The 57,671-nt window shown below is 39.1% G+C and carries 47 protein-coding genes (1 of these 47 running past the window's edge); 24 read left to right on the top strand and 23 right to left on the bottom strand.

The features are described 5' to 3' along the window. The 5 genes from fabI to ACM0OY_RS09600 form a co-directional block, all read left to right on the top strand. On the top strand, positions 1 to 657 hold the 3' portion of the coding sequence (fabI, locus tag ACM0OY_RS09620; RefSeq protein WP_414568645.1) for an enoyl-ACP reductase FabI. 120 nt of this gene lie to the left of the window's left edge; only the last 657 of its 777 coding nucleotides appear in the window; the start codon falls outside the window, past its left edge; the stop codon is at positions 655 to 657. Between the two features lie 111 nt (positions 658 to 768). Continuing rightward, positions 769 to 1,404 (top strand): imidazoleglycerol-phosphate dehydratase HisB, encoded by a 636-nt coding sequence (hisB, locus tag ACM0OY_RS09615; protein WP_414568644.1) that lies wholly within the window; start codon positions 769 to 771, stop codon positions 1,402 to 1,404. A gap of 153 nt (positions 1,405 to 1,557) precedes the next feature. Further along, positions 1,558 to 2,553: an ABC transporter ATP-binding protein gene (locus ACM0OY_RS09610; protein WP_414568643.1), complete on the top strand. Its 996-nt coding sequence runs from the start codon at positions 1,558 to 1,560 to the stop codon at positions 2,551 to 2,553. A 391-nt stretch (positions 2,554 to 2,944) separates the two neighbouring features. After that, entirely contained in the window at positions 2,945 to 4,414 is a 1,470-nt protein-coding gene (locus ACM0OY_RS09605; RefSeq protein ID WP_414568642.1) for an SLBB domain-containing protein, read from the top strand. A gap of 832 nt (positions 4,415 to 5,246) precedes the next feature. Further along, positions 5,247 to 6,656: a choice-of-anchor Q domain-containing protein gene (locus tag ACM0OY_RS09600; RefSeq protein ID WP_414568641.1), complete on the top strand. Its 1,410-nt coding sequence runs from the start codon at positions 5,247 to 5,249 to the stop codon at positions 6,654 to 6,656. Positions 6,657 to 7,388: 732 nt separating this feature from the next. Here ACM0OY_RS09600 and ACM0OY_RS09595 read toward each other — a convergent pair. The 9 genes from ACM0OY_RS09595 to ACM0OY_RS09555 all read right to left on the bottom strand — a co-directional run bounded on the left by ACM0OY_RS09595 (position 7,389) and on the right by ACM0OY_RS09555 (position 19,451). Further along, the gene (locus tag ACM0OY_RS09595; RefSeq protein WP_414568640.1) at positions 7,389 to 9,602 is read right to left on the bottom strand and encodes a GumC family protein; all 2,214 of its coding nucleotides are present in this window, start codon (positions 9,600 to 9,602) and stop codon (positions 7,389 to 7,391) included. Between the two features lie 332 nt (positions 9,603 to 9,934). Further along, complete coding sequence (locus ACM0OY_RS09590; protein ID WP_414568639.1) at positions 9,935 to 10,480, bottom strand: glycosyltransferase; 546 nt, start codon at positions 10,478 to 10,480, stop codon at positions 9,935 to 9,937. Positions 10,481 to 10,485: 5 nt separating this feature from the next. Continuing rightward, positions 10,486 to 11,130 (bottom strand): glycosyltransferase, encoded by a 645-nt coding sequence (locus ACM0OY_RS09585; RefSeq protein WP_414568638.1) that lies wholly within the window; start codon positions 11,128 to 11,130, stop codon positions 10,486 to 10,488. A gap of 125 nt (positions 11,131 to 11,255) precedes the next feature. Next, complete coding sequence (locus ACM0OY_RS09580) at positions 11,256 to 12,359, bottom strand: glycosyltransferase family 4 protein (protein ID WP_414568637.1); 1,104 nt, start codon at positions 12,357 to 12,359, stop codon at positions 11,256 to 11,258. A gap of 49 nt (positions 12,360 to 12,408) precedes the next feature. Further along, positions 12,409 to 13,686: an O-antigen ligase family protein gene (locus ACM0OY_RS09575; RefSeq protein WP_414568636.1), complete on the bottom strand. Its 1,278-nt coding sequence runs from the start codon at positions 13,684 to 13,686 to the stop codon at positions 12,409 to 12,411. 71 nt (positions 13,687 to 13,757) lie between these two features. Then, positions 13,758 to 14,834: an acyltransferase family protein gene (locus ACM0OY_RS09570; RefSeq protein WP_414568635.1), complete on the bottom strand. Its 1,077-nt coding sequence runs from the start codon at positions 14,832 to 14,834 to the stop codon at positions 13,758 to 13,760. A gap of 232 nt (positions 14,835 to 15,066) precedes the next feature. After that, complete coding sequence (locus ACM0OY_RS09565; protein ID WP_414568634.1) at positions 15,067 to 16,089, bottom strand: glycosyltransferase family 2 protein; 1,023 nt, start codon at positions 16,087 to 16,089, stop codon at positions 15,067 to 15,069. 92 nt (positions 16,090 to 16,181) lie between these two features. Further along, the gene (locus ACM0OY_RS09560) at positions 16,182 to 17,612 is read right to left on the bottom strand and encodes an oligosaccharide flippase family protein (RefSeq protein ID WP_414568633.1); all 1,431 of its coding nucleotides are present in this window, start codon (positions 17,610 to 17,612) and stop codon (positions 16,182 to 16,184) included. A gap of 408 nt (positions 17,613 to 18,020) precedes the next feature. Beyond that, positions 18,021 to 19,451 (bottom strand): sugar transferase, encoded by a 1,431-nt coding sequence (locus tag ACM0OY_RS09555; protein ID WP_414568632.1) that lies wholly within the window; start codon positions 19,449 to 19,451, stop codon positions 18,021 to 18,023. Between the two features lie 1,541 nt (positions 19,452 to 20,992). Here ACM0OY_RS09555 and ACM0OY_RS09550 point away from each other — a divergent pair. Further along, a complete protein-coding gene (locus tag ACM0OY_RS09550; RefSeq protein ID WP_414568631.1) occupies positions 20,993 to 26,944 on the top strand; it encodes an amino acid adenylation domain-containing protein in 5,952 nt (1,983 codons plus the stop codon). Positions 26,945 to 27,043: 99 nt separating this feature from the next. Here ACM0OY_RS09550 and ACM0OY_RS09545 read toward each other — a convergent pair whose 3' ends face one another. The 3 genes from ACM0OY_RS09545 to rsmI form a co-directional block, all read right to left on the bottom strand. Beyond that, positions 27,044 to 28,594 (bottom strand): ArnT family glycosyltransferase, encoded by a 1,551-nt coding sequence (locus tag ACM0OY_RS09545; RefSeq protein ID WP_414568630.1) that lies wholly within the window; start codon positions 28,592 to 28,594, stop codon positions 27,044 to 27,046. Between the two features lie 17 nt (positions 28,595 to 28,611). Continuing rightward, complete coding sequence (locus tag ACM0OY_RS09540) at positions 28,612 to 29,919, bottom strand: mannosyltransferase family protein (protein WP_414568629.1); 1,308 nt, start codon at positions 29,917 to 29,919, stop codon at positions 28,612 to 28,614. An 81-nt stretch (positions 29,920 to 30,000) separates the two neighbouring features. Then, positions 30,001 to 30,867: a 16S rRNA (cytidine(1402)-2'-O)-methyltransferase gene (rsmI, locus tag ACM0OY_RS09535; RefSeq protein ID WP_414568628.1), complete on the bottom strand. Its 867-nt coding sequence runs from the start codon at positions 30,865 to 30,867 to the stop codon at positions 30,001 to 30,003. Between the two features lie 144 nt (positions 30,868 to 31,011). On the opposite strand from rsmI, the gene ACM0OY_RS09530 reads away from it, so the two are divergent. From ACM0OY_RS09530 to rpsU, 4 genes are all read left to right on the top strand, one after another. After that, positions 31,012 to 31,869 (top strand): sugar kinase, encoded by an 858-nt coding sequence (locus tag ACM0OY_RS09530; RefSeq protein WP_414568703.1) that lies wholly within the window; start codon positions 31,012 to 31,014, stop codon positions 31,867 to 31,869. Between the two features lie 62 nt (positions 31,870 to 31,931). Then, the gene (locus tag ACM0OY_RS09525) at positions 31,932 to 32,792 is read left to right on the top strand and encodes a 3'(2'),5'-bisphosphate nucleotidase CysQ family protein (protein WP_414568627.1); all 861 of its coding nucleotides are present in this window, start codon (positions 31,932 to 31,934) and stop codon (positions 32,790 to 32,792) included. Positions 32,793 to 33,188: 396 nt separating this feature from the next. Next, positions 33,189 to 33,497, top strand: a complete 309-nt coding sequence (locus ACM0OY_RS09520; protein ID WP_414568626.1) for an RNA recognition motif domain-containing protein — start codon at positions 33,189 to 33,191, stop codon at positions 33,495 to 33,497. Between the two features lie 123 nt (positions 33,498 to 33,620). Then, a complete protein-coding gene (rpsU, locus tag ACM0OY_RS09515; RefSeq protein WP_073645277.1) occupies positions 33,621 to 33,815 on the top strand; it encodes a 30S ribosomal protein S21 in 195 nt (64 codons plus the stop codon). A gap of 287 nt (positions 33,816 to 34,102) precedes the next feature. Here rpsU and ACM0OY_RS09510 read toward each other — a convergent pair whose 3' ends face one another. From ACM0OY_RS09510 to ACM0OY_RS09500, 3 genes are all read right to left on the bottom strand, one after another. Then, complete coding sequence (locus ACM0OY_RS09510) at positions 34,103 to 35,353, bottom strand: NAD(P)/FAD-dependent oxidoreductase (RefSeq protein WP_414568702.1); 1,251 nt, start codon at positions 35,351 to 35,353, stop codon at positions 34,103 to 34,105. 51 nt (positions 35,354 to 35,404) lie between these two features. Beyond that, positions 35,405 to 35,569 (bottom strand): rubredoxin, encoded by a 165-nt coding sequence (gene rd, locus ACM0OY_RS09505; protein ID WP_414568625.1) that lies wholly within the window; start codon positions 35,567 to 35,569, stop codon positions 35,405 to 35,407. A gap of 119 nt (positions 35,570 to 35,688) precedes the next feature. After that, positions 35,689 to 36,774 carry an AI-2E family transporter gene (locus tag ACM0OY_RS09500; protein WP_414568624.1) on the bottom strand — a complete coding sequence of 362 codons (1,086 nt, stop codon included), beginning with the start codon at positions 36,772 to 36,774 and terminating at the stop codon, positions 35,689 to 35,691. 126 nt (positions 36,775 to 36,900) lie between these two features. On the opposite strand from ACM0OY_RS09500, the gene pdxH reads away from it, so the two are divergent. Next, the gene (pdxH, locus tag ACM0OY_RS09495; protein WP_414568623.1) at positions 36,901 to 37,545 is read left to right on the top strand and encodes a pyridoxamine 5'-phosphate oxidase; all 645 of its coding nucleotides are present in this window, start codon (positions 36,901 to 36,903) and stop codon (positions 37,543 to 37,545) included. Between the two features lie 72 nt (positions 37,546 to 37,617). Here the strand turns inward: pdxH and ACM0OY_RS09490 are convergent, their stop codons facing one another. Next, positions 37,618 to 38,241: an FMN-dependent NADH-azoreductase gene (locus ACM0OY_RS09490; RefSeq protein ID WP_414568622.1), complete on the bottom strand. Its 624-nt coding sequence runs from the start codon at positions 38,239 to 38,241 to the stop codon at positions 37,618 to 37,620. Between the two features lie 548 nt (positions 38,242 to 38,789). After that, a complete protein-coding gene (locus ACM0OY_RS09485; protein ID WP_414568621.1) occupies positions 38,790 to 39,587 on the bottom strand; it encodes a DUF3153 domain-containing protein in 798 nt (265 codons plus the stop codon). Between the two features lie 1,590 nt (positions 39,588 to 41,177). Here ACM0OY_RS09485 and ACM0OY_RS09480 point away from each other — a divergent pair. The 5 genes from ACM0OY_RS09480 to ACM0OY_RS09460 all read left to right on the top strand — a co-directional run bounded on the left by ACM0OY_RS09480 (position 41,178) and on the right by ACM0OY_RS09460 (position 47,663). Then, positions 41,178 to 42,629 (top strand): MOP flippase family protein, encoded by a 1,452-nt coding sequence (locus ACM0OY_RS09480; protein ID WP_414568620.1) that lies wholly within the window; start codon positions 41,178 to 41,180, stop codon positions 42,627 to 42,629. Positions 42,630 to 42,649: 20 nt separating this feature from the next. Then, positions 42,650 to 44,107, top strand: a complete 1,458-nt coding sequence (locus ACM0OY_RS09475; protein ID WP_414568619.1) for a Coenzyme F420 hydrogenase/dehydrogenase, beta subunit C-terminal domain — start codon at positions 42,650 to 42,652, stop codon at positions 44,105 to 44,107. A 486-nt stretch (positions 44,108 to 44,593) separates the two neighbouring features. Then, a complete protein-coding gene (locus tag ACM0OY_RS09470) occupies positions 44,594 to 44,788 on the top strand; it encodes a hypothetical protein (protein WP_414568618.1) in 195 nt (64 codons plus the stop codon). Between the two features lie 98 nt (positions 44,789 to 44,886). Next, the gene (locus ACM0OY_RS09465; protein WP_414568617.1) at positions 44,887 to 46,116 is read left to right on the top strand and encodes a polysaccharide pyruvyl transferase family protein; all 1,230 of its coding nucleotides are present in this window, start codon (positions 44,887 to 44,889) and stop codon (positions 46,114 to 46,116) included. Between the two features lie 419 nt (positions 46,117 to 46,535). Beyond that, positions 46,536 to 47,663: a glycosyltransferase family 4 protein gene (locus tag ACM0OY_RS09460; RefSeq protein ID WP_414568616.1), complete on the top strand. Its 1,128-nt coding sequence runs from the start codon at positions 46,536 to 46,538 to the stop codon at positions 47,661 to 47,663. Positions 47,664 to 47,887: 224 nt separating this feature from the next. On the opposite strand, the gene ACM0OY_RS09455 is transcribed toward ACM0OY_RS09460, so the two are convergent. Continuing rightward, positions 47,888 to 48,430 (bottom strand): hypothetical protein, encoded by a 543-nt coding sequence (locus ACM0OY_RS09455; RefSeq protein WP_414568615.1) that lies wholly within the window; start codon positions 48,428 to 48,430, stop codon positions 47,888 to 47,890. A 118-nt stretch (positions 48,431 to 48,548) separates the two neighbouring features. On the opposite strand from ACM0OY_RS09455, the gene ACM0OY_RS09450 reads away from it, so the two are divergent. Next, the gene (locus tag ACM0OY_RS09450) at positions 48,549 to 49,007 is read left to right on the top strand and encodes a hypothetical protein (RefSeq protein ID WP_414568614.1); all 459 of its coding nucleotides are present in this window, start codon (positions 48,549 to 48,551) and stop codon (positions 49,005 to 49,007) included. Positions 49,008 to 49,119: 112 nt separating this feature from the next. Here the strand turns inward: ACM0OY_RS09450 and argB are convergent, their stop codons facing one another. Continuing rightward, entirely contained in the window at positions 49,120 to 50,016 is an 897-nt protein-coding gene (argB, locus tag ACM0OY_RS09445) for an acetylglutamate kinase (RefSeq protein WP_414568613.1), read from the bottom strand. A 100-nt stretch (positions 50,017 to 50,116) separates the two neighbouring features. Then, positions 50,117 to 50,479, bottom strand: coding sequence for a pentapeptide repeat-containing protein (locus tag ACM0OY_RS09440; protein ID WP_414568612.1), 363 nt, complete (start codon positions 50,477 to 50,479; stop codon positions 50,117 to 50,119). Positions 50,480 to 50,633: 154 nt separating this feature from the next. On the opposite strand from ACM0OY_RS09440, the gene ACM0OY_RS09435 reads away from it, so the two are divergent. The 4 genes from ACM0OY_RS09435 to ACM0OY_RS09420 all read left to right on the top strand — a co-directional run bounded on the left by ACM0OY_RS09435 (position 50,634) and on the right by ACM0OY_RS09420 (position 52,676). Next, the gene (locus ACM0OY_RS09435; RefSeq protein WP_414568611.1) at positions 50,634 to 50,861 is read left to right on the top strand and encodes a hypothetical protein; all 228 of its coding nucleotides are present in this window, start codon (positions 50,634 to 50,636) and stop codon (positions 50,859 to 50,861) included. A 44-nt stretch (positions 50,862 to 50,905) separates the two neighbouring features. Next, positions 50,906 to 52,315 (top strand): ABC transporter substrate-binding protein, encoded by a 1,410-nt coding sequence (locus ACM0OY_RS09430; protein ID WP_414568610.1) that lies wholly within the window; start codon positions 50,906 to 50,908, stop codon positions 52,313 to 52,315. A 67-nt stretch (positions 52,316 to 52,382) separates the two neighbouring features. Then, a complete protein-coding gene (locus tag ACM0OY_RS09425; protein WP_414568609.1) occupies positions 52,383 to 52,541 on the top strand; it encodes a hypothetical protein in 159 nt (52 codons plus the stop codon). After that, the gene (locus ACM0OY_RS09420) at positions 52,542 to 52,676 is read left to right on the top strand and encodes a hypothetical protein (RefSeq protein WP_414568608.1); all 135 of its coding nucleotides are present in this window, start codon (positions 52,542 to 52,544) and stop codon (positions 52,674 to 52,676) included. It begins immediately after the preceding gene. A gap of 22 nt (positions 52,677 to 52,698) precedes the next feature. Here ACM0OY_RS09420 and ACM0OY_RS09415 read toward each other — a convergent pair whose 3' ends face one another. Continuing rightward, positions 52,699 to 53,244: a shikimate kinase gene (locus ACM0OY_RS09415; RefSeq protein ID WP_414568607.1), complete on the bottom strand. Its 546-nt coding sequence runs from the start codon at positions 53,242 to 53,244 to the stop codon at positions 52,699 to 52,701. A gap of 878 nt (positions 53,245 to 54,122) precedes the next feature. On the opposite strand from ACM0OY_RS09415, the gene ACM0OY_RS09410 reads away from it, so the two are divergent. After that, complete coding sequence (locus tag ACM0OY_RS09410; protein WP_414568606.1) at positions 54,123 to 54,317, top strand: hypothetical protein; 195 nt, start codon at positions 54,123 to 54,125, stop codon at positions 54,315 to 54,317. A 19-nt stretch (positions 54,318 to 54,336) separates the two neighbouring features. Here ACM0OY_RS09410 and ACM0OY_RS09405 read toward each other — a convergent pair whose 3' ends face one another. After that, on the bottom strand, positions 54,337 to 55,026 hold the full coding sequence (locus ACM0OY_RS09405; protein WP_414568605.1) for a LapA family protein: 690 nt from the start codon (positions 55,024 to 55,026) through the stop codon (positions 54,337 to 54,339). Positions 55,027 to 55,411: 385 nt separating this feature from the next. On the opposite strand from ACM0OY_RS09405, the gene ACM0OY_RS09400 reads away from it, so the two are divergent. After that, entirely contained in the window at positions 55,412 to 56,017 is a 606-nt protein-coding gene (locus tag ACM0OY_RS09400; RefSeq protein WP_414568604.1) for a metal-binding protein, read from the top strand. Positions 56,018 to 56,103: 86 nt separating this feature from the next. Continuing rightward, positions 56,104 to 56,937, top strand: coding sequence for a nucleoside triphosphate pyrophosphohydrolase (gene mazG, locus ACM0OY_RS09395; protein ID WP_414568603.1), 834 nt, complete (start codon positions 56,104 to 56,106; stop codon positions 56,935 to 56,937). 270 nt (positions 56,938 to 57,207) lie between these two features. Here mazG and ACM0OY_RS09390 read toward each other — a convergent pair whose 3' ends face one another. Continuing rightward, positions 57,208 to 57,426, bottom strand: a complete 219-nt coding sequence (locus ACM0OY_RS09390) for a hypothetical protein (RefSeq protein ID WP_414568602.1) — start codon at positions 57,424 to 57,426, stop codon at positions 57,208 to 57,210. Between the last annotated feature and the right edge of the window lie 245 nt (positions 57,427 to 57,671).

Raw genomic sequence — 57,671 nt, 5'->3', positions numbered from 1 at the left:
CCCGATGAACGCGGCAAAATGGAGACAAAAGTTGCCGAATTAGTCCAACCCCTCAACCCCAGCTTATTTCTTCCCTGTAATGTTCAAGACGACGAACAAATTCAATCTACCTTTGAAACAGTACGCGATAAGTGGGGAAAGCTAGACATCCTGATTCATTGTCTAGCCTTTGCCAACAAAGAGGATTTGACAGGAGATTTTAGTCAAACCTCTCGTTCTGGCTTCAAAACTGCTTTAGAGATTAGTACTTATTCTCTGGTGCAGTTAAGCGGTGCAGCTAAACCCTTGATGACCGAGGGAGGTAGTATTGTCACCCTGACGTATTTAGGAGGTGTCAGGGCAATCCCTAACTATAACGTCATGGGAGTTGCCAAAGCAGGTTTAGAAATGAGTGTGCGTTACCTGGCCGCCGAACTAGGGCCGCAAAATATCCGCGTCAATGCAATCTCCGCAGGCCCTATCCGGACTTTGGCATCTTCAGCAGTGGGCGGAATATTAGATATGATTCATCATGTAGAGCAAGTAGCTCCCCTGCGACGGACTGTCACTCAGCTTGAAGTGGGCAACACTGCGGCTTTTTTATGCAGTGATTTGTCCAGTGGCATTACCGGACAAGTTCTGTATGTAGATGCAGGATATGAAATTATGGGAATGTAATTAGGGACTGGGGATTAGCTACTGGGTATTGGTAAAAATTCAGTCCTTAATCCTCAGTCCCTATTCCCCAGTCCCCAGTCCCCAGTCCCCAGTCCCCAGTCCCTAGTTATTATGCAAATCACCAAAGCTAATTCCAACTACAACCAGTTAACTACAACCCCTCGGATTGCTACTGTTCATCGCACCACAGGGGAAACTGATGTCCAAGTTACCATCAACCTTGATGGTGCAGGAAAATGCACAGCAGCAACAGGCATTCCGTTTTTGGATCACATGTTGCATCAAATAGCCTCCCACGGGTTGATTGACTTAGATATCCAAGCTAAGGGAGACTGGGAAATTGATGACCACCATACCAATGAAGATGTAGGTATTACCTTAGGACAAGCTTTGAACCAAGCACTAGGCGACAAGAAAGGCATTGCTCGCTTTGGTAATTTCCTTGCACCATTAGATGAAGCTTTAGTTCAGGTAGCGCTGGACTTTTCTGGACGCCCTCACCTGAGCTACGGTTTACAAATTCCTACCCAGCGCGTAGGAACTTATGACACCCAGCTGGTACGTGAATTCTTTGTGGCATTGGTTAACCATAGCCAAATGACACTACACATTCGGCAACTCGATGGCATTAATTCTCATCACATTATTGAGGCGACATTTAAGGCCTTTGCGAGGGCAACACGCCTAGCAGTGGAAATCGATCCTCGTCGTGCTGGCGCGATTCCTAGTTCTAAAGGCATCTTGTAAAGGGCAGAGGGGCAAAGGAGACAATAGTAACTCCTAACTCTTGACTCAGCACTCACTCTGTTTGCAATAATTATCACACTAAGTGGTGATTATTATCACCCTGTCGGGTAACTTGTAATAAATACCAAGCTGCTAATTGTTGATTGAACCGAGATGAAGTCTGTTCCAGATGACCCTGATTCTCAAGTGAATACGACAAACACTTTGCCAGTAGTCGTAACTTCTGAGTTGCGAAAAGTTTATCCTACTGGTTTTTGGCTAAATCAAAAAGTCGTATCTCTTAAAAGCTGTTGTTTAAAAGTTTATCAAGGCGAAACCTTTGGCCTGTTAGGACCGAACGGTGCTGGTAAAACTACGCTTTTAAAACTGTTGTTAGGGATTATTCGTCCAACTGATGGACGAGGATTATTGTTAGGTAAGCCACTTGGCGATCGCAATGTTAAGCAATACATCGGCTACCTACCAGAAAATCCTTATTTGTATGATTATCTGACCGGGTGGGAGTTTTTGCAGTTAGCAGCTGGGCTATTCCAAATTCCTGAAAGCGTACAACACCGACGCATTCCCCAACTGCTGGAATTAGTAGGTTTATCCCAAGCCGATGCCCGCAAAAAACTGCTGCGCCGATACTCCAAAGGAATGTTACAGCGTGTTGGTATGGCACAGGCGCTAATTAACGAGCCAGAATTGGTTTTTCTAGATGAACCGATGTCTGGTCTCGATCCTCTGGGACGCTACCAAATGCGGGAAATTATTCTGGCTCTAAAAGCCGCTGGCAAGACGATTTTTTTCAACAGCCACATTCTCAGTGAAGTAGAACAGATTTGCGATCGCATTGCCATCCTCGCTCAAGGTGAATTAATTTGCTCTGGTTCCCTCAATGAACTTTTAGGTGGAAGCAACACATATCACGTTAAAGGTCAAGGTGGAGACTGGGAAATTCTCAAAAAATGGCTACCTACTTTGATATTTGAGCCTGATGGTTCCTGGCAAGGTACACTACAAGATGATTACTATGATTTTCTTGCTAGTCTTCGTCTCATGGAGGGTAAAATTATTGCCATGAACTTGTCCCATCAGTCCCTAGAAGAGTTTTTTATTCAACAAATCAAAGCAAAAAATAACTCGTTTAATTCATCTGATTGCTAAATAATTTTCTATCTCAAACCTGAAGACTGCCGATTTTAATGTTGGCAACAACTGTTACTCGTTACATATTTTCTATCAAAAATTAAGTGTCATTAAATTGACTTATTAGTAAAATTCTCCTAGTAATTACCTCATTGAAAAACGACGGATTATTGTATAAACTACGTTGACTTGCCTAAAATTTATATTTTTTCAGAATTGTCATATTCAAACAGGGCTAACTTTAAATTAACTTTACTGAAAATTCAAATTCAATAAACAAATTTTCTCCGGAAAATGACACTTTTCAAGGAAAATAAGAGTGTTGGGGAACTTGAATACTTAGGTATAGTCAAAATAAAAATGTTTAGACAGTACTTTATTAATCGTAATTTCAGAATCTTAGGGAAATATGCTTAACACAAATTTGTTTAAATCGCTTACTCAACCAGTTGTGGGTGCGGCTTTATTAACTGCTGTCAATGTTGCTGTACCATTTGCTAGCCTAGCTCAAGGACAACCAGCATCACCAACCACACAAATACCAAATACACAAACACAATTAGATACTAATTATTTATTGGGGGGCGGCGATCGCATCCGTGTAAATGTATTTGAAGTACCTGAATATACGGGTGAATACCAAATTCCTCCAGGAGGAGCAATTAACTTACCTTTAATTGGTAGTGTTCCAGTTCTTGGACTAACAACTGAACAGGCCGCTGATGAAATTGCTAGAAGATATGCTCGCTTCCTCAAACGTCCTTTAATATCAGTCAATTTATTATCGCCTCGTCCAATCAATATTTTTGTTGCCGGAGAGGTAACACGTCCAGGAGCTTATACTTTAAGCTTGAGTGGAGGTGCCGGAGACAATCCAGGTGTACAATACCCCACTGTATTAGCTGCATTGACAACAGCCCAAGGAGTTACACTGGCTGCGGATGTGACTCAAGTTCAATTACGGCGTAAATTCGGACGTTCTTCAGAGCAAGTCGTTAGCCTCAACTTGAAGGAACTTATCCAAACTGGCACATTATCACAGGATATAACCTTGCGGGATGGAGACACTATAGTTGTGCCAACTGCAAATAACTTCAACATAGCAGAATCGCGTAATATATTTGCAGCTAACTTTGCTGCCAGTCAAACCACACCCCGCACAGTAACAATTATTGGTGAAGTTAACCGTCCCGGTTCTTATCTAGTCACCCCAGGTAGTATAAGCGATCAGGGAGGTGCAACTCCTAACAGTGGTACTGCGACTCCCACCGGTCTACCAAATGTAACACGAGTAATTCAACTAGCAGGTGGAATTACAGCACAGGCAGATATTCGTAATCTCAAGCTACGCCGACTCACAAGATCTGGCTCAGAACAAGCTATAGATATCAATCTTTGGCAACTGTTACAAAGTGGGGATGCCAATCAAGACATTATCGTCCAAGACGGAGATACGATCATTATTCCGACGGCGACTGAGATCAACCCAGCAGAAGCTACTCAACTAGCTACCACTACTTTGTCTCCTGCACGCATTCAAGTGGGTGTAGTCGGGGAAGTCAAAAGGCCAGGATTAACAGATATTCAACCGAATAGCTCTTTAAATCAAGCTATACTCGCTGCTGGTGGATTCAATGATGCCAGAGCTAGCGACGATGCTGTTGATTTGATTCGTCTCAATCCTAATGGTTCTGTCACTAAACGTGTAGTAAAAGTAGATTTCTCCGCTGGAATTAATGAGCAAACTAATCCCATACTCCGCAATAACGATGTTGTAGTAGTCGGTCGTTCTGGCGGAGCAAAAGTCGGTGATAGCACAGGCCTTGTTGCTGGGCCTCTAGGTGTTATCTTCAGTATTTTGAGGGTATTCGGGCTTTAGTTTCAAATTCAGTAGACCGAAAAGTTTTTCAGAAGCCTCACTAGCCCTTGATTTTCGCTTTGGAATACCAGGATCTGAAATCAGCTTATAATCTGCGTTTCAAGAACTTTTGTTCTGACTAGACAGCGATCGTTTCAGGTGGCGATCGCCAGATCCAATACCATCGGCTGAAACCCTTATTCTTTCGTCAAATTCCAAAAGTTTTCAGTCTACTGAAATTCACATTTTAATTAGGGGCATTGGCCAACTTTTCCTGCCCCCATAATCAGATTATCATCACATCTAAGTTAAGCCCTACGGATATTACTGAGAATTGTCAATCTGCATTGATAGGCCTTTTGAAGGTTTATTGTAATTACCCTAAATTTCGATGAGAATGAGAATATTTTAGATGTAGAGGCGATTAATGCTCGCCTCTACATTGTTTTTGTTCATATGATGATTCTCATTATTATAAGTATTATTTAAGTAAATTAACTGATTGATGAGAGATACACTATCTTAACTACAGATCCCGCATATACACAGTAGAATGATGTCGAATTATGAATGATGCCGTTTGTACTGATGCTTAGTGTTCATTAAAAGGGTAATTCTGCATACTGATGATTTATTTTCAGTATTTTTACTATAGATTTGCCAAATTTGAGAACACAATCTCAAAAAGCATTTAACCAATATTTACGCGGAAATTCGCAGGTGCAAATCTGAAAAACCGTGTATAAACTTACAAACGGCAGTTATACGATCGTATCGAACACTGAGTTACTTACTAAGGCTAGAGTTAGTAACCGTTGACAGTTCAGTTTTTGCAACATAACCTTTTTTTCCTATGATGATTCATGGTTTGAGTTTTCTCAGTTTGAGTGCATCTGTTGTACTTCCCTGGGCATTAACTGGTATGGTTCAAGGGCAGAAGATAACAGAGTCTTTAGTTACAGACGTTCCTCAATCATCTACTGTTCAAGAAAATAAACTACCCAACCGCAAGCTAATAAGTGCTATTCCGGGTGCTTCGACAACATATTATGTTAGTGGTAGCGGCAGCGACAAAAATAGCGGACTTACTGCATCATCGCCATTTAGAACACCCCAAAGGGCGGCAAACCTTACAAAACCTGGGGACACGGTACTTTTGATGAACGGAGTATACAGTAATTCAAGTCCAGCAGGTTCAGTATTAGTGGTTACACGCTCTGGTGCGCCAAATGCATGGATTACATATAAAGCTTATCCAGGACATTCACCAAAAATTCAGCACAATGGATGGCATGGAATTTGGATTAAAGATGGAGCTTCGTATATCGAAGTAAACGGCATAGAAGTTGAAGGGAACAATCGTAATATATCTCTGAGCTATGCCCTGAGCCAAAAGAATAATACCTCAAACCCAAAAACTAGTGGAGGCTGCATCACTGTAGATGGACGAGGAAAAGGTCGTCCTCATCATGTACGTATTCTTAACAATAAAGTACATGACTGTGGAGGAGGGGGCGTTACAGGGCTTGAAATCGACTATCTGACAGTGGACAATAACGAAATATACAATAATGCCTGGTATTCACCCTTTGGGAATAGCGGCCTTTCGTTACTTGGCAATTGGAACTATGACAATAACCAGGGCTACAGAATATTTATCACGAATAACAAGGTCTACAGAAATAGAATGTACGTTCCCTGGATTTTTAACGGGAAGATCCAAGACGGAAACGGAATAATTTTAGATCGTTTCAGACATGATAATGCGGGAGCAAAATTAGCTCCGTATCAAGGTCGTACTTTGATTGCTAACAACATCGTGTATGAAAATGGTGGTGGCGGCATTCATGCATTCAGAACTAATAAGATCGACGTTATTCATAACACTTCTTATCTGAATAGCCAGACTCCAGGACTTCAAACCGGAGGAATCTCAATGAATATTACCGATGATGTCAAAGTTCTTAATAACATTGTCTATGCTCAGAGTGGCAAGTCAGCAATCTCGAGCAGTGGAAAAAATACCAATACTGTTTTTAACTACAACCTTTATAACGGTGGTTCTGGTACAAGCGGTAAGGGTGTTAACAATATTATTGCAGATGCACAGTTTGTTAATGCCTCGGCACGTGATTTTAGACTGAAATCGACTAGTCCAGCAATCAATAGTGGCATTAAATTTGATTACTTGAAAACCGATTTTCTAGGGAACCCCCGCGTAAAGGGTTTCGCACCCGATAGAGGAGCATACGAAATTCAGTAGTACTAAATAGGGTAGTAACGGGTTGTAGGCAAAAATTCTGATTTTTACAGAATTTTTGCCTACAACCTATTTTTGTAATTGATAATTGGCTCGTTCTAGGGGTTGCAAAGGAAGGAGAGTAATACCATTTCACTTTAAAATCGATACAAATAGGCAGCAGGGGGGAGGGAGCAGGGAGCAGGGAGCAGGGAGCAGGGGAAAGAATTTAAAGACTAATCATTTGTATCAGAATTTTCGTGAATTGGTATAAGCAGGTAAATAATTAAATCGATTCTTTCTGGAAGAATTAAATCACTACTGGTATAACCACCTTGGTCAATAGCAAGTAGGATTCGTTTATGTTCACCAACACCATATTCTTGGGCGAAGTCGGCTAAAACCTAGTTAAATAATTGAGTATTAACCTTGGGTAAAATCCACGCCTTAGTTTTCGCCAGATTCTGGATGTACAAAGCCGTATAACCAGATCCATTGGTCAAGAGGCTACTGGCACTTCTTCTCCACTAAAGGCTCTATTTCGCCAAACGTACTCTAACAAGGAGTTTACGACACTTTGCCCTATTATTTTCTGATGATAGTGATGGAAGAGCGATAATTCCTAGTATCATTAAAAGCTTGAGTAAAAGCAGAGCTTTAGCTAGCTCCGCTAAACTTTGCCTTATAAGGCTTTCACTTTAATTAGAGTTTGATTACTGTAAAAAGGTTAGTAAAAGCAACATAAATGTGGAGCTTTTATTTTTTTGCAAATCCCTTCAACTCTTTTGTTAACTCTCTTGGTTGGAAATATTCGTGGCCATGATACAAATAAGTACTAGATTCATTTTTATCAATGATTCCGTTGACAACTAAACCTAATACATTATAGTTGGATCTTTCTAACATCTCTTGAGCAGCATTAGCACTGTTAGAATCAATTACGCCAGGTCGAGCCACTAACAAAATCCCATCAGTCATTTGACTTAAAGTCAAAGCATCAGCAGCTAAAAGAAGCGGAGGGCCATCAATAATTACAAAATCATAATTATATTTAGATGAGAAATTGTCAATTAATGATGCCATGCGTTTTGAGTCAAGCAAAGCAAGTGGATTGGGAGGTCTAACTCCAGCAGTTAAGACATCAAGGTTATCCATTACTTTGGATACAGCTGTGTTAAATTCAGCCTGACCTACAAGAACCTCACTTAAACCAACTGCATTGGTTAGTTGCCACAGATGATGCTGAGAAGGAACTCGCATATCTGCATCAATTAGTAAAACTTTACGTCCTAGCTGAGCGATCGCTGCTGCCAGATTTGCTGAAACTGTGGACTTTCCTTCTTTAGGAACTGCGCTAGTTACTACGATTGTTTTAAGTACTTTATCTGAACTTAAGAATTTTAGATTGGCTTGAATCATCCGATACATTTCACTTGTTAAGGAGTGAGGCATATCTCGGACAGCAACCTTTTGAGTTATTGATTCTGTACTTGAAAAACGAGAGCGAACCTTTTTAACAGACAAAGGAACAATACCTAGTAAGGTATATCTGAATACATCTCTAACTTCCTTAAGTGTTTTAAGAGATCTATCTCTCATACCTAAGAAGAGAACAGTTGTAGTAGCCAAAAATAAACCGAACATTACTCCTAAGAGCAAAACGATAAATTTTTTGCCTGCTACTGGATCACTGGGCGCTATAGCCTGAGCAATAATCCGAGAACTGGCTGTATTCGTATTCTCAACTAACTGTAATTCTTGAACCTTTTTCAATAGAGTTTGATATGTTGATTCTGCAACTTCTACTTTCCGCTCTAACTCTCGCTGATTTTGTATTAATTGGGGTATAACTTTCACTCGCTGTTCGTAGTTAGAGCGGGAATTATACAAAGAAGCGAGTCTTTGGCTTAAGCCAAAGCGTTGCACTTCTGATTGCAGAAAATTTTGGATCAGGTTTTGTCTGAGTTCTCCAATCTGCAATAAATTCTGAGGAACTTCTGCGTTGTTACCAACAGTTTGGGAAATTTGCTGCTGTAGGAGGGCTTTTAAGTTAGCTTTTTTTGCTTCTAGATTGATAATTGCTGGGTTATCATCTTGGAAACGGCTACGCTCACTCGCTAACTGTCGGTCGATATCTTGAAGTTGTGTCAGGATTCCCTGTACAGCTGGTGACTGACTGAGGGCACTTACAGCGATCGCATTTTGGGAATTCAAATTTACTTTCTGGCGCAGTTCATTGGTTTGAGCGTTAGCCTCATCCAATTGAGCCTGAACACTATTAATATCGTTATTTAAATTCCCAATAATTCCGACGGCTGACTTTGTTTCTTCTGTTAGATCTGCAATGCGGTTCTTCTGCTTGAATATACGTAGTTCTCGTTCTGCTTTGTCAACAGCCTCTTGTGTTTTCGGAATCTGCCTAGCAATAAATTGACGAGTTGCTGCTGCCTCTGAACGATTTGTGAGAATATCATTTTCTAGATATACATTCATGACTGTGTTGACCACTGCCGCAGCTTCTTCAGGGTCAAGACTGGAATAAGTGATTCGTAATACATCTGTTCCGCCGATAATTTTTAATACCAGCGATTTTTGTAGAGCTTTTACTGTTAAAGGTTGACCTTGCTTATCTTTGAGTTGTAACTTATCTATTGTCTTCTGCAATAAAGCAGGAGAGGAAATAACTTCTATCTGAGTGTTTATGGGATTTTGAGACGCTATCAGTGATTTGAGATCTCCTGTAGATCCTCCTTCTGAGGTTGTCGGCAAAAGATTAGACCCTACTACTTTAAAAGAGGGAATTCTAAACAATAATTTCCCTTCTGCTTCATAGGAAGGCTTCATAAATCGTGTAGCTACTGCACTCAGCATGACTGTAGCTATAAATATGGTGGCCGCAGGTATCCACCACCGTTTCAACATCAAAAAGTAACGATTCAGGTCTAAATCAATAGTTTCTCTAGATTCCATAAATTTTTATGACATAAATCTTCAAAAGTACAGGTTTTGAGCGATAAACTAAAGACTAAAGATATTGTGGCTTGGAGCAAGCATAGGTACACTGTCATTGAACAGGACTTATACTATAAAATCGTACGCATAACACACAGTATAGACTATATAAGTTGCAAAGTGAGTTTACGTTCTGGCATCATTACGCCACATTTGTCAGAAATAACCTTGGTAAATTAGAGGTTTTAGGTTATTATTATCGTTTTTTAACGATTTTACGCACCATGAATACAGGTATTCACTCATTACTCACACTTACTGAGTAATAATTGCGGAATTAAAGGTGCTAATTACTGACTTTCAAAAAGTCTATCATATGCCTCTAAAAGTTTTGGAGCTTGATATTGCCACTCAAGAATCTCCTCCATTCTGCGTCGCCCCTCAGCTCCTATTTTTTCTCTGCGTTCAGGGGAATCTAATAGCTCTAGAATTTTCTCAGCAAATTCCACCTCATCATTAGGCTTGGCATAGAGAGATGCTTCTTGTGCAGAACGTCTTCCCTCTCGCAAATCAAACTGGACAATTGCTTTACCCATCGCCATATATTCGAGGATTTTATTCATGGTGCAGTTTTCGTTATAAGCAGATGTAGGAGAGGGTTCCACACACACATCGCAACTAGAGAGCCGCTCTAAAAGTTCCTCGCCTTGTTTAAATCCGGTGAATTCTACAAACTCAGTTACTTCCAACTCTTTAGATAAGGCTTTAAGCTTTTCTGCCGCAGGACCACTGCCAATAAGCATAAAGTGAATATCTTGGCGATTTTTTTTCCGAACAATGTAATTTACCATTCTCAGGAGATAATCAATTCCCTCTGGTTCCCCCATGACACCCATGTAACCTACCAGGTAGTTTCTGCCTCCACGGTAATTGGGATTGGGAGGCATTCGGCGAAAGCGCGAAAGTCTGGTGCACTACGAACTACAAAGACCTTCTCTGGTTCCTTTTGACCACGGGTAATAGCTACCTGTCGATGCGACTCGTTGGTCGAAATTACGATGTCTGCTGTTGCATATGTAGACCTTTCAGCCAACCGCAGTCCATGATAAAATATATCACGTCGTTGATACTTAGCTTCATACATTTCAGGACTGAGGTCATGATGATCAAAAATAATGCGTATGCCATGAAATAATTTAAACCACCCTGCTACTAAAAAAAGTAAATCCGGTGGATTACAAATATGGATGACATCAAAACCACGCTCTCGCCAGACCCGTTGAGCTAGACGGAATTGCCAGTTAATTGCCCAGCTATACTCTCGAAGATACCCAATGACCGAACTTTCTTCTGGTGGTAGAGGATGACGATAGATGTGAATCTGCTCAATAACCTCATACTCTTTGTCAAAGCCATTACCTGTAGGTGAAATCACAGCAACTTCATATCCCGCTTTTTGCAAAGTAGTTGCTTCCATCCACACCCGTCGGTCAAAGGGAACTGGCAGGTTTTCAACGATAATTAGTACTTTTCTGGCTAATGGCATAATAATTTCAATTCTTAATTATTTAACGAAAACACTTGTCAATTGGAGAATCTGATTTTTCTACTCACAAAGTGGCTAGAGTAACCTGTGTATTTAGATTTTCGTGGTTTAGAGCCTTGGAATTACTAACTTTTTAGACTTAATTCAACATTTGAATTTAAGATTGAATGATATAAATCAAGAAAAGAAATCCAATGATTTTTGATATCAAGAGTAAAAACACTTTTTCTAGCCTTAACTCCCAGAGAAAGCCTCAAATTTTCATTTTCAATCAAAGATTTCAAAGAATTTGATAATTGCTCAGGATTACCTGGATTAACAATTAATCCATTTTCCAAATGAGTAACTATTTCAGGTATCCCTCCTACTGGTGTAACTATAACTGGTAACTCCCAAGCCATTGCTTCCAACATCGCTAATGGCAGGCCTTCATTATAAGATGGCAACAGAAAAACATCTGCTTGAGCTAGGAGAATGTCGCGTTCGTTTGACCCTATCCAACCAGGTAATTTTATATAATCTTCTAGATTTAATGTTGTAACTAAATTGCGTGCTTGTTCTACGTCTCCATCTCCTGCCATAATCAGACTCGCTCTAGTTCGATGTTGAATAGGCAAAAAAGAAATGGCTTTTATCAAGTCAAATGCTCCTTTGCGTTGCCCAATTCGTCCTAAAAAGAGTAAGTTAACTTTGCCAGATACTGAACGCTGTGGAAGTTCAGCAGGAATTTTTACTGGATTATAGAAAACTACAACTTGTTCTGGTTTCAGACCAAGATTTTCTATGTAAAAGCTTTTCCAACTTTCTGATAATACAATTAGCCTTTGACACTTCCTAAATATCCAACCTAGCAGTCGCTGCATAGATTTTGGTAGCCCGGCGTAGAACAAATGGAATTGACTTCCATGAGCATGTATTATTATTGGTTTGTGAAATACCCAAGCTAAAAGCATCATAATTGCTTGTCGTAAAATACTGCCACGCTGAGATATTTGAAGTTGAACAATATCAACTTCTTGCCTGAGTAATATCCAGATGAATTTCCATATAGCTTTCAAAAATACCATGATTTTTTTTGCTACATTTCCTTCTTCATGAGTAATGATATGACATATTTTAACTTCAGCAGGAGCATACTCCAAAAACAGCTTTTCGTAACCAGAAATTCCACCCTGTTGAAGTAAGCTAGGACCTAACATGGTAATTTTAAAAGGATTAGTTTCACTCATCAGTTTTAGATTTAATTTTACAAAAATTCTCAACTTTAACTTTAAACTCTTAAATTTTTAACTGTCCAGTATGTGTAGGGATTTGATTTTTAGAATTTTGTCTTAAAGGAAGATAGAGTTGACTTGATAATACAGCTGATACATAAAGTGTCCATTCAATTGAATTTTGCTCTATTAATGTAGTTTCAGTTAAGTTGGAAAAAGTAAGAACGGTTAAATAAATTAATAGCCATACATTATTTTCAAACATTTTATTTAACCGAATGAAATATATGGCTTTGAAAAAACTACTTAAGAATCCCGCTAGAAAAACTAAGACTCCTAGTAAACCCAAGGCTAACCAGAGATCCAAAAATCCATTGTGGGCACTAGGAGCAGGCCATCCTATTGACTCTTGTACATAAGTCGCAGCGGAAGTATCAGAGCCATACCAGAATGCTCCATAGCCATATCCAAGCAACGGTTTTTTCACAATCATCTCCAACACAGCAGGCCATATTTCTGAACGTCCAGTTAGTGTTGTATCCTTACCTACGCTTCCCAAAATTTGATCGGCGTATGTTACGAACCAAGCGTAAAAAGCTATACTTATAGTGCCTAGAAATGTCAAGGTAGGTATTAACGCTATATACCTAAAGCGTAAAATTCTGTGATATATGGGAAAAGCTCCTGTAACTATTACTAAATTCCCTAAAGACGTTGTTGAGCTTGAGAAGAACACAAGTATTGCAGAAGCAATATAGCCAAGCCATAAAACCCAGCGATTTTGCCGAGTAGTCATGGCAAGGAAGAAAAATATTGCTCCACTAACTACAAACCTCCTACCAAGAATATTCTTCTGTGCATATATTCCTCGCCAAGCACTTGCCTGTTCATCTCCTCCAATACCATATTGTGGGATCAAGAAAACAATTAGAAAACACGCTATTGCTGAGATACCAAGCATACAAGCACATAATTTCAGTTGTTCTTTTAAGGTGTAGCGTGAAGCTAGATAAACTCCAAACAATGTTGTTCCTATGAGACCAAAAACCCTACGTATAGTAGTATCTGAATCTAATGACCAAAAACTAGAAACTGCACATACTCCTATTAAGACCCAAAGAAGTCTATTTTTGCTAATAACGTAGATAACCTTCTTCCAGCGTAGAATAATCAATAAAAAAGCGACTAAATATGTAAAAGTGTAAAGCAGTCTAAATATTGTTCTATCAGCGTCTTGTAAGGTATTGCCATTAGTCAGGAATGGATCTAATGGAGTTCCTGAATAAATTATTAAGCAAATAACTGTAATTAGTTGTTCGGCAGAAAGTAAAAATTTTCTCATTGTTTGCAGTATGCATCATTAGTGGACACAGACAAGAGATTAAACACGTTGCCATTATGTAGTTGGTAGTTTCAGGTAATTTTAGCAAATACTTTGTTTTTTAGATTTATAATTAATGGCTTTTCCAAATAAGTATGAATTAAACATCCCATAGCTACTGCTATGACGATAGTTATAAATACAATGATATTGAAATTGGTAAGTTTGTATACTATCTCACTTTTCCTTACTAATGCATCCAAGATCTTACCTACATTGCTTAATAAAAAACCGTGTGTTAAATATATAGAATAGGAGGCATCTCCTAGATAAATTAAAATTAATGGTACATTTATCTTACTCGACATTTCTAAATATACAGAGCCAATAATAAGAAGGGTGAAGGGAAGGCCATAACCTACTAATGGGGGAATGCCTGATATATCAAATTCTCCATATTTTGTATTTATAACTGATAAGACCAACATAAAAATAGAAGCGTAAATTAATGAAGTTTTAAACTTAAATTTGGATTTAGAGATCGTATATGCAGCTAAACAACCTAGAACAAACTCTAGATTATGTTCGTCAAATATAAACATGAGCAGAAAATTTTTGCCAATTGGTAAAAGATTGAAGAGATTGAGAATTACAGCAGCGATCCAGGCAAAAATGATAACTCTGCAAATTTTTTTGTTGAACACAATTAGTGCTGCGAACAGACCGTAAAAAAAAATTTCATAACTCAGCGTCCAACTTACACCAATAAAATTAGTATTTAGAATAGCTGGGTCTTGGGGTAGTAATAAAAAAGCTTTTAAAAGTTCACCTGCACCTGTTGGATAAATTGTATCTTTATAATTTGTAAATATAGAAGCTAGAATTTTGCTAGTTAAAACAATCCAATACAAGGGATATATGCGAATAAACCTTTTGGAAATGAAAGATTTTAATTTATTTGGTTTACCAATATCATATTGATGAATATAAAATATAATAAATCCACTAAGTACGAAAAAGAAATCAACGCCTATCCAACCGAAATGAAATATTTGCAATAAGGTATTTTGGTCTAATTCGCGAGTGAGTATGCGATTACCATGAGATAGAACTACGAGGATAGCAGCAATACCACGGTATACTTGTAGCAAATTCAATTTTTTATTCATATGATTATGCAGGGTAGATTTTAAAAATTAGATTCATCATTTAATTCTGTAAATAGCTGAGTAACTATGTAAGTTTGTATTAATGTTCCACTTCTATTGACTAATATTGAGTATTGCTGACAGTCAGCTAGAGGTGCAGTTTATATGAGTTGCCAGTCTGTTACGCTGATGACGCAGTTGAACTGACAACACATCTTTTTTATACCTCAGTATACCAGGCAACTAACCCACTTCAGAGTGAGATTTCCTTATAAACAGCTGGTTGTGTTTTGGAATTTTTATTGAAAACAGAGCGAATTCGCTGTCTGATATCTTGAGGAATCAACCACATTGTTAAGTACAAGCATATATCTACTGGCCGAGGCTTGCCCCACCGTATAGCTTCCCACAATAAAGGAAAAAAAGCTTTCCAATCACCTACTAATGACGCAGAATGACTAACAATTGTTGCAATAAAACCTGAATAAGCTTTTGGTGTTACTAAATTACGGGTTGAACGAATCCAATCCAAGGAATATTTCCAATCATTGACGTTGCTCAAGCGCTTGATTCCCATTTCTGAATGCCAGATTGCCATAGCCTCAGGTACAAACTCTATTCGCACATTTTCCATTGCACTAACTCGGAGCAACCACTCCCAATCCTCGTGTCTGTAAAATTTTTCTTCCAAAGGCATTTTTTCCATTAACTCTTTTTTCACAAAAAGAGTGGAGGTTTGTATGCACCCTTCTCCTTTAAAAAAGGAGTTCCGAACAAAAAGATATTCACTTAAAGGTTCAGATACTTTAGGTAGTCTTCTTGGGCAAATAAATTCGCCTTTTGGGGTCTGAGAAATGAAACGACTGGTGACAACTGGAAAATCAGAATTGGAATTATTAGCTACTTCTAATTGACGTTCCAATTTTTGTGGTAGCCATTCATCATCATCATCTAAAAATGCTATCCAAGTTCCTTTCGCTTCCTTCACTCCAGTATTTCTAGCCCCTGATGGACCAATATTTTTTGCTAGTTCTATAACTCTCAGCCTGGGATCGCCTATCTGAGATAGTGCATCGACTGTTTGCCGATCTGGTCCGTCTACTATCACAATCACTTCAATTGACTGTAGTGTCTGACTTAATGCGCTTTTGACACCTCTGACAACAATTTGTGGTCTGTTGCGTGTAGGAATCACGACACTAACTATTGGTTGGTTACTTTCGTTTAACATTGCCAAACTTTGAGTTGTTGTTTTTTCTGCTTGAAGAATTTCCATATCGGCTGACTTTGATAATTTAATTGAATTGTGTTAGTTTAATTTTTTTAGTCATTGATTGTTTAAACCAAAAAATTTACGGATATAATCGATCATTTTCTTGCAATTTTTTCCCAGACAATATGGATTCCACCTAAAGCATGAATACTCAGAATATTAACTAATAAAATATAGCAGCAAGTTGCGATCGCCATAGTTAATAAGAAATTTAAATTAATTTTTTCTAAAACGATAAATACAGCTGCCATTGAGATACTGATTAGCACAGGAGAGCGAATAATTCGCCATAAATTCAACGGAAATATGAGAGTAGAAGTGAAGTAAATATACTGACTAAAAGCAATAAAACTCATTAACAAAGCCATTATTGCTGCACCAAGTAAGTTATATTTGGAAACTAATATCAGACCTAACAAACTTCCTAAAATAGTGTTGATGGCTACTTGACGCAAATTTACAACCTCAAAACCATTTGCTACAAGTAAAAAAGATAATGACTGATTGAAGGGAAGAAAAATTAATGATACGGCAATAATACTAAGAGCTAAACTTCCTTGGGCAAAGCTAGGATTATAAATAAAAGTTAGTAAGTTTTTACCAATAAACAGCAAACCAACAGATAAAGGTAATGCAATAATTAATAACAATTCAATACATTTTTCAATAATTTTTCGCTGGTTTTCCCGTCCTTGATTCACTGCTTTTGTTAACCCCGGAAACATTGCTATACATATACTATTCGCAACAATTAAAAATGGTTGGAATAATTGTATGATTCCACCATAGACACCAACTATAAACTCAGTTCCCGATAATGAAAGAATCAAAATTTGAATTCTGGCATTAACGACAGCTAGTCCTTCAATAGCAAAAAATGTACGCGCATTTTTTATTGTATTCCAGATAAAATCTCTATCAATTTGCCATTTTGTTTTGACTACTTTGGTGATTAAAATCCATTCAATACCCAGAATTACTGATTCTGAAATAACTAAAATTGCTGCTAAATAATCAATTCCATAATTTCTTTGCATTGCCCAGAGCATGATGAATAAACGTATTACATAGACTGGAACTGTAGCTAGGGCAATTAGATGCATCTTTTCTTTCGCTTGAAAAATCGCCTCAGTAATATTGGAAAGCGAAAAAGGAATGATTGTTAAACCCATGATGTAGCAAGCAGTAGAAGTTTCAGAAGTGTAGGGCAATAAAAATACTATGATTACCAAAACTACATAACTGAAGAAACTGAAAATTAACTGCAACCAGGTTCCACTTATTAAATAAAGTGATGTTTTTTCTGGTTCACGGGCTATTTCTCTCGTAAATAAAGTTTTTAATCCCTGTGAGGCAATGCTTACAAATATAAAGTAGTAGGTAAATGCCAGTAGATATTGTCCTAAGGCCTCAGCTCCTAATATGCGAGCAATAGACGCTGTTAACACAAAGGCTGTAATGCTTTGCGCTAAACGATTGACTATCATTGAGAGGGAATTACTTATTAGTTTACGGTTTTTTACCATATAGTAATCAGCTTAATTTTTGTTATTTTTGTTCCACTGATTTTCTGATGTTACAGTTACTTAATTTAAATAAAATCCAGAACTGTAAAAACCGTAAATGTCTGTAAATGAAATTCTCAATATTAAAAGATATAACTGAAGATAGTTTCTCTCAGATACTTGAAGGCTATGAGACATACCAAGCATTTATATTCGCTTTTTTCTGCGGTTTATTTTTGAAAAAATCTTTACCTGGAACTAAAAACTGATATGTGAGTTTTGCGAGTTTTGCTTTTTTAGACAAGTAACTGAGACACGAAGTATCTAAATAATTTTAAGTTCAGCAAAAAGTATGCTTTGTGGAGTTTTGATAATCGTTTTGGTACTTAATCGCATTATCTCAACTCAACCACAGCAACTTATTTACTTTTAGTATGCACCTTCCTTTTTCAAAACCACCATAACTGTTTTGAGGAGAATTTCAAAGTCTAAACTAAGAGACCAATTTTCTATGTAGCTCATATCCAGGGCTATTACTTGTTCAAAATCTAAAATATTTGAACGACCTGAGACTTGCCAAAGGCCTGTAACACCAGGTAAAACTTCGTGTCGAATAAAATGATGTTCAGAAAACTTATCTACATCTCTAGTTGGTAAAGGACGAGGCCCGACTATACTCATTTCTCCAAAGATCACATTAAAGAGTTGGGGTAATTCATCTAAACTGTAACGACGGAGAAATTTTCCAACACGAGTAATGCGAGGATCGTCTTTTATTTTGAAAATAATCCCATCTTTTGTCTCATTTAAAGCTTCTAGTTCCTTCTGTAATTTCTCTGCATCAGATCTCATGGTTCTGAATTTCCATACTTTGAACTGTTTTCCATGTAGACCTATACGAGTTTGCTTATAAAATACAGTGCCTGGAGAATCTAGTTTTATAGCGATCGCTATGGACATATAGACAGGGAAGGTTAACATTACGAATAAAGCGGCAAAGCAAAAATCACAAATACGCTTTATCCAGAAGTCTTTACCTGTAATTATCGGACAATCCAAACTCAGACAAGGCATTCCTCCTACTTTATTAAATTCTACGTTTCTATAAATTGGTTTTAATTCCATTGGTACAATGTGTACTTGTATACCTGATGCTTGAAATAACCAGCACAAAAACATCCTATTCTTCAAAGCATCCCAAGATATAAAAACTTCTGTTACACCTAGCTGATTAAGTTGACTCAATGTTTGTTGACGTTGATATCTATCTAATGAATTAGCATTTGCTGTTCCAGATACAATGTAGTGCTTCTCCTTTTTTATGAAGCTAGCAATTTGCTCGTGGTCTTGGGGATCAGAGATAATGAATACAGAAGAACGGACTATTTTCTTTTGTTTACGGAGATATTCCAGAACTAGATTTACACTATATCTACCAGTGCAAACAAAAAATGTACTGAACAACCAAGACAACACTATTAACCTGGGACTTGTAATATCTATAATGGGCTGGTATATCAAACAAACAAATAGTATTAATCCATGAGCAAAGGTCAGTGATTTAATAATATTCAGATAGTCATAACGTTTTTGACCCTCTCGATAAATACCTTCGAGAGCTAGCGATCCTATTTGAATACTAATAGTTATTAATATTGGTAAATAATGGCTTGATATGTCCCAATAAGAAGATTGATATCCAGCTAAAATCCAAGCTAATGATAAAAGAGTCCAATCTACTAAAAATAGTGTTGTCAGTCTCAGCCACCACGAACCTTTGCGTACTCTCACAAATGCAGATGCACGTAGATCCAAAGGTACTTCACTCAATTTGTTTGTTGCAATACTTTGATTACTCATAGTTAGTAACACTTGGTGTCTTTAAAGTTGAATGGAAATATATGCAAGTGGTGTATCTCACATTTCTTTGAAACAAACCTGACCTTCTTAGTTGACTATCAATCTACTTTCTCAGACTAAAGTTAATTTTTCGATCAAAAATATCTTTCAGTGTCTCAGTGTGAACACTACCCAAATTTTCAGCATTTTTTACAAGTTAGAATGAAACTTTGGGCTTTAATGTAAAGGTAAGGATTTTGTCTTAATTTAACTATAATTCAATGAAGTTCCTGACATTAATGATTGGATATGCCAGGTAAGGATATCAGACTTTGTAATTTGCGTAATACATTCAATGGTTCGCCAAAGCTCTTTCACAAATATGGGGTTGCAGAAAAAATTATACCCCTTAAGAAATTCATGTAGTATGTTTAGCTAGAGTTTTTCAGTTTTGCTTAAAGGCTTTTTGCTTGTTTACGCATAATTACTGATTAAAAAAACATACAGACATAACATATAACGAAATGCATCAAAATTGTTGAATTTTGTTACAAAATTTTACATAACTTTGAAATGTGACTAGATTTGTGTCATTTTTTGGACATTGGAATAGACAATAGATGGCAAATTCAAGAAAAACCAAGCGTTGCGTGAATTAAGGCATCACTTTTGTTAAGAGAGCATCCTGTCCGCTGGAAAATGTCATAAGCAAGACGCGTGTCTCAGAAAACCAATAAAATTGTTCCGCAAATTATGAAACACCGAAAATGAGTCTTAAGGAATTGAAGCAGTATAAAGTATGCCTGAGACGTATAAACCTTGTTATATGTGCATTATAGACATTTTACTCCTTTTGAAAATCAATTATTTTGGCTACTTTTTACATTCAGATTACATTTTGCCCTGATTTAATGTTGTCTATCAGAAACTACGAGTTCACACAATTGATTGCGTATGTAAAAATTTTAGTAAATTTCCGTAATTATCGCAGCTAGTCATACTAAGGCTTTACAGTAATTTTACACAGAAAGAAATACAATGAAGATTCAGTAATAATTATTTCTTTCTTCAATCAGTCAATATTAAAAAGGATAAAGTCATTCCAGTATTATATTTGCTACAATTACGTCACTAAAAGTAGTAATTTAGTTTTGAAGTAAAATTCAAGCATTCATTTATTTCTAATTAGTCATATAGTGTATCATTAGAACATAAAATATTAAATCAATAACAAAGTATGGGAATTTAAAACTAAATGTAAATTGATTTTATATATTTGATAAATACGATTTTCGAAGAAAATATCGAATTATAATTTCAGATAAAAACAGACATTTAAATTAAAACTCATAAGTTTATGCTATTACTAAAACCTTGAAAAATTTGTTTTTTTCTCGGTGCAGCTTTTACTGTCTTGACAAAAAAACTATAATATAGCAAAACAATACAAATAATTAAGTAATATAAATCTATCGTGATTATTATCAAAAAAATATAAATTTTTGCTTTAGCAAAAGCATAACTGTAACTAGAGACTTTAGTAAGTTTTTGATATATAGAAAATGCAGATAAACAGTCATACTTCAGAAGATAAAGAAAATATTCCTTTAGATACCTTAACTAATATTTTTGGCACTGAAGTTATACAGGAATGGAGTGATAGTGGGTCAATTGCTGGTAATTTGTGTATCCATCAAATGTTTGAGATGCAAGTAGAGCGATCGCCTCAAGCAATTGCTGTAGTATTTGAAAATACGCAACTTACATATCAGCAGTTAAATCAACGAGCAAATCAGCTAGCACACTACCTGCGTACTTTAGGCGTTGGACCAGAAGTACTTGTGGGTATTTGTTTAGAGCGCTCCTTGGAGATGGTTGTAGGGCTGTTGGGAATTCTCAAAGCTGGAGGCGCTTATGTACCTTTAGATCCATCATATCCAAAAGAGCGTTTAGCTTTCATCTTGGAAGATACACAAACACCAGTGTTGCTAACCCAAGAGAAATTGGTTAAGAACCTACCAGCACATCAGGCACAAGTGATTTGCCTGGACTTGCTTTTGCAAGAAAACACCGAAAATAGCCAAGATAATCCTGTAAATCAGACCACACCTGATAATTTAATTTATGTAATCTACACATCTGGTTCTACAGGACAGCCCAAAGGTGTAATGATTCCTCACCGTGGAATCTGCAATCAATTGTACTGGCGGCAAACAACCTTTAGATTAACCCAGGCAGACAAAGTTTTACTGACTATTTCTTTTAGTTTTGACCCCTCAGTCTGGCAGATATTCTGGCCCTTGTGCTTTGGAGGGCAATTAATTATGGCTCGCCCTGGTGGACATCAAGACACTGCCTATCTTGTAAAAGTGATTGTCGAGGAGCAAATTACTGTCCTAGCCTTAGTGCCCTCGATACTGCGTGTTTTACTCGAAGAAAAGGGAATTGAAAAAGCCAGATTTCTTAGACACGTTACCTGCGGTGGTGAAGCTTTACCTGGCGAACTCATAGAGCAGTTTTTTACTCAATTAAATTTGGACAATGTTTTACACAATTGTTACGGGCCGACAGAAGCTTCCATCGATACTACTTTCTGGACTTGCCAACGAGGCATTAATTACACCATTGCTCCCATTGGTCGCTCCATTACCAATGCACAGATTTACATCCTTGATGAAAATTTACACCCTGTGCCTGTTGGTGAATCAGGTGAACTGTATATTGGCGGTATTGGTTTAGCGCGGGGCTATCTTAACCGTCCAGAATTGACCAAAGAGAAGTTTATTATCGATCCTTTTAGCTCTGAAAAAGGGGCACGCCTTTACAGAACTGGGGACTTGGCACGTTACAACAGCGATGGTAATGTCGAGTTTGTTGGTCGCATTGACCACCAAGTGAAAATACGCGGTTTCCGGATTGAATTGGGAGAAATTGAAGCTGTACTCAGCCAACATCCGGCACTGACGCAGACTTTAGTCATAGCTAGAGAAGATGTTCCTGGCGATAAGCAACTGGTGGCATATATCGTTGCTAACCCAAAGGAAATTCCTACTCAGGTTGAATTATGGCGGTTTTTGCAAGGTCGGCTGCCTGCATATATGATGCCTGCCTCATTTGTATTTTTGGATACTCTGCCATTAAATCCTAATGGTAAGATAGACCGCCGTGCTTTGCCTGCACCTGATATATCTGACCTGAGTCTATCAAGTAACTTTGTCCCACCCCAGAATCCCACAGAAGAAGTCTTAGCTAGCATCTGGGCAAAAGTTCTGCGTTTGGAACAAATAGGTATCCACAACAATTTTTTTGAATTGGGAGGTCATTCACTGCTGGCTACTCAAGTGATGTCTCGAATTCGCCAAGCCTTCGGCATAGAAATAGCATTGCAAGTTTTGTTTGAGAATCCCACGATCGCTAATTTAGCTCAAGCAATCCCTCAAAACCAAATTCCAGAAAATAATCCCCAAAACCAAACCATTCCCCAAATAGGCCACCGGGAATCAGCCCCCTTATCTTTTGCCCAGCAGCGAGTCTGGTTTTTGGAGCAGTTGGAACCCAACAGCCGTGCATATATCATCTCCGATGCACAGCGGTTAAGGGGCGAATTAAATGTAGGTGTATTGCAACAAGCACTAGACGCGATCGTTGTTCATCACGAAGCACTGCGAACAAACTTTATTAAATCACCCGATGGTAGCCCCATACAAGTAATTAGTAAGCCCCGGCCAGTCGAACTCAAGGTCATTAAAGTCACGCAGGAGCAAGCAGAATTTCTCCTGACTCAAGAAGCGCAACCCCCCTTCAACTTAGAATCTGACTTAATGTTGCGGGCTACTTTGCTGCAAATAGAGGAACATGAGCAAATACTCCTGTTGGTCATGCACCACATCGCCTCAGATGGTTGGTCAATGGGTATTCTCTGGCAGCAGTTAGTAGCTGTTTATGAAGCTTTTTTAAATGGTAAGCCTTCTCCTTTAGCAAAATTACCCATTCAATATGCCGATTTTGCTGTTTGGCAACATCAATGGTTATCAGGTGAAGTCCTTTCTAGTCAAATAAACTACTGGAAAACTCAGTTAGCAAGTGCTAATAGTGTACTGGAATTGCCTACTGACCGACCACGACCACCAGTCCAAACTTACCAAGGGGCGGCTCAATCATTAATGCTACCCCAAGGCTTGAGTGCATCACTCACAGAACTCTCGCGTCAGGAAGGTGTCACCTTATTTATGACCTTGCTGGCGGCCTTTGGAACCATACTGCATCGCTACAGTGGGCAAGAAGATATTCTCATTGGTTCTCCCATTGCTGGACGTAACCGTTCTGAAATTGAAGGGTTGATTGGATTTTTCATTAATACTGTGGTTTTACGGACTGATTTTTCCGGTAACCCCAGTTTTCGTTCCGTGCTGAGTCGAGTCCGCCAGATGGCTTTAGGTGCTTATGCCCATCAAGATATGCCCTTTGAGAAACTGGTAGAAGAACTGCAACCAGAACGGGATACCAGCCGCAACCCACTGTTTCAAGTGTGGTTTAATATGCTCAACTTGAGGGACATCCAACTGGAAATACCTGGGGTGGCTGTAGAACCAATCCTGATGCTAGAAACGGCTTCTAAGTTTGACTTAACTCTCTATGTTACAGAGCATAACCAGGGAATCAAGCTTGATTTAGTCTACAATACCGATCTGTTTACTTCAGAGCGGATGATGGAAATGCTGCATCAATTCCATCATTTATTGAATCAAATTGTTGCTGCTCCAGAAAATCAGATTAGTTTGTATTCTCTTGTCACACCACAAGCCCAATTTTTGCTGCCAGAACCAAGGGCGGTGTTGCCAGAACCAGAGTACGAACTGGTAACAACAATGTTTACCTTTTGGGTAAACTCCGCACCAGAATATTCCGCACTTCGTCAAGGATCTCGCACTTGGAACTATGGGGAATTGGGCAAAATAGCTCAAGATTTAGCAGAGGTTTTATTATCCCAGGGAGTCCAGCGGGGAGATGTGGTAGCGGTATTTGGGACGCGCAGCTTTGGACTGATTGCAAGTATGACGGCTGTACTTTTGAGTGGCGGTGTGCTATTGACACTCGATCCGAAACTGTCTACGGATACCTTCGGTGGGCTATGCCAACGCCATCAGCTGATGCTAAGAGAAGCTAAAGCTAAATACATATTATATATAGATAGTCAGACCCAAGTAGACAGGGGCATAGCTGAATCTTTAATCAGTATCTGTGTAAACCCAGATACAGGAAAAATTATCAATTCACCCCAGGGCAGTACTCAAACTGTAACCTTGCCCCAAATCAACGGTAACGATGCAGCTTATATTTTCTTTACTTCTGGCACCACTGGCGTACCTAAGGGTGTGCTGGGCTGTCACAAAGGAATGGCACATTTTCTCAACTGGCAGCGGCAGACATTTAAAATTGGTCAACAAGATCGTATTGCCCAATTGACAGGTCTTTCCTTTGATGTCGTTCTCAGGGATATTTTCTTACCTTTAACAAGTGGTGCAACTCTGTGTTTGCCAGAAGAAGGGGATAACTTAGAACCAACTAAAATTCTGCGTTACTTGGAAGATGAGCAAATTTCTGTGTTGCACACGGTTCCTTCTTTGGCACAATCTTGGTTAGCCAATGTGCCCTCAGGAGTTTCTCTGCGTAACTTACGCTGGTTATTTTTTGCTGGAGAACCTCTCAAGGAAACACTTGTACTTCGGTGGCGCGATGCTTTCCCAGAATCAGGGGAAATTGTCAATCTGTATGGGCCGACGGAGACAACTTTGGCCAAGTGTTATTACCGAATACCTGTTGAGTGTACGCCAGGAGTACAGCCAGTAGGATCGTCATTACCAGAAACCCAAGCACTAGTTTTCACTCCGAATCATCAACCGTGCGGCATTGGCGAACCGGGCGAAATTGTAATTAGGACTCCATTTCGGAGCTTGGGCTACATCAATGCCGAGCAAGAAAACCGTTCTCGGTTTGTTAAAAATCCTTTTGGAAATGACGAAGAAGATTTGCTGTATTATACAGGCGATCGCGGTTGCTATCGTCCAGATGGTTCTCTAGAAATTCTCGGTCGCCAAGATCATCAAGTCAAAATCCGTGGCATACGTATTGAGCCAGGGGAAATTGAGACGGTGTTAGCCCAACACCCAGATGTACTCCAGACTGTAGTAATTGCGCGTGAAGATGTTCCTGGAGATCTACGTTTAGTTGCTTACATGATCCCAAATCACGACTCAGTAACCACAGTCAGTGAAATCCGCCGCTTCCTCTCGACAAAGCTACCACAGTACATGATACCTTCAGCTTTCGTCTTGCTGGACACCATGCCCCTAACTGCCAACGGCAAGGTAGACCGCCGCGCCCTACCAGCACCGGACTTATCAAAACAACAACCAGAAGCAACTTTTGTTGCTCCCCGCAATCAAGTGGAACGCCAGTTAACAGAGATTTGGCAACAAGTTTTAGGTGTCAAGCCCATTGGCGTTCAAGATAACTTCTTTGAATTAGGAGGGCATTCCTTACTGGCAGTAAAATTATTTTGGCAAATTGAGAAGACATTTAATCAAAATCTGCCGCTTGCTATTCTTTTCCAGTCAAGTACTGTAGAGGCTTTAGCCAAAATTATCTGCCAACAAGAAGATTTAGCGACGAACAAAGCTTCAGTAAAAGAGAAATCAAGAGCTACTTGGTCATCCGTGGTAGAAATTCAACCCAATGGTTCCAAGCCACCTTTCTTCTGTGTTCACGGGCTTGGTGGAGAAGTCTTGTGTTTCCGTGAGTTGGCACAACATTTGGGTTCCGAACAACCATTTTACGGACTACAACCACGGGGACTAGATGGAAAACATCCTTTCCATACCCGCGTTGAAGATATGGCCGCGCACTACATTCAAGAAATTAAGATTCTTCAACCGAATGGCCCTTATTTTCTCGGAGGTTATTCTTTTGGAGGTGCGGTTGCTTTTGAGATGGCTCGACAACTCCATGAAAAAGGTGAAGAAATTGGTATTCTAATTATCCTTGATAGTTGTCGTCTTGGTTATAGCTGGCGATCGCCATTTTTTAAGCGCATTTTCTTGCATTTAAAAAATATCCTTCAACAAGGAGTTGGCTACCTTTGGCAAAAGATTGTGAAATGGAGCTATTGGAATAAGTCGCGTCTCCAAAATACATATAAACGTTACTTGGAAGCCACACTTGATTTACCTGAAACTGACAAACACTTAAAAAGTATAGACATTAATACCCAAGCTATTAGTCAATATACTTACCCAGTTTACGCTGGTCGGGCTATCCTGTTGCGGACTGAAGACCAGAACCGAGGCGAAGGTATAGGCATACAATACGATCCTCAATTTGGTTGGGGTGGCATAGTTGCTGGAGGATTAGATATACATTATATTCCCGGTTCTCACCTTTCTCTACTTCGCGAACCTGACGTACAGGTGTTAGCTGAAACATTGAGAAATTGTTTAATACAAGCTCAGTCTTAAAAACATTAATCAACTCCATTGTGGCAATACCTTAAGTCAAATCAAATTTATTCCATTGCTGAGATCCTCTTTTTTTCATAGATGAGAATCTCAGCTTTTTTATACTCTTGGGAATTTAGCAATAAAGTTCATACTATCTTTCAAAATATTGGGATATTTATCGAGAAAATTCTGAACTTTTTGCTTTTGGCTATCATCGACAAACAAATTATAGCTTTCTACAAACTTAAAACTTCCTACCAGATATTTAGCTCCTAATTTTGCTCTAGATAAAATATACTCTTCAGTAACATCACTATGGTTAATGAGCCATCCTTTTCTATGTGATAAATAAAGTAATGTTGGGTCACTAGCGGTCGTAGCAATTATTAGTGACTTAGGCTCAGTATTTTGTTTTACTTGCTGTGCTAATTGAAAAACAGCCGATTTTTCTATTCTTTCTTTGAACATATAATCAATAGTATAAATGACAGAGCCAGCAGCTATAGTTAAACATAGGCACGCTACTATAGCTCTTTTATAATTAACTTGCACAGTAGCTTTAGCCAAGTAATGGCTACAAGCTTTACCCATGAATACCACTCCAGGAAGCATAAATTGAAGTTGATAATATTCATGAACTAAACTGGTAACAGGTACTAAAATCCAAGTTAAGATTACTGAAATTAACCAAATATCTAATACATATTCTTGTCTAGTTTTTTTAGGAATCAATAAACCTAATATAAATATGGGAAAGCCAAAAATCGCAAAATGTCTAACAGCAGTTCTAAATAATATTTGTGTCCAAAAATTCCATGTGAGTACAATATTATAGTTATATCTATTGGTTGAACCTGACCAAAAACCAAAGGTATTGCCATACTCTAAAAATAGTTGATGAGCATGGTAATACCAAATAGCTACAGATATTAATATTAAAATGCTATAAATCCATAGAGATATTTGAGAAAAAACTCTGATACCGTATTTAGTCCAAGCTAAGTAAAAAAGTGGTATTCCTAAATATATTATTGGTAAAACTTTGATTAAACAGGCTAAGGCGACAAAGCTACCTGATAAAATTAAATCTTGTTGTTTTTCTGAGTCCAGCCAATTAATGAAATAGTAGATACCGATAACTGAACACATCAACAGCAGCGACTCTGGTTGAAACGTTCTACTATAATAAACATTCAAAGGTAAAATTACAAAAAATAAACAAGACCAAAATGCAATTTTTTTATTTAAAATTTTAACAACAAGCTGATAAAGAAAGTTAAGAGCTACTAAAAAACAAATACCTGATATTAATCTACCCCAAAATTCTGAAACTCCAAAAAGTTTGTAAATAAGAGCAACAATAAATGAATAAATGGGAAACTCAGTTTCGCAATAGCCAGGTGAATTACCTCCCCAGTCAATTTGAGGATAAAATAAGTTAAAACCATTCTCATAAAAATTTCTGGCTATTGCTGCGGTATCTGATTGACGCCAGGAATGAATACCGATTATTGGTGAATTAATATTGTAAACTCTTAAAGCGATCGCTAAAATTAATAGGAACAGTAGAGGCGAGTTATTAGACGTACTTTTTACGCTTTGATTTTGCATATGGCTAATTTTATTTAACTCATGATTAATCGCTGCAAACCTATTTTTAGCAACCAAAAATACATTTTATGCAATTATCCTACCCAACGGTTGTTGCCCCAACGATACCATTGTTCGATTAGTCCTAAGGCAGAAATTAGGATGCACCCGTAAAGAAATTCTTGTGTTTTTGGAGTATCAAGATGGTCTATTACCATACCAAATGCAATAAAAAAGAAGGGTGTTGCAAACACAAATCTTGCGAGGCTATAGAGATAATCCGAAGCCGCTAAAAATCCAATGGCTGCATTGGCTATACAAATAAATAAGCAAAAAAAGAACACATAATTTGTTTGCAGTTTGACAATGTTTGGAGTTACAGATTGAGGAGTCAGCTTACCAGTTTTGGCTAACTGCCAAGAACGGATAGAATAAATAAAAATCGCTATGGGAGGATAAAAAAGGGTTATCCATAGTAGAGGATGTTTAGGTACATACAGCAAAATCTTCTTGCGTTTGCTATGAAAGTAAATGAGGATCAGCACCAAGAATAATAGGATAAATGGAAAATACAGACCATGTAGATCGTTTAACAAGGATCTGGGAAACAACAGAAATAATGGTCGTAACTTTAGAGTTCTTCCCCACTCGACTTGAGCTTTAAACGGAGTCCAAAAGTTTCCTGTTGATAATAAACAATAGACGCCGTAAATTGAATAACCGACAATGGCGCATATAGCAATTAATCCAGTGGGTATAGCGTATTTTTTCCATTCCCTAATTTGAGAATAAGTTTTAGACTCTAAATGGCTTCCTAAAAATACACAAAATAACGCACTAAATGAAGCAAAGAGAAGTTGCACTAAACTCGGTCTAGACAAAGACATTGTAATGACAGATACTGCTAAGACACCATTCCAAAAAACAGAATTTGAAAATAAAAGAGCTACTACGCTAATAATTGCCCAAAGCGAAAATAAGCTTTCCGTGTAGCCAATACTATGGAAAATAGAATTGGGATTAATAACGTAAAGTATAAGAATGATAAAGCTTACTCTTTGTGACTTAATTACTTTTTGCAAGACATATAAGACGATAGGCAGTGACAAGACAAAAAGCATGTTACAGACTACAAAAGCATATCGAAGACCAATAAGGGGATTCTCTGGAGCAAACAAACGATTTATTTGAGACCAGAGTGGATAGAATGTTTGACAACGAGGCTGGAAACCCAAATTAACATAATGAATCGCATCCCAGTACTGAAACTCTTTTCCTTCTTGTACTGCTAATTTTGCAATTCCATCCGCTGAAAGAACTAGACCTATACTACTGCAAACAACATAAAACAGGAGAGCAATAATAATTTGCTTCCAAAAGGAAAAACGAACTAAGCTTTCCATCTAAAATCTAGCAATTATAACGCGGATACTTTATTTATAATCGTACTATTTGGCATACATAATATTAATTTTTTTATACATTTAAATATTAAAATCCGAGTCGATCGCTAAAGAAAGAGCTAGCTGATAGAGTTGGCGACGAGGCATAGAAGTTACTTTTGCTAATTGACGGCTAGCTTGCGATCGCGATATTCCTTGACTAATTAATTGTTTCAATTCGGCTTTTAATTCCTCTTGTGTTAATTGGATCTGACTCGGTGCAATTCCGGCAACAACTAGGGTATATTCACCTTGGGGTTCTCGTTGTTTGTAGTGGGCCATCGCTTCGGCAATTGTTCCCCGCCAAAATTCCTCATACAATTTAGTTAACTCCCGTGCGAGTACGATTTGGCGATCGCTTCCCAAAATCTCTGCTAAGTCTTGTAAAGTATCTTGCAAACGGTGAGGCGATTCGTAGAAAATTAATGTGCGAGATTCTGTTTGCAAAGATTCTAAATGTTCTCGTCGCTGTTGACTTTTTGCTGGGAGAAAACCTTCAAAAACAAACCGATCTGTTGGTAGTCCAGCTGCACTCAAAGCTGTAATTGCTGCACTCGCACCAGGAATAGGAACTACAGAAATCCCCGCTTCAATACAAGCTTTGATCAATTCATATCCAGGATCGGAAATTCCCGGCATTCCAGCATCACTAACCAGAGCGATCGCTTTATCATTCGCCAAATATTGTAATAATTCTGGAATGCGACTGGTACGATTATGCTCGTGGTAACTTACTTGGGGTGTCTTAATTTCAAAATGCTGTAGCAATTTCCCTGTGTGGCGCGTGTCTTCCGCAGCAATAATATCCACAGTTTGCAAAATTCGCACAGCCCGAAAAGTTATATCTTCTAAATTGCCAATTGGTGTGCCAACGACGTAAAGTGTTCTTGGTTTGGGATCGGTTTGCATGAGTAAAAGTTAGGAGTTAGGAGAGACGCGATTAATCGCGTCTGTACGAAAGTTAATCGCGTCTGTACAAAAGTTAGAAGTTAAAACAAATAATTCATACACTATTAACAACACAAATGACTAATGACCAATGACCAATGCTCAATGACTAATGGGTTATTTGTAGGTTTAGTAACCTTAGATTTAATTTACCTCGCTGACTCTCCACCTCAGAATAATCAAAAGATTGTTGCTATTGACTATAGTGTGGCAGCAGGTGGCCCAGCTACAAACGCGGCTGTAACTTTTAGCTATTTAGGTAATCAGGCTACAGTCTTGGGTGTAGTGGGTTTTCATCCAACGGGGCAGCTAATTCGAGGTGATTTAGCAAATTATCAAGTAGCGATCGCCGATCTTGAGCCTAGCACTGATTTAGCACCACCAGTCTCTTCGATTATTGTTACCCAAGCCACAGGGCAACGAGCTGTGGTTTCTATCAATTCTGTGAAAACTCAAGCCAGCAGCGCATCTATTCCAGCAAATATTTTAGAAAATGTTGCCATAGTATTAATTGATGGGCATCAGATTGCTGTTGGTTATTCTATAGCCCAAATGGCCAAAGCCCAAAATATCCCAGTAGTCATCGATGGTGGTAGCTGGAAATCGGGATTTGAGCAAATTCTACCATTTGTAGATTACGCCATCTGTTCGGCTAATTTTTATCCCCCCAATTGTCAAACCCCAGAAGAGGTTTTTGCTTATCTGAGCAAATTTAATATTCCTCATATCGCCATTACCCACGGAGAGCAACCAATTGAATACTTGAGTTGCACTAAAACTGGTATTGTAGATGTGCCCCAGATTCAAGCCGTTGATACCTTAGGAGCTGGAGATATTTTTCACGGTGGCTTCTGTCACTACATCTTAAGAGAAAGTTTTACTAATGCACTAGCACTAGCGGCAAATATCGCTGCCAATTCCTGTCAATTTTTTGGCACCCGGCGCTGGATGGATGTCATCTAGGGACGCGCATCTGTGTTCCTAGAGTGAGGTTATATATTTTTAAGTTAAATCGGGCTAAATTAATGAAAGACTTACAAGAAATATTAGCGATCGCTCGTCAGATAGGCTGGGAAGCAGCTGATATACTGCGATCGTATTACCACGGCACTGCGAAAGATCCTAATTTAGCGGTAGAATACAAACAAAATGAGCCTGTTACCGTTGCCGATATAGCTGTCAGTCAATATATTCTTGAAAAGCTACAAGCAAGTCTCGGTAATGAAGATTTTATTTACATCAGCGAAGAAACCTATCAATCCCTAAGTCAGTCTTCACAACCTTCTACCCCTTGGGTATGGATCATAGATCCTTTAGATGGCACACGCGACTTTATCGAAAAAACTGGGGAATATGCCATTCACATTGCTTTAGTCAAAGAAACACGTCCAGTATTAGCAGTGGTGGCAGTTCCAGAAGCACAGAAGTTATATTACGCTACAAAAGGCGGTGGTACCTTTGTAGAAACCCGTGATGGCTCTGTTCCTTTACAAGTGTCGTCAGGTAAACGAGTTGAGGATTTAACCTTAGTGGTGAGTCGTTCTCACCGCAACCAACGATTAGATTATTTACTGCAAAACTTACCCTGTCAAAATCAAAAAGCTGTTGGCAGTGTCGGGTGTAAAATCACCACAATTGTCGAACAACAGGCAGAAATTTACATTTCTCTCTCTGGCAAATCTGCTCCCAAAGACTGGGATATGGCAGCCCCAGAACTAATTTTAACAGAAGCCGGAGGTCAATTTACTCACTTCGATGGTAGACCTTTGCAATACAACACCGGTGATATCAATCAATGGGGAGGTTTGCTGGCTAGTAACGGTGAATATCACGAGGTGCTGTGTAAGGAAGCAGAAAGGATTTTAGCCCAGTTCACTGATAGCTAAAACGACTTCGGACATTTAGAGATAAATATTTTAAACTTCGTTTTCAACACAGTCATTTATGGTAAAATAAAGCCCAATAGTAAATAATAATCGTTAACAAATAGTACATATCTGAAATTTCCAAAACACTAACTTTCAGAGCGATCGCTAGTTAATACTAATTTGCTTTTGAAATTGAAACTGTTATAACAAAAGCAACAAAAGCGTGTCTTTGGAAGGGTTTTAACCCTGTCCTGAAAGTTTGCTTTGGAAATGAAATTCAGTGTGAATCCATATTCAAAGGCTGTGCTACACTTATCGATATAAGGATTATGTTCGGTTGAGTAACTCGTTTTGATTTCTAAAAAGCGTCTCTCCGAATTTAACTCTCTACACTCCCTAAATTCGGAGACTCTTATGTCAATTTACATTGGTAACCTGTCCTATCAGGTTACGGAAGACGACCTCAGGCGGGCTTTTGCAGAATACGGAACGGTAGCCCGTGTTCAATTGCCTACAGATAGAGAAACAGGTAAGCCGCGTGGGTTCGCTTTTGTAGAAATGCAAACAGATGCAGAAGAACAAGCTGCAATTGAAGCACTTGATGGTGCTGAATGGATGGGACGTGATTTGAGAGTAAACAAAGCTAAACCCCGTGAGGAAAGAAGCAACTCCTCTCGTGGTAGCTGGGGTGGCGGTAATGCCCGTCGCAACAGAAACTACTAAATCGATTCTTAAAAATTTCACATCTAGAGTCTCCAGCAGATCGAAGCAAAGGCTCGACTCTGCTGGAATATTTTATTTTCTATATAGTTTTGAATTATTCATCCACATTCAGGAGGAATGAGAATGACACAAGTAGTTTTAGGAGAGAATGAAGGTATTGAATCAGCCTTACGAAGATTTAAGCGGGAAGTTTCTAAAGCAGGAATTTTCCAAGATATGAGAAAAAAACGTCACTTCGAGACGCCAATAGAAAAAGAGAAGCGTAAAGCAATTGCTAGGCATAAGCAACGTCGTAAACAAAATTCTCGTTTTAGGTAAGAATTTCCAGTAATTTTGCCCTCAGATTTGACATTTAGCCAGTATCTCTTCATCATGGCGATACCTGTTTTGAAAATCGGGACTGGGGACTGGAGACTAGAAAAGAAATATTTTCATGCCCTCGTTGCTTGATTGAACGTATGAGCATCTAACTTGAAAATAGCTAGTAGTGAGTAGGGGTTTAGCATTGCTAAACCCCTATAATATTTAGAGATCAAGAGATTTCATATAGGTTAGGACAGTCTTAATTGCAAGAGAGCAATGGAGCAATAAGATCTGTACTTGATTTACTTGCAAAGTGCTGTATTAGTTCCCATTGCATTACCAGCTAAATACGCGGTCGTCCAAGCACTTTGGAAGTTAAAGCCGCCAGTTACACCATCAATATCTAAAATTTCTCCAGCAAAATAAAGACCAGGAACTAATTTACTTTCCATTGTTTTAAAGTTTACTTCTTGGAGGTTGACGCCGCCACAAGTAACAAATTCTTCTTTAAAAACTCCTTTGCCACTAATTAAATATTGGCCCTGAGTCAGTTCTTGCACCAACAGATTTAACGTTTTATTAGATATTTCTGCCCAACGATCCTCTGTAGTAATACCTGCGCGGGCAATGATATATTGCCAGAGACGATGGGGCAGGTCAACACCACGATGCAATGCGATCGCTTTCTTTCCCCATTCATCCTTGACTGCTAAAATTTGTTGTCGTACTTGTTCTTGTTGCAAATGAGGCAACCAATTAATTAATAATGTTGCTTGATAGCGGCTTTCGTGCAAAACTCTTGCGCCCCAAGCAGAAAGCTTTAAAACAGCAGGGCCACTCAAACCCCAATGAGTAATCAGTAATGGTCCAGTTTGTTGTAATTGGGACTTTCCGCCTACAGATAATCGCAACTGTACAGAGTTAACACTAACTCCAGCCAACTCCCTCAGCTTTTGATCGAGAATGTTGAAGGTAAATAAAGAGGGAACGGGTGATTCGATGTTATGTCCTAACTCCCTAGCAATTTTATAACCTGCCAAGCTACTACCTGTCGCAAGAAGTAGCCGATCGCATTTAATTGTCTCTCCTGACTTCAAGAGGATATCAAACCCCTGGTCTTTGGAAGTGCGTTTTACTGAAGTTACAGGTGTACCGATGCGAAGTTTGACCCCAGATGTAGCCACAGCTTTAATTAGACATTCGACAATTGTTTCTGAAGTGTTGGTAACAGGAAACATTCGACCATCGGTTTCAGTTTTTAAATAGACTCCGTGCTTAGCAAACCAAGCTACTGTATCTTGAGCTTGAAACCGAGTAAAAGCCCCTCGCAAGGCTTTCGCGCCTCTGGGGTAATTTTGCACTAATTCCCCAGGATCGAAGCAAGCGTGAGTGACGTTACAGCGTCCACCACCAGAAATGAGCACTTTCGCTAGGGGTTGGCGACTAGCTTCAATTAAAGTAACTTGGGCATCAGGGTTAACTTTAGCACAAGCGATCGCGCCAAAAAAACCCGCTGCCCCGCCCCCAATAACTACAATTTGTAACGGTAACAATTTCAAAAATATCTCTTTTCAGGCATCTACTCTCTAGGCTAACTTTTATTTTCAGCCTTCCAAAGGTTCAAAATCTTCTTTTGTAGCGCCGCAAGTAGGACACACCCAATCATCTGGGATGCTTTCAAAGGCCGTTCCTGCTGCTATACCGCCGTCTTCATCACCTTCTGCTGGATCGTAGATATAACCGCAAACTGTACATACATACTTTTGCATTTTCCAATCCCCTAGTCAATTATTGGCATTGCTTCACTATTAAATGCTTTAGGCACAGAGTTACAATAGGCACGCGACAATTCTTAAACCAACATTGCATATTTACCCAACTATCTAATTTAATCAAGGGGCGGCTCATGAGGGATAGTGACTGTTGATACAAAGTTACCTGGTTTACCGCTTTTGATGGCATCAAAAGTGCCTTTAATCGTACCGGCAATGGGAACAGCAACAAGTGTCCCTAACAATCCAGCAATCTCATACCCCATCAAGATAGCAACAAAAATCCAGATGGGATTGAGTCCGATAAAATTGCCGAGTAATCTGGGAGCTAATAGATTATCTTTAACCTGCTGCATGAGAATTGCTACCAGAGCAACTTGAACTGCTAACCACCAATTTTGCAACAATACCAAAATCGTCACTAGACCAATGCCGAGAGATGCTCCAATAAAGGGAATGAGTTCTGAGATCCCGATTAGTATGGCAAACAATAGAGCAAAAGGGACTTTCATGATTAAGAAAATTGGCGTCAGGGTTATTACCATAAATAGTCCCAACAACAGCTGGCTCAGGAAGAAGTTTTGGAAATTTAGCCGCAAGGATGCAGTAAGGGGATCTCCTATATTAGAAGGCAAAAGATTCACCAGACCATACCAGACGCGATCGCCATACAAAAGCATATAAAAGGCCAGGACTACTATTAATACTATGTTGAATAATCCTGACAATAGTGTTCCTGCAAATCCCACTGCACCAGAAGCTAGCTGTTGTACCACATTCTGAATGTTGGCATTGATTTGATTGCTCACAACCCTCAAGTCAATTGGCAAACGTCGTTGCTTGGCGATGGCCTCAAACTGCTGTAGGTTTGCTTGACTGGTAGTTAACCAATCAGGAATCTTATTTAATAATTGGATTGTTTGGTCAATCACTATTGGTACTAGAGTCACACCCAGGATTACCAAAACGGTCAAAGTTGTAAGCAAAACAATAATCACCGCCTGAGTGCGAGTAATTCGAGCGCGTTCAAAGAACTTAACCGGGTAATTGAGTAAAAAAGCCAAAATTGCTGCAATGCTCAAAATGCTAATTGGATGCTGGAAATAGCGAAAAAGCACAGATAGCAACCAGACATTTAAAGCGATCAGCGGACCGCTCAGACCATAGATTAACAAGTGTTTAAGGGAGGCAGAACGGCGCATTTGAGGCAATCTGTTTTAGGACTCCTTGAGATAAATTGTAAAACTGGCGTTAGTATCGATCGCGATCGTAGATATTTTTAACAAAGAAATGTATTAGCCTATCTGATAGCAAGGAAGCAAATTAAAATGGACAAAACCGTAGCTGACCTTCGCAAAGACTACACCTTGCAAGGTTTGAGCGAACTTGAAGTTGACCCTAATCCTTTTATTCAGTTTAAAAAGTGGTTCGAGCAGGCAGTATCAGCACAACTTCCCGAACCCAATGCCATGACCATTGCTACCTCTACACCAGATGGTAAGCCTTCAGCCAGAATGGTGCTGCTCAAGGATTTTGACGAACGGGGCTTTACTTTCTTCACCAACTATAACAGTCACAAAGGACAAGAAATCGCAGAAAATCCGCTGGCGGCTTTAGTTTTCTGGTGGGCGGAACTGGAACGTCAAGTCCGGATTTGTGGTTATGTAGAGAAAGTTTCCCAAACCGAGTCTGACCAATATTTTCACAGTCGTCCTGCCAGCAGTCGTCTGGGTGCGTGGGTATCTAATCAAAGCGAAGTATTAGAAAGCCGAGAAGTTCTTGAGCGACGTATGGAAGAGTTTAAGAGTCAATATGAAAATCAAGAGATCCCCCGACCACCTCATTGGGGAGGCTTACGAGTGATCCCCACAGAAATTGAATTTTGGCAAGGACGCTCTAGTCGTCTGCACGATCGCTTACTCTATAGCCATTTAGATAATGGCAATTGGAAAATTCAGCGGTTATCACCGTAAAGAGGACGCAAAGATTGGGGACTGGGTATTAGGAAAGCTTCCTAGTCCCTATTCCCTAGTCTCCAGTCCCTCTTACCACTGAGTAATCAAATCTTCAATTGCTGTCCGTGCTTCTGCTAAAGATTGGGTACGAGTGGCATCACCTTCATTCAGACTATTAGCGTTAATAAATTGAATGTCTGTCAGCCCAATAAAGCCCAAAATTGCCCGCAGGTAAGGTTCTTGGAAGTCATAGGCAGCGAAAGGGGATGTGGTGCTAAAGTCACCGCCGCGAGCGGTGATGATAACTGCCTTTTTACCCTCCACTAAGCCTTCATAGCCGCCTTGAGCATCGATAGCAAAAGTTTTGTTAACGCGAACGATTTGGTCGATGTAAGCCTTAAAAGTGGAAGGTATATTGAGGTTATACATTGGTACTCCAAAGACGTAGCGATCGGCAGCTAAAAATTCATCAATTAACTCGTCTGAAATCCGGATCGCTGCGGTTAATTCTGGAGTGTGGGTTTCTGGCGGTGAAAATGCAGCTGCAATCCAAGGTTCATCAACGTGAGGAACTGGGTGACGCCCTAAATCTCGATAGGCGATCGCATCTTCAGGATGCGCTGCTTTCCAAGCAGTGATGAATTCCTTTGATAGTTCTCTGGAGTGCGATCGTTCGCTACGGGGACTGGAATCAATGTGTAAGATGTTTGCCACCAATTATCTCCTGGTTGACTGGGATTTACTGCTTTTGATTGTAAATTTCCAAGCATTATGTCAGATACTAAAAGTAAATACTTACTCAAGTAAAGTAGTTACCAGAAAGTAACTATAGGACTTTTATTTTATTGCGTTAAAAAACTCGCCCTCAACTCGAAAAGTCTGATTACTCAGTCTCTTACAGAGGTCGATTCATCGCGTCTCTACCACTTCCCAGCCATGTAAATAAGTTCAAAAATTAAAGCAGATTATATCTGGGTTCTGAACAATGTATATTCTTTTTTTAGAGAATTTTATAAGTAAAAAAGCCGACGAAAAATGCATCGGCTAAACTGATAATATTGGATGCGTCAATAGCCTACTGTTCTTAACCCTGTTCTGTCACTTCCGGAAAACAATAATCGTAGCGAAACACTGAAACCTTTATCTAATCAAGCTTTGAGCTTTTCTTTTCTAATAGAAACTAAAATTTATAGTCAAAAACTGAAAAGTAAAGCTCCGAAAGGCTTTCAGCGATTGGGTTTTCCCAGTTTGACACAAGAGGGTTAAGTTACTGGTGCTTTGGGAGAAATGGGAGAAAACTGAATCCTGGGATCTGGCATAAAGTTGTATCTTAAGTACAATCCTCCCCAGACAAACAGGATAATTAAAAATGCACCGATACCAAGCGGACTGGGAAGCCAAAAAACAGCTTCTATATGATTTAGCTCACCAGTCTTGAGTTTCCATAGCAGTTGATTTCCATTCTTTTCCGGCTCGATCGCAGTTTCAGTTTGTGGAAGATTTTTTGCTCCCCAAGGAGTCTTGAGGGCAAATTCTAAATCGAGAATCGAACCAGCGTTAGCTAGGACGTTTCCTTTGTTGGAAATTAGAGACAGCGATCGCAAGTCCAAATCATAAATCAACCGATTTTTTACTAACAGTAAAAAGTTGTTCTGCTCCAAAATTACGTTTGATTCAATTTTTGGTAGTTCTGAACCAGATTCACTTTGCACAGGTTCAGAGGGTTGATTCGCCCGCGAGTTAAAAAATTGATTGAACTTTTCTTGCAATTCCCCGCCACTACTAAAAGGAATTGTCACAATAATTTCTTCTTGAGAAACTCGCTGCGCTTTGCCCTCAAGCTTCTGGGCACGGCGCTCTATGCTATTTAACCATTCATATACATAATCGCCACTAAAACTCGTTAGCTGCTCTCCCAATTTAATATGTTGTACTAATTCACCACTATTGGAGTTATTAAAGTTGACCCCCACATCATACTTAACACAACCAGACAGCAGCACAGATGTTAACAGTACTAACCACAAAATAGGATTTTGGATTGGAAAAACCCGGTTCATTCGATTTCGACTAATTTGTGGCGAAAGAAACCTCATCTTTGTCAATATAAACCTCAATGGTTTGACTAACCACAAGAAAATTTGTCCTAAAATTGAAGAACGCATAACTATAAATCTCCCCAAAAGTCAAACTTTTTAACCAATCTTGACTTTTACCTCAACAGAAGGCAATCTGGTGCTAAAGGTTTCCACCCCAGTTCCTACAATTTTGGGAAAGTTCTTAACAGACTAGCTCCTATGGAGAAACTGCTCAAAAGCTTTCCCAATTTGATGCTAACTTGTTGATTAACCCTCTGAGGAACATTCAAAAATCATCAGAGTCTGACATTTTAGGGGTCTAAAGTCAAGTCCATAATGCCCTAGTAGCTTTAGCTTATTAAACAAGACTTTCAAAAATTTGCCAATCAAGTCAAATTTATACCTTTGTCAAATTGGGATACGACTCCTATTTGATTATTGAAAAACTTCGTACACCTAGAAAAGGCGGATTCCCTGTAAATAATTTCAAAAATCAAAGCAAATTACTATATTTTATTTACTGGTATAATTAAGCTCTTTAATTGAGACTTCAACACTATGGAGAAAAATCAGCACGCAGCAAGTTATTTATATGATGTTCCGGAAAATACATCATAATTAGAGTGAGAGTTGCGCTTGATGACTATAAAACTATATATACTGCTAAAACATAACTATTAGGACTTCTATTTGATTGCGTGAAAAAACTCGCCATCAACTTAAAAAAGCTAATTCTTTACCTGTACAAATGCGATTAATCGCGTTTGTACTCACTACTACCTGCCAAGAACAAATACAGCGAGTTTCAAGGAAAGTAAAATACATAGCCTCACTCTCAAAGCTAAATATAAAGCCTGTTTTACTTATGAATTCTAGCGCCTTGGTGCAGTATCTTTAGCTTTGCTCCTGAATTGTGAATTCTGCTTTAAGTTCAATAATCAAAGCGGATTACTACATAAACATAGATTACTATTAATAAGTAATTAAGCGTACTTAATACTACATGTTGTGTTGCGCGGTGAGTTATCTGACTTGTTGTTTAATAAGTTCTGATGTGTCGAAATCAAATTTGATTGCCTCAAAAAATGACTTACTTCTCAAGCCAAAAGACAATAGAGAATCGATCCAGGGCTGATTGCCGACGAAGAAGTAAACTCAAAAATAAAAAGGGAGTGCTATTTCCCGACTATATTGTCATCAATGGTTACCAAAGTTACATATTACCTCAAACGTGAAAATGTCAGCACCCAAATACTTTGTATAAAAATTCAATAAAGTTATCAATAAATTTTCTGCTAAAGTTTATTCCATGACTACCAATATGTAAAAAAATTGTGGTAGAGTCTTCAATGAGTAATTATTGAAGATTAAAAAATATTTTTCGATAAACTACATCAAATACCGTTACATATATTCTTCTATGTCGGTTGTGGGTAAAGATAATTGGTTAATAACTATAAATAAACAAAAGATCCTATCAGTAAATTGAATGAAAATAAATAGTTCAATTAGTTGCTGATATATGGAAATTTTACACTTAGATAGTAAGTTATTTCATAGGTAAATTCTATAATGCAATCACCTAAAGATTCATCAAATTTACGGCAAAAAGCTGTTAAGGGGGTATTTTGGTCTGCTCTAGACAGTTGGGGTCGTCAAATAATTTCCCTTGGCGTTTTCTTAATACTGGCACGCTTGCTGGGGCCAGAAACTTTTGGTTTAGTCGCGCTTTCAACCATATTTTTAAATTTTTTGCAAGTCTTTCTTGACCAAGGTCTTTCGCAAGCGATCGTCCAACGTCAAGATATAGAAAAAGAACATTTAGATACTGCCTTTTGGACTAATTTAGGAGTCAGTGGGCTGGCTGCAATACTCAGTATTGCTTGTGCTGGATTGATTGCTGATTTATTCAAAGAACCGCAGATTACGCCAATCATCCGCTGTTTATCTTTAGGCTTTATAATCAGTGCTTTTAGCAGCGTTCAAGAAGCAACTTTTCAGCGGAAACTAGCTTTCAAGTCTCTTGCTATACGCTCATTAATAGCGGTGGTTATTGGCGGTATAGTAGGCCTAACTATGGCGTTTATGGGATTTGGAGTTTGGAGTCTTGTAGGTCAGCAATTAACTAATAGTTTTGTACAAGTTTTAGTACTTTGGTGGGTCAGTGATTGGCGTCCAGGATTCAAATTTTCCCAAAGACACTTCAAAGAACTATTTGCCTTTGGAGTGAATGTAATGGGGATGAATTTATTTAGCTTTTTAAACCGCCGCTCAGACGATTTTTTAATTGGTTATTTTCTGGGTTCTACTGCGTTGGGCTATTACAGCGTTGCCTATCGTTTACTCTTAATCTTGACGCAATTACTAACTAGCATTATTGTCAAAGTTTCTCTTCCCACCTTTTCCAAATTACAGCAAGAACCTGAAAGATTACGCAATGCGCTTTACAAAGCCATCCAAATGACAAGCCTAATTACTTTTCCAGGGTTCTTAGCCACAGTAATATTAGCACCTGAAATAATAACGGTAATATTTGGACAAAAATGGTCGCCAAGTATTCCAGTCATGCAAGTTTTGAATCTTATTGGTATTCTTTATGCTTATTTTTATTTCAACGGTTCTGTGATGATGGCTGTTGGAAAACCTTCTTGGAAGTTGGCTTTAGATTTCATACAAGCTGTCAGCAATGTTGTTGCTTTCGCTATAGCAGTTCAATGGGGAATTGTTGCTGTTGCAGCGGCTTACGTGATCAGAGGTTATTTGATGGCACCACTCAATGTTTGGGTAGTTTGGAAGTTAATTCGTATTGATATATGGACTTATCTGCGCCAAGGTGCTGTTCCTTTAGCAGGAACAATAATTATGCTGATGAGTATCTTTAGTGTTAAGTACTTTTTGGGTAACTTAATTACTTCTTCTGGAATATTAGCTATTTCCATAGCATTAGGTACAATAGTATACGTTTTATGCATTTTGTTAATTTCACCAAAACTTTTTTGGCAAGTAGTAAACATTTCCCGTTAACCTAGTAGGCTAAGGATTGTATGACTAAAAATGAACAAATTGCGGACAACAGAGTAGTTTCTAACGTAACTAACTTATTAGAAACTGTAATTGATGGTGGTTACTGCATCGGCTGTGGTGCTTGCGCTGCGATCAGTAGCTCTCCTTTGAAAATGCAATTAGATGAGTATGGTAAGTTCCAAGCGACTATCGATCAATTGGTAGATCGGTCAGCTGTAACTAATTCAGTTCAATCTGTATGCCCTTTTTCCAATACAAGTCTAAATGAAGACCAAATTAGCCAACCATTATTCAGTAATAGTTGCAAATATCATGATAAAATTGGCTATCATTTAGCTACGTATGCCGGTTATGTATTAGAAAATGGTTTCCGCGATCGCGGTAGTTCCGGAGGTATGGGAACTTGGATTGTGAGTAATCTTCTCAGTCAAGGATTAGTAGATGGTGTGATTCATGTGCATCAACGGCATCCCTCAAAATCAGATCCTAGACTATTTTCCTATCAACTTTCAACAACTACACAACAGGTACATAATGGTGCTAAGTCGCGCTATTATCCGGTGGAAATGTCTGAGGTAATACAGCTAATTCGTGAACGACCAGGAAATTATGCCATAGTTGGTATTCCATGTTTTATTAAAGCTGTCCGTCTGTTGATGCGACAAGATGAAGTATTAGCTGAAAGGATCAAATTCTGCCTAGCGCTAGTTTGCGGACATCTTAAAAGTATGCGCTTCGCCGAGATGTTTGCTTGGCAAGCTGGTATTGCACCTGGTAATCTTTTGACAATTGACTTTCGCAAAAAATTACCAGGTGCAGACGCCAATCGATATGGTGTTGAAGTGACTGGAATTCAACAAGATGGACAGATAGCCACTCACGTTATGCCTGTACGCGAGCTTTACGGTACTGATTGGGGGTTGGGCTTCTTCAAATACAAAGCTTGTGACTATTGTGATGATGTGGTAGGGGAAACAGCAGATGTCACAGTTGGTGATGCTTGGCTACCTCAGTACGTTAAAGATAGTAAAGGTACAAACGTTGTAGTTGTGCGTCATCCAGCGATCAAGCAAATGATCGAGCGTGCTATGAGTGCAGAACAATTAAAGCTCGATCAAATTAGTGCTGATGAAGTTTCCCAATCACAAAAATCAGGTTTTCAGCATCGACGAGAAGGCTTGGCTTATCGTTTGCACTTAACTGATTTAAAAGGTCAATGGCGTCCCCAAAAACGAGTTCAACCCAAAGCCAACCATCTCAATAAAACCCTTCAAGAACGGCAACTTCTGAGAGTAGCTTTAGCAGCAGACAGTCATGTTGCTTTCAAGGGTGCCGTTGATGCTGGTGAATTTTCTTTATTTAAGCAGCGGCTAGACCCCTTAGTACAGAGATATCAACAGCTATATATTAAGCAACCATTATGGAAACGAGCAGTTAGGTGGATTAAACGACTATTACTGAATTTATTTGTTGCTTAGGTCAAATATTTTCATTAATGATGAGTTTGGAAAATTACACAAATAAATCATTTATGAAAATCTGAAAAATTTATCAAATAACTTGAGCGATAAGCTGTTATTCAACTAGTTGCTTGTCATATAGTAGGCTGGGAAATTTTTGTTTTGGATATTTATTAATGGAGGTTCAATAATTATCCTAGTAGAGGTCGGTGGAAATAAACAGACCATTCCAAATCAACCAAACGCTTATGCTGCATTAATTTTGAATTTTGAATTTTGAATTCCGCCTTGGGGTACTAGCTCCTTCTTGTGTACTAATAGTTCTTGCCATAGTGGCAGGTGTCACAGTATACTTGTTATCAATTTTTGTGATTGCATCAAAATTGTGGGAGTTAATAAATACTGCTTGTTATGACAGCAAGGAGACATAGGATTGATAACAATTATCAAACAGGATTTCTGAGCATCTTTATTAAAGAAACTTTCAATTTTTAAGGAGAAATTTTGGCTAGGAAAAAGGAAGCTGTTATATGGGGATTTTACGGTAATCACAATCTCGGTGATGATGCTATTTTGACCGATATGATTAATTTGCTCGAAAAGCAGCAAGATAAATATTATCAAATAATTGAGTTGCTCAGTTTCCATTGGGAACTTCTTAAAATACAACAAAAAAGTTTTTATCTGTCAAAATGGTAATTATGTTTTTGATAAGTAGTAAAAAAAATACTCATTGTCATATCTAAATTGCAACGCTTTATCTTTACTAGAAAAATAACCAAAGGGTAGAAATCATCATGAACGCAATTATTACAGGAGTTACTGGGTTACGTAATAGAGGTGTTGAAGCATTAGTCATTCCTACTATTCAACAGTTACTAGAGCGTCAGCCTAATTTAGGTATAGATGTGTTGACTGATTCACCTGATTATGACGAAATCCGGCTAGAGGTTTTTGGCTCAAAGGCAATTAAAGATTATCTGAGAAATGCTAATAGAACACGGCTGCACAAGTTACGTAACATTCTTTCTCAGTTTTATAGACCCTTATCAACTGACTACCAATCGAATGTAAAAAAAATACGTCAAGCATCAATTGTGATTGCTTCAGGAGGAGATGTATTCAGTTCTGATTATGGGAGATTGAATCGACATTTATTACCATTAAATTTAGCGTTGGATGCTGGTGTACCCGTTGTCTTTCTAGCTCAATCAATTGGACCATTCAAAACTCAGAATGAAGTGGATGCTTGGTTGAAAGTCGCTCGTCGTTCTAAATTCGTTACCGTTCGGGAACAACTTTCTTACAAATATGTGACTAAAGATTTAGGCTTAGACCCTTCACTGGTGAAACACACTGCCGATCCAGCTTTTTTGTTGAGACCACCGTCTTCAGAGATTGTAGCTAAAATTCTCACAAACTATGGTGTTGACCTAGATAGACCTAAAATTGCGATCGCACCTAGTCAGGCTATTTGCCGTTATGCAGGTCAAGATTACGACAACCATATTAATGTCTGGTGTCAGGTAGTCAAGCTAATGGTTAACGAATTTCAGGCGCAGGTATTGATTATTCCTCACGTTCAAGAAATCAACGCCAATAACGACGATCGCATCTTTGCCACACAATTGTTAAAAGCCCTTGACTACAATCGGGATGTTCGACTTGCGGGTGCAGATCACACAGCCTCAGAGTTTAAAGGCTTAATTGGAGCCTGCGACATGGTTGTAGCCGAAAGAATGCATCCGGCGATCGCTGGGCTTTCAAGTGGTATCTGTACTATGCCAGTCGGTTATTCAGTCAAAGCAGAGGGGATTATGACGGATCTTTTCGGTTCCGAAGCATTGCATAATAATGGAGTACTGATTTCAATTCAACAGTTTCTCAATGCTGATGTAGCTTGTGAAGCGATCGTTAACTGTTGGAATAAACGTCACGAAGTAGCTAGTCAACTAAATCAAGTACTACCAAAAGTTAAGCAGGCAGCAGCCACTAACTTTGATATGATTTTGGAGATTTTAAAATAGAAGTTCCAAGCCTTGCCAATTAGTTATCAAAACAGAAACCTCTTGAGATGGAGAGCAGAGGGTAAACCCCATAGTAAAATCCAGGGTTTAAAATCAGAAATTATTGTTTCTCTCTGCTTTGCAATCCCGAAGCTAATTTTCCTTTTTAATCCATCAATAAATTCAGGCAGGTTAAAAACTTTTCCCAGGGAAGCTATTCAATTCTTAGCCTTTATTTGTCCTAACTCTCTGCTTCCCTGGCTCTTGATTCAGATATGCAAAAACTGTAAGATTTTATGGTTAACATTTTGATTGATTTGATTGAAAATAGAGTTGTTTATTAACGGTAAAAATATATAATTATTATTATGAATGTGACACATTACAGTGTTTGCTTAGGTAAGCATATTTATTTATATCAACTGTGAGATAAAATCAACATGACACCAACAGAACTTATTAAAATAACGTCCAAAATAGAGCATATAAAATCTATTTTTTTACCTATAGTAAACGATAATAACCCTTATATCAAACAGCTAATAGATAATCTAAAAAATGTGGGTATTGAATTAGTATTACCTGAAACTTCTTCTTCAAGAACCTTCTTTTTATCTACAGTAATTTTCCCACAAAAAGCAAATATAGTACATTTGCAATGGTTACACCCATTCTTTGTACGTTCAAAAAATCAATTTGTTAATATAATTAAATTTGTTATAATTATCTCTGAGTTAATTATTCTGAAGTTGATTGGCATAAAAATTATTTGGACTGTACATAACATCAAGAATCATGAAAATAAATACTTAATTTTAGATCGGATTTATAGCATTACCGTAGCTAGGTTAGCTAATGCTATAATTGCTCATTGCCAAATAGCAAAAGAAGAGATTATCAAAGAATTTTCTCTAAAAAATACAGATAAAATCTTTGTTGTTCCACATGGAAATTACATAGACTGTTACGAAAATAAGATTGAAAAAGAAACTGCGCGAAAAAGTTTAGGTTTAGAAGATTCTAGTCTTGTTTTTCTCTTCCTTGGTACTATTCGTCCCTACAAAGGAGTATTTGAACTTATAGATACATTTAGTAAACTATATAGTGACAAGAGTGATAACATTCAGCTAGTCATTGCGGGTAGAGTTTACAATGATAGTCAAGAAATCACAGATACGCTGAAGGAAAAGATTGCTAACGATCCAAGAATCAAATTCTTCCCAGGCTTCGTTCCAGACGATGAAGTTCAAGTTTATATGAATGCTTGTGATGTAGTTATCTTTCCATATCGAGATATTTTGACATCAGGTGCGGTAATTTTAGCAATGTCTTTTGGTAGAGCCTGCATAGCACCGCGCAAAGGTTGTATTGGAGAAGTGCTTGACGATCAAGGGGCATTTTTATACCAAATCGATGATGAAAATGGCTTAACGAAAGCCATGAATTCCGCTTTAGAAAAGCAGCATGAGCTATTGTTGATGGGGCAGCACAATTTCGAGTTAGCTCAATACTATAATTGGGGCTACATTGCGAAAATGACAGCTGATGTATACCATCATTGTCTGTAAAAATTTAGCTGTACCTGATACAGCAGAATTTAGAATTAGAATACGTATCGACCTAAATTTCAAGACTAGATAATGTACCTCGCTTTCCTTGAAATCTGCTGTATATCGAAAAAGAATGCCATTAAAGTTCAGGGCATCAACTAAACAAATCTGGTGCAGCTAACAGATTTGCAAAAGCGTTAAAATCACAATCTGGAGTAATAATATCGGTGGTGAGTAGGGGATCAAACAGGCGCTGCAAAAACACTCAACCAAACCAAATACAAAATAGTTAAACCAATTGCAATTAACGCTACCCAGATAAAGCGATTATCTTTGGTATTGACTTGACTGAGGTCAACGAATTCTCGCTCAGTCAGTTTTGGCTTCTGCTGTTGAGGAGATTTAGGAGACTTAGCAGCTACAGTAATTTTGAGTTCGTTATCGGGTAGTGCGCCCAAATCCGGGATTTGAGTCATCCACTCGCTAGGTCTTTTGAGTTTTGGTGCTTTTAAGATGTAAAGCATCCGCCGCGCTTGTTTGCTAGTTTCAAAATGTGGGTGTCGTTTGAGTCTTTCGCAAAGAGCGATCGCATCATCTGTGCGTCCAGCCGCTTCATAAGCAGTCACCAGGCTAATTTCGACTTCACCCCCAAGACGAGAATTGCGAGCTAATAGGGCGCTGGCTTTTTCTAAATTTTCTACAGCTTCGCGATATTGCCCATTTTCAAAGGCAACTTTTCCAGTCTGGTAGCGGGTTTTAGCAATTTCTATACTTTCTGCACTCACGTTCTGCTCACAAATTACCACTATTTTTATTTTGCCAATGCCAGCAATCTTTTTAAAATCTTTTCACAAGCTGACAACCTGAAACTAGATAAACTTCTAAAATTTTAACTAAGTAGCTATGGCTATTTTCTCGTTAAAAAGTCCGGTATCAAATACAAGTTATCAAAATATGCTGAAAATCAAGCATTCACAATTGTATTGGCTAGGAGCAGGCATATCTCTGGCAGTGATGAGCGCTGCCATCGCTCCAGCATCCGCCGAGATAATTATAATTGATAGTGGCTCTGGAATTAGGCGATCGCCTACTGTTGGTTCCTTCATTTATGGTAGTCCGATTCCCACACCCATGCCTGTAGATCCAGCAACAGGATTAACACCACAACGCACTGATTACTACAATTATTCCTATCCTGGGGTCAGACATAGGGTGAGAAATTCGACTTTAATTAATCCAACTTTGGTTAATCCTACAATTCGCGACTCAACACTAGTTAATCCGGTGATTATCAATAACTCATGGCGTCGTACACCATTTAGCGACGGGCGATCGCGGGTTATTATTACCTATCCTCGGTAGAGTGAGGAGTGGGGGGAGCAGGGGGAGAAAATAACTCCTAACTCTTGTAGACGCGATTAATCGCGTCTCTACTTTTAACGGGCTAAACGCCCTGCTATCGCTAACAGTACTCTTATGACGTAAATTGCGAACCGAGAATCATTGTCCCAATCCCAACATCAGTAAAGATTTCTAATAGTAGGGCGTGGGGAATGCGGCCGTCGATGATGTGTGCTGCACGTACTCCTTGAGCAAGCGATCGCACGCAACAATTGACTTTAGGAATCATGCCGCCGCTGACTATACCACCAGCAATCAGTTCACGAGCTTCGCGAATATCTACTTTAGGAATTAAGGTTGACTGGTCTTTGTAATCTTTTAAAATTCCACTGGTGTCAGTGAGTAAAATTAACTTTTCTGCTCCTAGTGCAGCAGCGATTTCTCCAGCTACAGTATCGGCGTTAATGTTATAAGCTTGCCCTGTTTCGTCTGCGGCAACGCTGGATACCACAGGAATATAGCCATTGCTAGCCAGGGTGTCCAAAATCTTGATATTCACATTGCTGACTTCCCCCACAAAACCGATGTCTTCTTGACCTTGGGGACGGGCTGTAAATAGATTACCGTCTTTACCGCAAAGTCCTACAGCCAATCCACCAGCTTGGTTAATTAACGCCACAATTTCTTTGTTAACTCGACCAACTAAAACCATTTCCACCACATCCATTGTGGGGGCATCAGTGACTCGCAGACCATTCTTAAATTGTGGTTCGATGCCCAGCTTATCCAACCAACTGTTAATTTCTGGGCCACCACCGTGTACTACAATTGGACGCAAGCCCACGCAGGATAAGAATACAATATCGCGGATAACTTTGTCTTTGAGTGTGCTGTCTTTCATGGCTGCGCCACCATATTTGACAACAACAGTGCGACCAGCAAATTGTTGAATATAAGGTAGTGCTTCGCTTAGTACACGCACACGAGTGGCTTCAGCTTGCCTGATGTATTCAGAATCGTTGACCGTCATGAGGAGCCGCCATTGAAAATTAAAACCTATTTCTGTCAGTGTAGAAGACTTTGTAACTCGTCACAATCTCTGATGCCAAAGTCGAATATGTTTGTAGCGATCATTCATAGCTGTTTGGTTCAGTTACGAGTTCACCATCTGGCATAACTGTATTGTAGAAATAAGCCCCATACTTTTCTGCGCCGCGCCAGTTAACTTTCAAGAAATTAGCATTTTCAAGATTGACGCCCTCCATACGAGTAACTCTCAAATCAGCACCACGTAAATCAGCACCACTCAAATTAGCGTCTCTTAAATCAGCACCCCATAGCTTAGTTTTACAGAGGATTGCCCCACTCAAATTAGCACCACTGAGATTAATGCCAGACAAGTCAACTTCCCTTAGGACTGCACCTCTAAGATCGACTCTTGAAAAATCCTTTTCCCCAGCATCTAAACGACTGAAAAACTCTTCAATATCCATTGAATTCTTTGGTCACACAGCAGTAAAACTTCAAGCTTTAGAGTCAATCCCACAAAGGCTATTAAGGAAAATATTTACTTATTATCTGTATCAGAAATGTGAAAATCTGTAAAAGAAGGACTAGCAACCACAGTCGAAAATTATCAGGATAAACATGGATACACCGATTTTTGATCGGCTAATTGAAGAATTAAAAGTTATGCCTGAAGACTTGCAATATCGAGTGCTGGAGTTTGCTCGAACTTTAGTAAGTTCGCAAATTCATGGTGTTCCAAGTAAACAATTATTAAATTTTGCGGGTAGAATATCACCAAATGATATTCAGTTGATGCGCGAAGGGATTGAACAAGGTTGCGAACAGGTAGATATAGATGAATGGTAGATACCGGCTTCACACTAATATTATCATTTATTGTTAATTAACCTATGAATTCTCAGAAGGAAACTAAGCTTCTAATTTTGTCTCTACTGTCCACCACCTTTTTACTGGGCTTTGGCTTTTGGTTGTGGAATCAATTATTTGGAAAAAATATAATTTCTTTAGCGCCAGAGAATAAAAGTCAAGGAACTAGAGGTTCAACATCAGAGCGAATCAGTTTAGGTAAAAAAATTTTAGTTACTGCTAATACTAACTCTGATAAAGAAGCAGGAGTGCAAGCTTTTGCTAAGGGCGACTTTACCAGTGCTGCAAATAATTTTAAAGCATCCCTGCTCAAAGACCGCAACGATCCAGAGACGTTAATTTATTTAAATAATTCCCAAGGAGACAAGAGTAAATATCTCAAAATCGCAGTTAGTGTGCCAATTGGTGGCAATCTAGATGTCGCCAAAGAGATTTTGCGTGGTGTGGCTCAAGCTCAAGATCGGATCAATCGGACTGAGGGTATTAATGGTAAGCTTTTGCAGGTAGCGATCGCCAGTGATGACAACGACCCCAGTTTAGCTCAACAGCTGGCAACGCAGTTTGTTAAAGATACCAGTATTCTGGCTGTAGTGGGACATAACGCCAGTAATGCTTCCATTGCTGCTGCCCCAGTCTATCAACAGGGAGGTTTAGTTATGATCTCTCCTACCAGTTTTGCCCAAAATCTCTCTGGCATTGGCAGCCACATATTCCGCACTATTCCTAGTATTAGCTCTGTTGCTGGGAGTCTTTCTACTCACATCGTCAAAACTGCTCGCAAAACTAATATTGGCATTTGTGCTGATTCCAAAGCCATTGATAATCAGTCGTTTAAAGATGAGCTTGTTAAAGGCATATTAGCCGCAGGTGGCAAAGTTAATCTAACAAATTGCGATCTTTTTGCTGCCAATTTTAATCCCAATGCAGTAATTTCTCAATTTATTAGTAGTGGCGCAGATAGTTTAGTGTTAGCGCCCCATGTAGATAGAATTAATAAAGCCTTAGAACTAGCAGCAGCAAATCAAGGAAAATTAACACTATTTGCTAGCCCTACGCTTTATACATTTCAAACTTTACAGGTAGGAAAAGCTGATGTGAATGGCATGGTATTGTCTGTAACTTGGCATCCTAATGCAATTCCTAACAATGATTTTTCTCAGAACGCTGTAAAACTTTGGGGTGGAAATGTTAATTGGCGAACGGCTACGGCTTATGATGCAACTATGGCGATCGCTAAAGGTTTGCAGCAAAGCAAAAGCCGCGATGAATTACAAAATGTGTTGCATAGTCCTAGTTTTTCAGTCTATGGTGCCACAGGTAAAATCGAATTTCTCCCATCAGGCGATCGCAACGGCACAGCAATATTAGTGAAGGTGCAACCTAGTAGCAAATCTTCTACTGGGTACGATTTTGTTCCTCTGAATAATAAATAAGTGCTTGAAGTTTTGCTTAAAGTTAGAGGCATAAACCCCTAAAATTGAAATCATCATAATAGGGGGGTTGAAGAACTACGAAATTAGGACTTACGCACCAATTTGTCCTGACTTTGTAATTGAACTACGTTCTTCTAGCGTAGGCGTGGCCCGTCGTAGACATCACCTTAAAGAATTACAAGAAAAAATACAAGAATACATTGACAATGGTGCATCATTAGGATAGGTGATCGATCGACAGTATCGAAAGGTTTATATTTATCGTCCTCATCAAAAACCTGAAATTTTGGATAATCCTGAAACAGTTAGTGGCAATCCAGAATTGCCAGGATTGGTGTTAAAGATGACCAAAATCTGGTAAATCTAGGGCGATCGCTGTATTTTTAATGAGAAACTTGTGGTTTGAGAACGTTAGGAATTGCCTCAAGTATTCGCGTGGCAATTTCTTGGGGTGTTTCTCCTTCTCGCACGGTGATTTTGAGGTCGGCTTGAGAGTACAGTCCTTGGCGTTGTTCCAGGAGCGATCGCAACTTTCCCTGAGGATCGACATCTTGCAGCAGTGGTCTTGTGGTATCCTCAGCTAAACGGCTGTAAATTAGCTCCACTGGCGCATCTAACCAAACTATTAAACCGTGGTGCAGATAACCCCAGTTTTCTCGCTGCAATACAATACCGCCACCAGTTGCGATGGTTAAGTTTGTAAAAGCACAAACCTGTGACAGGACATCGCTTTCTAACTGGCGAAATGCTGCTTCTCCTTCCTCGCTAAATATCTGATTGATGGATTTACCTGTTGCTTGGGCAATAACATCATCGGTATCCACAAACCCGTAACCCAGGTGCTTTGCTAGTAAGCGCCCCACCGTCGTCTTACCAACGCCCATCATACCAATTAAGTACAGGTTGACTCCTTGTAATAAACTGCTCACCAGTTGCTTTGCTCCAATTGTGAGTTATCTTAGCTGCTTCGTAAGGCTCAGATAAAGCCTCACAAGTCTTACAAGAGTTTAATTTTAGTACTGAATTGAGATTTTAGAGAATTAGAGTTAGAAGCGATCGCACTTCTCATATCACAACAATGGAAAAGCGATCGCCTTTGTAACTATTGGAATATTCTATTCGCAAAAGCTTGGGGTAGGGGTTTGAGAAGTCCAATTTTTACAAGCTTAGCGAGGATCGAGCCTTAACTAAACGTGCGACTCCAGTAAACCTGCGCTGTAGTCATACAACAATATTTCTTCAGATAGATGTGGTTTTTCAAATCATCTATATTTGGTCTTTATTCCCAAAACATAAGCCTTAGCTTGTATAAATTCATCTTCTTTTTGAATGGAATCAACTGCCATTATTACTGTTATTCATGTATTGAAAATAACAAACCAAAGAAATTAACAATTATTCAGTATCAATAAACAGTTAATCTTCTCACGAATTTAGTAACTTTGGTGAGGTGGCTTAACAAATTTTGTTGAGCTATATTTACGTTTAACGGAAATTTAAGATAACTTCTTTGAAACTTTATCGAAACAATTTCTGTCTATTCAAATAGTCTGCATTTTCTCTTTGGTAAGCGAATTTAAGTATACAATCTACTGTGTTTTAAGCAACACAAAGTATTTTTTCTAACAATTCAGTTATGACAAGACCTAAACAATTAATCGTTAAAAATAAAGGTGTAAATAATGACTTATTACCCGTAATGAGCCGAAAAATATTTGCAAATTGGAAGTTTGGACACAAAAACTACTGCATATTTCACTTGAATAAGCCTGAATTAATAAATAGTAAGATGAATGAGGCGTCAACTATGACTCGAATTCGTGACGTTGTAAAAGAAGCTTTAGCGACTGGATATTTGACAGTCGAAGCCGAAAATCAACTCCGACAACTGTTGACTACCCGTTATGACTTGGAAGATTTTAATGCTTTCATGACTTTGCAGGAAGCTGCCATGACTGGTAAAGTCAAGCAAGAGTCCAGAGAGCGGTGTGGAATCAAGTAGAGACGTAGGCTAATACGTCTCATCGCCGGGGGCGTTCATCGTCATCTTCAAAATCATCTTCAAAAAATCCCCAATCATCATCATCTGCTTGATTTGTAGTTGGTGGCTGATAAGGGGGAATAATCACTCGATAATCAGCATCGTAAATTGATTCAGTTTTTCCCACTGCCGTATTTTTTGGCTCACGGTAGCTATAGGAATAAACTGAACCAGACCCAGAACTGCTTTTAGGTTGTGATTGACGTTCGTAAGTTTTAGAGTCTCTAGGCTGTTGAGTTTGAGGATTAGGGGTAGGCACTTCTTCGGGCTTTTCATCAAAATCCCAATCATCTCCACTACTATTTGTCTCCCAATCATCAAAGACATCGTTGTTAGGCTCTTCTTTTTTACTAGGTGGTGGAGGACTAGAACGACCAGATGTAGGTTCTTCTCTACGATTTGCCTTTGTACGAGGTGAAGTTGCTGTGCGTCCGTCAATAGTTTGGCGTTGTGCAGGGGCAAAGTAATTGGATAACTTAAACAACGTCGCAATGAATATAGATGTGAAAGCACCAGTTACAGTACTGAACAAAACCCATATCGCTAGTGGTAATGGTTGACTCCGCAGACCTAAAAACACTAGGGATAGAGGAGGTGACCAATTCTGAACTAACAACAGCGTTAGTCCCCCCAGTACCGCCACCAATAGAATTAAGCGAATTACAGCCATAAGAAAGGCAAAGGGTAAAAGGTACAAGGCAAAAGGCAAAAGGCAAAAGTAGACTTCTTGCAGAAATGGGGAAAAGGGTAAGGAGGAAAGCGGGTCAGAAAAAACCCTTGATCTTTAACCTTTTCCCTTTCCTCCTCTTGCAGAACTATTTTTGCAAGAGGTCTGGTGACTCTATCTTTCTTTTACAACAATTAAAGCAGAAAGCCCAGTAGTACTCAGGTGACTGAGGAACCTTGGTACATCTTAGCCTTCAGGAATGGCTGGAGTGGAACAGGACAGAGGATACACACAGAAGTAAAAAAATGCTTAAGTCAATGGTATTGGCTTATAATCACTCAGTATTCAGCACGGGCTAAACGCCCCGCTATCGCTAACAGGACTCAGGATGCCCTCTGGTCGGACGCACGATCGCATTACTCTATATGCTCTGCCGTTTGTGGCGGGTGTAACTTTCTGGCAGACTCGCAGTAGCAATGCAACTTTGTTGGTTGCGGGTGGGTTTCTGTTCGGCGGATTAATGTTTGGCCCAGATTTAGATATTTATTCTGTGCAGTTCCAACGCTGGGGTTTCTTGCGTTGGATTTGGTTACCTTATCAAAAAAGCCTGCGTCATCGGTCTTTTTTATCCCACGGGCCGATTATTGGTACGACGCTGCGGATAATTTATCTGGGGTGCTTGCTGGCTATTTTGGCAATTTTTATTTTGGTAATTGCCCAAAAGCTCTGGAATTTTAGTTTTACCTTGCAGGATTTAGGTGGAACTATCGGGCGATCGCTCTTGGATTACGATACTGAATATGTCGCTCTTTTCTTGGGTTTAGAACTCGGCGCCATGAGTCATTCTCTCAGCGATTGGAGCGGTTCGGCATACAAGCGGTTTCAAAAACAGGGAATTCGTGGATTACTTCCGAAGGGCAAAATTAAAAAGCGTCAAGTTACAAGTCGCCCTAAGCGTCAGTCTAAACCTAGAAATACTAAAAGCCGCTCCTAATCAGTTTTACAATCTAATTGCAGGGATGGACATTCAAACTGCATATTTAATTATTTATGTCAACAATAATTCTGATAATTTAACTTATGGAATCAAATCAAAAGCATAGTGAGACTTTGGCAGCCTTAGAGGAGTTAATAGAGGTAGTAGCAAAATTGCGATCGCCTGATGGTGGTTGTCCGTGGGATTTGGCACAAACTCCCGAAACGCTGACACCCTATGTAATCGAAGAAGCTTATGAGGTGGTGGACGCGATTAAGAATGGGGATAAAGAAGCGATCGCCGAAGAGTTGGGCGATTTATTATTACAAGTAGTACTGCAAGCCCAAATCGCCAGCGAATCTGAGCAATTTTCCCTCAAAGAAATCACTCAAGGCATTTCCCAAAAGTTAATTCGCCGCCATCCCCATGTGTTTGGTGATGTGTCAGTGCAAAGCGTCGATGAGGTGCGGCAAAATTGGGAACAAATCAAAGCTGCGGAAAAAGGCGAATCCTCTTCAGAAACTCAGAAACTCAGTGCGAAACTCAGTCGTTATGGACGTACCCTTCCCCCGTTAACTGCGGCAATGAAGATTTCCCAAAAAGCGGCATATGTAGGGTTTGAATGGGAAAACATTGATGGAGTCTGGGATAAATTTCATGAAGAATTAGCGGAATTTCAACAGGCTTTAGCTGAGGAAACACCAGCACGACAACAAGCAGAATTAGGTGATTTACTATTTGCTGTAATTCAACTTGCGCGTTGGCATAACCTTGACCCCAGCGCCGCTTTGCAAGGCACAAATCAGCGATTTGTCCAACGGTTAGAAAAAATGGAAGCAGTTGTTGAGCGTCCCTTGAGCGATTACAGTTTGGATGAGCTAGAAAAATTGTGGCAACAGGCAAAAGTTCGACTTGCTCAAGAGGGGAGTGGCGAGTAGGGCATGGGGCATTGGGGAGCCACTGCGTTGGGCGGCTCTGCCGACTTAAAGCAAGTGGCGTCATGGGGCATTGGGAAGAGGCAGGCTTAAAACTAAAAGCTTCGAGGTTCAAAGGCGCAACTTCCAGGGTCAAAGCCCCAAGCTCCAGCTTTAAAACCCCAAATGTCAGCCTCAAACTCCTACTGCCTATTAGGCCTCTTGTAAAAGTCCCTAACACCCCACCCGCAACCCCTCCCCGATGCCTTGGGCTACCGTGTACACACAAGTCTTTTAGAGTTGTTGTGTAAGACATAGAAGGTTAATTTTTGTTCTTCGATGCATCAAAGGTGCAAGGCGATGCATCAAAGGTACAAGGCGATGCATCAAAGGTGCAAGGCGATGCATCAAAGGTGCAAGGCGATGCATCAAAGGTGTAAGGCGATGCATCAAAGGTGCAAGGCGATGCATCAAAGGTGTAAGGCGATGCATCAAAGGTGCAAGGCGATGCATCAAAGGTGCAGGTCAAGAGACTTGTGTGTACACCGTAATATGCCTTGGGGAGGGGAGCGTTTGCTTTACTCAAATGCCGAGTGGGGTTCTTTATTTTTGATTTATAGCCGTAGTCACACAGGTTAAGACATTTTGAAAGCATGGAAGCTAGGAATAGTAACAATACTTGTCGGGTTTTGGGGAAAAGGGGAAGGGGAAAAGGGGAAGGGGAAAGGGGGAAAGAAAAAACCTTTAACCTTTACCCG

Origin of the sequence: Nostoc sp. CCY 9925 (assembly GCF_963920935.1) — a bacterium.
In the GTDB taxonomy this organism is placed as follows: Bacteria; Cyanobacteriota; Cyanobacteriia; order Cyanobacteriales; family Nostocaceae; genus Nostoc.
Note: the sequence above shows the minus strand (reverse complement) of the source record. Positions and strands in the feature narration are given on the sequence as shown.

What these genes read in the sequence shown, in the direction of transcription:
- ACM0OY_RS09480 (WP_414568620.1), top strand. Translation starts at nt 41,178, where the DNA reads ATGCAATCACCTAAAGATTCATCAAATTTACGGCAAAAAGCTGTTAAG.
- ACM0OY_RS09460 (WP_414568616.1), top strand. Translation starts at nt 46,536, where the DNA reads ATGACACCAACAGAACTTATTAAAATAACGTCCAAAATAGAGCATATA.
- ACM0OY_RS09540 (WP_414568629.1), bottom strand. Translation starts at nt 29,919, where the DNA reads ATGGAAAGCTTAGTTCGTTTTTCCTTTTGGAAGCAAATTATTATTGCT.
- ACM0OY_RS09560 (WP_414568633.1), bottom strand. Translation starts at nt 17,612, where the DNA reads ATGGTAAAAAACCGTAAACTAATAAGTAATTCCCTCTCAATGATAGTC.
- ACM0OY_RS09440 (WP_414568612.1), bottom strand. Translation starts at nt 50,479, where the DNA reads ATGGATATTGAAGAGTTTTTCAGTCGTTTAGATGCTGGGGAAAAGGAT.
- ACM0OY_RS09465 (WP_414568617.1), top strand. Translation starts at nt 44,887, where the DNA reads ATGAACGCAATTATTACAGGAGTTACTGGGTTACGTAATAGAGGTGTT.
- ACM0OY_RS09475 (WP_414568619.1), top strand. Translation starts at nt 42,650, where the DNA reads ATGACTAAAAATGAACAAATTGCGGACAACAGAGTAGTTTCTAACGTA.
- ACM0OY_RS09525 (WP_414568627.1), top strand. Translation starts at nt 31,932, where the DNA reads ATGAAAGACTTACAAGAAATATTAGCGATCGCTCGTCAGATAGGCTGG.
- ACM0OY_RS09550 (WP_414568631.1), top strand. Translation starts at nt 20,993, where the DNA reads ATGCAGATAAACAGTCATACTTCAGAAGATAAAGAAAATATTCCTTTA.
- ACM0OY_RS09435 (WP_414568611.1), top strand. Translation starts at nt 50,634, where the DNA reads ATGGATACACCGATTTTTGATCGGCTAATTGAAGAATTAAAAGTTATG.
- ACM0OY_RS09405 (WP_414568605.1), bottom strand. Translation starts at nt 55,026, where the DNA reads ATGGCTGTAATTCGCTTAATTCTATTGGTGGCGGTACTGGGGGGACTA.
- ACM0OY_RS09450 (WP_414568614.1), top strand. Translation starts at nt 48,549, where the DNA reads ATGGCTATTTTCTCGTTAAAAAGTCCGGTATCAAATACAAGTTATCAA.
- mazG (WP_414568603.1), top strand. Translation starts at nt 56,104, where the DNA reads ATGGAATCAAATCAAAAGCATAGTGAGACTTTGGCAGCCTTAGAGGAG.
- ACM0OY_RS09580 (WP_414568637.1), bottom strand. Translation starts at nt 12,359, where the DNA reads ATGAGTGAAACTAATCCTTTTAAAATTACCATGTTAGGTCCTAGCTTA.
- ACM0OY_RS09555 (WP_414568632.1), bottom strand. Translation starts at nt 19,451, where the DNA reads ATGAGTAATCAAAGTATTGCAACAAACAAATTGAGTGAAGTACCTTTG.
- pdxH (WP_414568623.1), top strand. Translation starts at nt 36,901, where the DNA reads ATGGACAAAACCGTAGCTGACCTTCGCAAAGACTACACCTTGCAAGGT.
- ACM0OY_RS09485 (WP_414568621.1), bottom strand. Translation starts at nt 39,587, where the DNA reads ATGAACCGGGTTTTTCCAATCCAAAATCCTATTTTGTGGTTAGTACTG.
- ACM0OY_RS09565 (WP_414568634.1), bottom strand. Translation starts at nt 16,089, where the DNA reads ATGGAAATTCTTCAAGCAGAAAAAACAACAACTCAAAGTTTGGCAATG.
- argB (WP_414568613.1), bottom strand. Translation starts at nt 50,016, where the DNA reads ATGACGGTCAACGATTCTGAATACATCAGGCAAGCTGAAGCCACTCGT.
- rpsU (WP_073645277.1), top strand. Translation starts at nt 33,621, where the DNA reads ATGACACAAGTAGTTTTAGGAGAGAATGAAGGTATTGAATCAGCCTTA.
- ACM0OY_RS09390 (WP_414568602.1), bottom strand. Translation starts at nt 57,426, where the DNA reads ATGCATCGCCTTGCACCTTTGATGCATCGCCTTACACCTTTGATGCAT.
- ACM0OY_RS09590 (WP_414568639.1), bottom strand. Translation starts at nt 10,480, where the DNA reads ATGGGTGTCATGGGGGAACCAGAGGGAATTGATTATCTCCTGAGAATG.
- ACM0OY_RS09585 (WP_414568638.1), bottom strand. Translation starts at nt 11,130, where the DNA reads ATGCCATTAGCCAGAAAAGTACTAATTATCGTTGAAAACCTGCCAGTT.
- ACM0OY_RS09610 (WP_414568643.1), top strand. Translation starts at nt 1,558, where the DNA reads ATGAAGTCTGTTCCAGATGACCCTGATTCTCAAGTGAATACGACAAAC.
- ACM0OY_RS09500 (WP_414568624.1), bottom strand. Translation starts at nt 36,774, where the DNA reads ATGCGCCGTTCTGCCTCCCTTAAACACTTGTTAATCTATGGTCTGAGC.
- ACM0OY_RS09570 (WP_414568635.1), bottom strand. Translation starts at nt 14,834, where the DNA reads ATGAATAAAAAATTGAATTTGCTACAAGTATACCGTGGTATTGCTGCT.
- rsmI (WP_414568628.1), bottom strand. Translation starts at nt 30,867, where the DNA reads ATGCAAACCGATCCCAAACCAAGAACACTTTACGTCGTTGGCACACCA.
- ACM0OY_RS09520 (WP_414568626.1), top strand. Translation starts at nt 33,189, where the DNA reads ATGTCAATTTACATTGGTAACCTGTCCTATCAGGTTACGGAAGACGAC.
- ACM0OY_RS09530 (WP_414568703.1), top strand. Translation starts at nt 31,012, where the DNA reads ATGACTAATGGGTTATTTGTAGGTTTAGTAACCTTAGATTTAATTTAC.
- rd (WP_414568625.1), bottom strand. Translation starts at nt 35,569, where the DNA reads ATGCAAAAGTATGTATGTACAGTTTGCGGTTATATCTACGATCCAGCA.
- ACM0OY_RS09605 (WP_414568642.1), top strand. Translation starts at nt 2,945, where the DNA reads ATGCTTAACACAAATTTGTTTAAATCGCTTACTCAACCAGTTGTGGGT.
- ACM0OY_RS09575 (WP_414568636.1), bottom strand. Translation starts at nt 13,686, where the DNA reads ATGAGAAAATTTTTACTTTCTGCCGAACAACTAATTACAGTTATTTGC.
- ACM0OY_RS09410 (WP_414568606.1), top strand. Translation starts at nt 54,123, where the DNA reads ATGACTCGAATTCGTGACGTTGTAAAAGAAGCTTTAGCGACTGGATAT.
- ACM0OY_RS09430 (WP_414568610.1), top strand. Translation starts at nt 50,906, where the DNA reads ATGAATTCTCAGAAGGAAACTAAGCTTCTAATTTTGTCTCTACTGTCC.
- ACM0OY_RS09600 (WP_414568641.1), top strand. Translation starts at nt 5,247, where the DNA reads ATGATGATTCATGGTTTGAGTTTTCTCAGTTTGAGTGCATCTGTTGTA.
- ACM0OY_RS09595 (WP_414568640.1), bottom strand. Translation starts at nt 9,602, where the DNA reads ATGGAATCTAGAGAAACTATTGATTTAGACCTGAATCGTTACTTTTTG.
- ACM0OY_RS09400 (WP_414568604.1), top strand. Translation starts at nt 55,412, where the DNA reads ATGCCCTCTGGTCGGACGCACGATCGCATTACTCTATATGCTCTGCCG.
- hisB (WP_414568644.1), top strand. Translation starts at nt 769, where the DNA reads ATGCAAATCACCAAAGCTAATTCCAACTACAACCAGTTAACTACAACC.